56 protein-coding genes, 1 tRNA gene and 2 pseudogenes (1 of these 59 running past the window's edge) are annotated in these 57671 nt (G+C 45.4%); 37 read left to right on the forward strand and 22 right to left on the reverse strand.

The features are described from left to right. Positions 1-257: 257 nt before the first annotated feature. The 22 genes and pseudogenes from ACTNEN_RS02085 to ACTNEN_RS02190 form a co-directional block, all read right to left on the reverse strand. A complete protein-coding gene (locus ACTNEN_RS02085; protein ID WP_441204413.1) occupies positions 258-1496 on the reverse strand; it encodes a CD1107 family mobile element protein in 1239 nt (412 codons plus the stop codon). After that, entirely contained in the window at positions 1486-1758 is a 273-nt protein-coding gene (locus ACTNEN_RS02090) for a DUF4315 family protein (RefSeq protein WP_441204414.1), read from the reverse strand. The genes ACTNEN_RS02085 and ACTNEN_RS02090 overlap by 11 nt, the downstream gene beginning before the upstream one ends. Positions 1759-1777: 19 nt before the next feature. Next, a complete protein-coding gene (locus tag ACTNEN_RS02095; protein WP_441204415.1) occupies positions 1778-3538 on the reverse strand; it encodes a C40 family peptidase in 1761 nt (586 codons plus the stop codon). Next, the gene (locus tag ACTNEN_RS02100; RefSeq protein ID WP_441204823.1) at positions 3538-6009 is read right to left on the reverse strand and encodes a VirB4-like conjugal transfer ATPase, CD1110 family; all 2472 of its coding nucleotides are present in this window, start codon (positions 6007-6009) and stop codon (positions 3538-3540) included. Before ACTNEN_RS02100 ends, ACTNEN_RS02095 begins: the two co-directional genes overlap by 1 nt. Further along, a complete protein-coding gene (locus tag ACTNEN_RS02105) occupies positions 5981-6406 on the reverse strand; it encodes a PrgI family protein (RefSeq protein WP_441204416.1) in 426 nt (141 codons plus the stop codon). The genes ACTNEN_RS02100 and ACTNEN_RS02105 overlap by 29 nt, the downstream gene beginning before the upstream one ends. 27 nt (positions 6407-6433) lie before the next feature. Beyond that, on the reverse strand, positions 6434-7300 hold the full coding sequence (locus tag ACTNEN_RS02110; RefSeq protein ID WP_441204417.1) for a VirB6/TrbL-like conjugal transfer protein, CD1112 family: 867 nt from the start codon (positions 7298-7300) through the stop codon (positions 6434-6436). A 266-nt stretch (positions 7301-7566) separates the two neighbouring features. Beyond that, positions 7567-8700 (reverse strand): Fic family protein, encoded by a 1134-nt coding sequence (locus tag ACTNEN_RS02115; protein WP_441204418.1) that lies wholly within the window; start codon positions 8698-8700, stop codon positions 7567-7569. A gap of 281 nt (positions 8701-8981) precedes the next feature. Then, positions 8982-9080 (reverse strand): annotated as a pseudogene (locus ACTNEN_RS02120) (Maff2 family mobile element protein); the annotation flags it as partial. Positions 9081-9231: 151 nt separating this feature from the next. Beyond that, positions 9232-11115, reverse strand: coding sequence for a group II intron reverse transcriptase/maturase (gene ltrA, locus ACTNEN_RS02125; protein WP_441204419.1), 1884 nt, complete (start codon positions 11113-11115; stop codon positions 9232-9234). Positions 11116-11839: 724 nt separating this feature from the next. Next, positions 11840-11968, reverse strand: a pseudogene (locus ACTNEN_RS02130) (Maff2 family mobile element protein); the annotation flags it as partial. Positions 11969-12017: 49 nt separating this feature from the next. After that, a complete protein-coding gene (locus ACTNEN_RS02135) occupies positions 12018-12530 on the reverse strand; it encodes a hypothetical protein (protein ID WP_441204420.1) in 513 nt (170 codons plus the stop codon). 3 nt (positions 12531-12533) lie between these two features. Then, positions 12534-14303 carry a VirD4-like conjugal transfer protein, CD1115 family gene (locus ACTNEN_RS02140; protein ID WP_441204421.1) on the reverse strand — a complete coding sequence of 590 codons (1770 nt, stop codon included), beginning with the start codon at positions 14301-14303 and terminating at the stop codon, positions 12534-12536. Next, entirely contained in the window at positions 14300-14785 is a 486-nt protein-coding gene (locus ACTNEN_RS02145) for a PcfB family protein (protein ID WP_441204422.1), read from the reverse strand. The genes ACTNEN_RS02140 and ACTNEN_RS02145 overlap by 4 nt, the downstream gene beginning before the upstream one ends. Positions 14786-14812: 27 nt before the next feature. Then, on the reverse strand, positions 14813-15952 hold the full coding sequence (locus ACTNEN_RS02150) for a DUF5688 family protein (RefSeq protein WP_441204423.1): 1140 nt from the start codon (positions 15950-15952) through the stop codon (positions 14813-14815). Positions 15953-15955: 3 nt separating this feature from the next. Further along, complete coding sequence (locus ACTNEN_RS02155; RefSeq protein WP_441204424.1) at positions 15956-16603, reverse strand: hypothetical protein; 648 nt, start codon at positions 16601-16603, stop codon at positions 15956-15958. Positions 16604-16691: 88 nt separating this feature from the next. Then, positions 16692-17612 (reverse strand): ParB/RepB/Spo0J family partition protein, encoded by a 921-nt coding sequence (locus ACTNEN_RS02160; RefSeq protein WP_441204425.1) that lies wholly within the window; start codon positions 17610-17612, stop codon positions 16692-16694. After that, the gene (locus ACTNEN_RS02165) at positions 17572-18375 is read right to left on the reverse strand and encodes a ParA family protein (protein ID WP_441204824.1); all 804 of its coding nucleotides are present in this window, start codon (positions 18373-18375) and stop codon (positions 17572-17574) included. The genes ACTNEN_RS02160 and ACTNEN_RS02165 overlap by 41 nt, the downstream gene beginning before the upstream one ends. Positions 18376-18408: 33 nt before the next feature. Continuing rightward, positions 18409-19311 (reverse strand): DUF6017 domain-containing protein, encoded by a 903-nt coding sequence (locus ACTNEN_RS02170; RefSeq protein ID WP_441204426.1) that lies wholly within the window; start codon positions 19309-19311, stop codon positions 18409-18411. A 221-nt stretch (positions 19312-19532) separates the two neighbouring features. Next, entirely contained in the window at positions 19533-19826 is a 294-nt protein-coding gene (locus ACTNEN_RS02175) for a hypothetical protein (RefSeq protein ID WP_441204427.1), read from the reverse strand. A 448-nt stretch (positions 19827-20274) separates the two neighbouring features. After that, positions 20275-20348, reverse strand: a tRNA-Arg gene (locus tag ACTNEN_RS02180). A 629-nt stretch (positions 20349-20977) separates the two neighbouring features. Further along, positions 20978-21457, reverse strand: coding sequence for an Hsp20/alpha crystallin family protein (locus ACTNEN_RS02185; protein ID WP_441204428.1), 480 nt, complete (start codon positions 21455-21457; stop codon positions 20978-20980). A 194-nt stretch (positions 21458-21651) separates the two neighbouring features. Beyond that, entirely contained in the window at positions 21652-22095 is a 444-nt protein-coding gene (locus ACTNEN_RS02190; protein WP_441204825.1) for an Hsp20/alpha crystallin family protein, read from the reverse strand. Between the two features lie 360 nt (positions 22096-22455). On the opposite strand from ACTNEN_RS02190, the gene ACTNEN_RS02195 reads away from it, so the two are divergent. The 37 genes from ACTNEN_RS02195 to fliD all read left to right on the forward strand — a co-directional run. After that, the gene (locus tag ACTNEN_RS02195; RefSeq protein ID WP_441204429.1) at positions 22456-23547 is read left to right on the forward strand and encodes an MFS transporter; all 1092 of its coding nucleotides are present in this window, start codon (positions 22456-22458) and stop codon (positions 23545-23547) included. A 135-nt stretch (positions 23548-23682) separates the two neighbouring features. After that, positions 23683-24549: a LysR family transcriptional regulator gene (locus tag ACTNEN_RS02200; protein ID WP_441204430.1), complete on the forward strand. Its 867-nt coding sequence runs from the start codon at positions 23683-23685 to the stop codon at positions 24547-24549. Between the two features lie 5 nt (positions 24550-24554). Continuing rightward, on the forward strand, positions 24555-25439 hold the full coding sequence (locus ACTNEN_RS02205) for a LysR family transcriptional regulator (RefSeq protein WP_441204431.1): 885 nt from the start codon (positions 24555-24557) through the stop codon (positions 25437-25439). Between the two features lie 503 nt (positions 25440-25942). Beyond that, positions 25943-27238: an SLC13 family permease gene (locus ACTNEN_RS02210; protein WP_441204432.1), complete on the forward strand. Its 1296-nt coding sequence runs from the start codon at positions 25943-25945 to the stop codon at positions 27236-27238. Between the two features lie 50 nt (positions 27239-27288). Beyond that, positions 27289-29295, forward strand: coding sequence for a hypothetical protein (locus ACTNEN_RS02215; protein WP_441204433.1), 2007 nt, complete (start codon positions 27289-27291; stop codon positions 29293-29295). A gap of 274 nt (positions 29296-29569) precedes the next feature. Beyond that, entirely contained in the window at positions 29570-29755 is a 186-nt protein-coding gene (locus ACTNEN_RS02220) for a hypothetical protein (RefSeq protein ID WP_441204434.1), read from the forward strand. Positions 29756-29998: 243 nt separating this feature from the next. Next, a complete protein-coding gene (locus ACTNEN_RS02225; protein WP_441204435.1) occupies positions 29999-30475 on the forward strand; it encodes a C40 family peptidase in 477 nt (158 codons plus the stop codon). A 173-nt stretch (positions 30476-30648) separates the two neighbouring features. Further along, positions 30649-32334, forward strand: a complete 1686-nt coding sequence (locus ACTNEN_RS02230; protein ID WP_441204436.1) for a methyl-accepting chemotaxis protein — start codon at positions 30649-30651, stop codon at positions 32332-32334. 453 nt (positions 32335-32787) lie between these two features. Continuing rightward, positions 32788-33102 carry a flagellar hook-basal body complex protein FliE gene (fliE, locus tag ACTNEN_RS02235; protein WP_441204437.1) on the forward strand — a complete coding sequence of 105 codons (315 nt, stop codon included), beginning with the start codon at positions 32788-32790 and terminating at the stop codon, positions 33100-33102. Positions 33103-33147: 45 nt separating this feature from the next. Beyond that, complete coding sequence (gene fliF, locus ACTNEN_RS02240; protein ID WP_441204438.1) at positions 33148-34806, forward strand: flagellar basal-body MS-ring/collar protein FliF; 1659 nt, start codon at positions 33148-33150, stop codon at positions 34804-34806. Beyond that, positions 34784-35836 carry a flagellar motor switch protein FliG gene (gene fliG / locus ACTNEN_RS02245; protein WP_441204439.1) on the forward strand — a complete coding sequence of 351 codons (1053 nt, stop codon included), beginning with the start codon at positions 34784-34786 and terminating at the stop codon, positions 35834-35836. The genes fliF and fliG overlap by 23 nt, the downstream gene beginning before the upstream one ends. After that, a complete protein-coding gene (locus ACTNEN_RS02250; protein WP_441204440.1) occupies positions 35814-36713 on the forward strand; it encodes a FliH/SctL family protein in 900 nt (299 codons plus the stop codon). The genes fliG and ACTNEN_RS02250 overlap by 23 nt, the downstream gene beginning before the upstream one ends. Further along, a complete protein-coding gene (locus ACTNEN_RS02255; protein ID WP_441204441.1) occupies positions 36706-38016 on the forward strand; it encodes a FliI/YscN family ATPase in 1311 nt (436 codons plus the stop codon). The genes ACTNEN_RS02250 and ACTNEN_RS02255 overlap by 8 nt, the downstream gene beginning before the upstream one ends. Further along, the gene (gene fliJ / locus ACTNEN_RS02260; RefSeq protein ID WP_441204442.1) at positions 38017-38469 is read left to right on the forward strand and encodes a flagellar export protein FliJ; all 453 of its coding nucleotides are present in this window, start codon (positions 38017-38019) and stop codon (positions 38467-38469) included. It abuts the gene before it with no gap. Positions 38470-38486: 17 nt separating this feature from the next. Continuing rightward, positions 38487-39854 (forward strand): flagellar hook-length control protein FliK, encoded by a 1368-nt coding sequence (locus ACTNEN_RS02265; protein WP_441204443.1) that lies wholly within the window; start codon positions 38487-38489, stop codon positions 39852-39854. A 10-nt stretch (positions 39855-39864) separates the two neighbouring features. Then, positions 39865-40362: a flagellar hook assembly protein FlgD gene (locus ACTNEN_RS02270; RefSeq protein WP_441204444.1), complete on the forward strand. Its 498-nt coding sequence runs from the start codon at positions 39865-39867 to the stop codon at positions 40360-40362. Between the two features lie 53 nt (positions 40363-40415). Further along, positions 40416-41450, forward strand: a complete 1035-nt coding sequence (locus ACTNEN_RS02275; protein ID WP_441204445.1) for a flagellar hook-basal body complex protein — start codon at positions 40416-40418, stop codon at positions 41448-41450. 124 nt (positions 41451-41574) lie between these two features. Next, on the forward strand, positions 41575-41781 hold the full coding sequence (locus ACTNEN_RS02280) for a flagellar FlbD family protein (RefSeq protein ID WP_441204446.1): 207 nt from the start codon (positions 41575-41577) through the stop codon (positions 41779-41781). After that, positions 41782-42585, forward strand: a complete 804-nt coding sequence (locus ACTNEN_RS02285) for a motility protein A (RefSeq protein ID WP_441204447.1) — start codon at positions 41782-41784, stop codon at positions 42583-42585. It abuts the gene before it with no gap. Continuing rightward, complete coding sequence (locus tag ACTNEN_RS02290) at positions 42582-43481, forward strand: OmpA/MotB family protein (RefSeq protein ID WP_441204448.1); 900 nt, start codon at positions 42582-42584, stop codon at positions 43479-43481. The genes ACTNEN_RS02285 and ACTNEN_RS02290 overlap by 4 nt, the downstream gene beginning before the upstream one ends. A gap of 70 nt (positions 43482-43551) precedes the next feature. After that, positions 43552-44616, forward strand: coding sequence for a flagellar motor switch protein FliM (locus ACTNEN_RS02295; RefSeq protein ID WP_441204449.1), 1065 nt, complete (start codon positions 43552-43554; stop codon positions 44614-44616). Positions 44617-44679: 63 nt separating this feature from the next. Further along, positions 44680-45048: a response regulator gene (locus tag ACTNEN_RS02300; protein WP_441204450.1), complete on the forward strand. Its 369-nt coding sequence runs from the start codon at positions 44680-44682 to the stop codon at positions 45046-45048. 16 nt (positions 45049-45064) lie between these two features. Next, positions 45065-45517 (forward strand): flagellar basal body rod protein FlgC, encoded by a 453-nt coding sequence (flgC, locus tag ACTNEN_RS02305; RefSeq protein WP_441204451.1) that lies wholly within the window; start codon positions 45065-45067, stop codon positions 45515-45517. A 24-nt stretch (positions 45518-45541) separates the two neighbouring features. Beyond that, positions 45542-46903, forward strand: coding sequence for a flagellar motor switch protein FliN (fliN, locus tag ACTNEN_RS02310; protein ID WP_441204452.1), 1362 nt, complete (start codon positions 45542-45544; stop codon positions 46901-46903). Then, positions 46900-47271, forward strand: coding sequence for a flagellar biosynthetic protein FliO (fliO, locus tag ACTNEN_RS02315; RefSeq protein WP_441204453.1), 372 nt, complete (start codon positions 46900-46902; stop codon positions 47269-47271). The genes fliN and fliO overlap by 4 nt, the downstream gene beginning before the upstream one ends. 59 nt (positions 47272-47330) lie before the next feature. Continuing rightward, complete coding sequence (gene fliP / locus ACTNEN_RS02320; protein WP_441204454.1) at positions 47331-47987, forward strand: flagellar type III secretion system pore protein FliP; 657 nt, start codon at positions 47331-47333, stop codon at positions 47985-47987. 9 nt (positions 47988-47996) lie between these two features. Then, positions 47997-48260, forward strand: a complete 264-nt coding sequence (locus ACTNEN_RS02325) for a flagellar biosynthetic protein FliQ (RefSeq protein ID WP_441204455.1) — start codon at positions 47997-47999, stop codon at positions 48258-48260. A 2-nt stretch (positions 48261-48262) separates the two neighbouring features. Then, positions 48263-49021 carry a flagellar biosynthetic protein FliR gene (locus ACTNEN_RS02330; protein ID WP_441204456.1) on the forward strand — a complete coding sequence of 253 codons (759 nt, stop codon included), beginning with the start codon at positions 48263-48265 and terminating at the stop codon, positions 49019-49021. 14 nt (positions 49022-49035) lie between these two features. Next, positions 49036-50100 (forward strand): flagellar biosynthesis protein FlhB, encoded by a 1065-nt coding sequence (gene flhB, locus ACTNEN_RS02335; RefSeq protein WP_441204457.1) that lies wholly within the window; start codon positions 49036-49038, stop codon positions 50098-50100. A gap of 75 nt (positions 50101-50175) precedes the next feature. Beyond that, positions 50176-52350: a flagellar biosynthesis protein FlhA gene (flhA, locus tag ACTNEN_RS02340; protein ID WP_441204458.1), complete on the forward strand. Its 2175-nt coding sequence runs from the start codon at positions 50176-50178 to the stop codon at positions 52348-52350. A 20-nt stretch (positions 52351-52370) separates the two neighbouring features. Next, complete coding sequence (locus ACTNEN_RS02345; RefSeq protein ID WP_441204459.1) at positions 52371-53135, forward strand: sigma-70 family RNA polymerase sigma factor; 765 nt, start codon at positions 52371-52373, stop codon at positions 53133-53135. Positions 53136-53206: 71 nt separating this feature from the next. Next, a complete protein-coding gene (locus tag ACTNEN_RS02350) occupies positions 53207-53980 on the forward strand; it encodes a flagellar hook-basal body protein (RefSeq protein WP_441204460.1) in 774 nt (257 codons plus the stop codon). 12 nt (positions 53981-53992) lie between these two features. Beyond that, positions 53993-54724, forward strand: coding sequence for a flagellar hook-basal body protein (locus tag ACTNEN_RS02355; protein ID WP_441204461.1), 732 nt, complete (start codon positions 53993-53995; stop codon positions 54722-54724). 21 nt (positions 54725-54745) lie between these two features. Further along, a complete protein-coding gene (locus ACTNEN_RS02360; RefSeq protein WP_441204462.1) occupies positions 54746-55363 on the forward strand; it encodes a chemotaxis protein CheC in 618 nt (205 codons plus the stop codon). A gap of 5 nt (positions 55364-55368) precedes the next feature. Beyond that, positions 55369-55851 (forward strand): chemotaxis protein CheD, encoded by a 483-nt coding sequence (locus ACTNEN_RS02365; RefSeq protein WP_441204463.1) that lies wholly within the window; start codon positions 55369-55371, stop codon positions 55849-55851. Positions 55852-55947: 96 nt separating this feature from the next. After that, complete coding sequence (locus tag ACTNEN_RS02370; RefSeq protein ID WP_441204826.1) at positions 55948-56826, forward strand: chemotaxis protein; 879 nt, start codon at positions 55948-55950, stop codon at positions 56824-56826. A gap of 139 nt (positions 56827-56965) precedes the next feature. Next, positions 56966-57671, forward strand: partial view of a flagellar filament capping protein FliD gene (gene fliD / locus ACTNEN_RS02375; protein ID WP_441204464.1) — the start only. The gene runs 1808 nt beyond the window's last position; the window shows 706 of its 2514 coding nt (coding positions 1-706); it begins with the start codon at positions 56966-56968; its stop codon lies beyond the right edge, outside the window.

Consider the following 57671-nt stretch of genomic DNA (forward strand, 5'->3'; position numbering starts at 1 on the left):
TAATTGTCGATTTTATTATGGAAAGAGAGGTGATGGAGACGTTTACGTCTCATAATGTATGACTATGCATAAGTTAGTTTATGTAAAGCTTCACATAAACAAGTTTCATAATGACTTCCTCCTGTTCGTCCTTCTGTTAAAAAAGCCCCGGAATAATCTCCGCGGGCTATGCATCTGTTCCTTCCTTTTCGGAAAGAATCTGTTCATTTTTATGTAAGGGCGCATTCCCGCGCCCCGGGCTGTGCCATAGCCCTGCATTACTCGCCCTGATCCAGCTCTTCCGACTCTGATTCTTCCGATTCTTCGACAGGATCTTCGGCCGATGCCGTCTCTTCCTCATCGTCTTCATCGGGGATCTCATATTCCTCTTCGGATTCGTCCTGTTCATAATCTGCATCGGGATCCGGCTTCTGTGCTGTCTTCTTTTTCTTTTTGGTCTGGAGATAGAGATATCCGCCGCCGGCCGCTGCCAGCAGGATGATCACTGCAGCAAGTGGAAGCACATTGACCGATTTCTTTGCCGGCTTGCTTTTCTCCGGTTTTATTTCTTCCACTTCCGAAGTAGTGGCCGCCGCAGCCGATTTCGCCGCTGTTTTCTCCTTTTCTGTGGCTTTGTTATCTTTCTCTGTCTGAAGCGCCGTAGCTTCGTCCTCATCCATCAGGGCAAAAAGGTCAGCTTCATCTACCTGATTCAGGAAATGGACATTCTCATTGCCGTCCTCATCGCGGTCGATAATCAGATAGAAATAATTGCCGTTCTTGGTTACCAGCGTGATAAACTGCTTGCCGGCCCCGGTGGAAGATCCGATATCATCCACCAGCGTCATGTTGCCATCGGGCGTGAGAGGAGCAGACGATTTCTCATCCTCCATGCTCTCCATCATGAGGCCCAGCATTTTTTCCATGAATTCCTGATCAATGGCTCCGTCCTTCTTTTCCTTTTCCAGTACCTTCAGGTAATCCTTGCTGACATACCCGGTCTTTTCCGGAACAACGACCTGATACCATTCGCCGTCTTCCCCGACCACCTGCACCTCCTCGCCGGGAAGCAGATGTCCGATGATGTCATATTCCATTCCGCTTCCGGAGCGCAGATGAAGATAGCTGCTGACCTTGTCGTTTACGATTCCGGAAGAGGCACTCTCATCCGATTGTTCGCAGCTCCATTTCCAGTCCCCGATGGAATAAACCGTATTTCCATTTTCATCTACTGTAACGGTATAAGGCTTTTCCTCATTTGGGGCTTTCTCATTGTTCTCCGCAGCACCGTCTGCGGCAGGATCCCCTGTCGTCTCCGCAACCTTACTTTCTTCTCCCTTTGGAGACACGGCAGGAGCTTCCTTTGATGAAGCGCTGTCCGCCGTCTCTTCCGTGGATGCCGCATTCACAGAAACAGCATCAGCTTCACTACTGCCAGCGGCATAACAGGTCATTGTCCCAGGACCTGCAAGCATAACAACAGTCAGCATCCCTGCAATCAGGTTTTTAATCTTCATGTTCTGAATCCTCCTCTGTAGTCACATTCTCTGTTTTGGTTTCCTCCGGCTGCGTATAAATCCCGACGGCACCTTTCTCTGCCATGGCGATGATCTGCGCCAGCCGCTCCGGTGAGAGATTTGCCGCATGAACCATGTCGTGGATCACGGCATTTTCCTCCTCACGGTATCGTTCCTCGAGATTTTTAACCCGCGTCGTCCATTCCTTCTGTCTGACGCGGGCCTTTTCCAGATCCGCGCCGATCTTCTCAAGTTTTGTCATGTTCTGAACCTCCGTGATTTCAGTTCGGCAGTCGCCCGAAGCAGTAGAAGTGCTGCCTCCAGTAAGGCGTGTCGATGGACGCATACTGGATGGGATTGCCACAATGAATCATCATGTTGTTGCCAACATAAATGCCGACGTGCGATGCACCTGCGGTTTCATACGTTCCCTGGAAGAAAATCAGGTCTCCGGGCTGTGCTGCGCCTGCCGGGATAATGGAGCAGGAGTTTCTTAAGCCTTCCGCCGTCTGTCTGCCTACATTCCAGCCGTTGCCGCAGTGATTGATGACATAACTGACAAAGCCGGAGCAGTCAAAGCTCGTCGACGGTGATGATCCGCCCCATACATACGGATAACCCAGATATTTCTCTGCTTCATGGATCATGTTGGCAAACTTCGTATCGGTAAGTGCCTCACCCGGAATGTCATAATCCAGATACGCATCCGAAGTTGCTACATAGGGATCATCCGCGAAGAGATAGGCCTTGTTGCCTTTCGTCTCCAACAGAACCGCATACCGCTCGGCCTGGTCCCCGGACATCCCGCCCGATTCCGTGATAATATGACCGAGATTCTTGTTTCTGAGCGTGACATTCAGGATGTGATACTCATACTCCACCTCAACCTCATACGTATATTCCTCGCGGTCTGTTGTCCCGTCGGGGTTGCGCACGGTGCGGTGTCCGGTTCTTGTCTCTGTCCGGGTACGGATCTCTGTCTCCGGCGCGAGTTCCAGCTCGTACTGCTGATCAAACAGCTGCTTCAGCGCTGTCTGAACCTCATCCCGCGTATAATCCTCAAAGAAGACAGTCAGGTACGCCGTCAGCTGATACGGGTCATGTCCGATCTCGTCGAGATTAAAGTTGTATTCGTCGTAGCTCGGATAATCCGATTTAATGCGGTCAATCCGCTCCGACAGACCGGCTTCCATCGCCTTGTAATCGTCGTTCGCCCCGATAATGTCCTCATCGTTGGCGGTGAATGTCGTAGCCACAACAGCACCGGAGCCTCCCGGCAGAAAAGAGGAGCAGGAAGACATCGAGGAGCAGACCAGCAGGAGCAGGAGAGCCAGTCCTCCGGTGATCAGGAGCACATGTGGATGCTCCGCCGCGTACTCAAAGACATGATCCTTCAGTTCCGAGAGCTTCTGGCCAATTCCCCGGACTGCCTGTGTGCTCTTGCCTGCAGCACTTCCTGCCTCTGCTGCGTGTTCCTCCGCACGGCGGGCTGCAGCATATTCCCTGCGGATGGCTCTTTTCTGCTGCCAGCGGGAGATGGGATTGGAAAACTGTTCCGGGTTCTCTGCCATCCGCTGCTGATACAGTGCTTCCACGTTTGCGATGTCAGATTTGTCCATCAGCTTCTCTGCCTTGTCACAGGACTTCAGCTTTTTGCTGTAAGATGCATGTTCCACGGCATGCACTCCGCCTTCCGCCATACCGCTTCCGGTATTTGCCGCCTCCACGGCAGCATTGTCATCCTGATTCTCCGCGGCAACCTTTCCATGCACGGCTCCCGATACGAACTCAGAAGTCCTTCTGAAACGATTGCCCCCGCCGGCAGTTTCGCAGGCAGGGGCAGTCTCGTTTTCAAAGGTTAAGCGCACCTTGCGCTGTGACCTCTGATCCGTATTTAATTTCGGTCTGCGCTTTTTCCGGATTTTCTCTGCAGCGCGGTCCGCCCGGTCCGCTGCCCGGTCTGCCTTCTCTGCAGCCCGCCGCAGCTTCGGATTTTCCAGCTCATCCTCCGTAAACCGGAGGCGCGTTGCTTTCCCTGCCATCATGCCTCCTTTCCGCGAGGCTCTTTTCTGCTGTTCTCATCTTTTCCCTTATCCTTTACCGTTTCTGCCTCTTCATACTTCCTTTCCGGTGCCTTTACCTCGCTGAGCTTTGTCGTCATGATCTTGTAAAGCTTCAGATCTGTCGGGAAATGATCCACAAAAGGAAGAATGACACTGCCATAGAACAGAAGTCCCTCACCTTCCCCGGAATGCGTCACATAGGAGAGCTGATGAGAGGAAATATTCAGCTGCTGCGCCAGAATCTGCCGGTCACCCGCTGCCTGGTTCAGCATGTACACGAAGTCCGAGTTTTCAAAAATGTTCTCAACCTCCCGGCTGGACAGCAGATCCTTCACATTCTGCGTGATTCCTGTCGGAATGCCGCCCCATTTCCGGAAGCGCTTCCAGATTTCCACCGAGTACGCAGCCGTCTGCTCTTCCTTGAGGAGCAGGTGGAACTCATCCATGTAGTAACGGGTGGCACGGCCGGCGCTGCGGTTGGCAGTAACTCTGCCCCATACCTGATCCTGCACAATCAGCATGCCAAGCTTCTTCAGCTGCTTTCCGAGCTCCTTGATGTCATAGCAGACAAGCCGGTTTTCAATGTCCACATTGGTGTGGTGATTGAAGAGATTCAGCGAACCCTTCACATAGATTTCCAGAGCCGTTGCCACACGATGTGCTTCCTTTTCCTCCTGCATCAGAAGCGCATTGTACAGATCCTCGAGAAGAGGCATGTTCTCCGGCTTCGGATCCTCGAAATATTTCTGATAAATCCGGTGCACACAGCGGTCAATGACCGTCTTCTCAATCGGCTGCAGGCCCTCCTTGCCGCCGACGATCAGCTCGCACAGCGAAAGGATAAAGTCCGCTTTCAGCGCCAACGGGTTATCCTCCTCCGAGTAGGACTCATTGATGTCCATCGGATTGATATACTGTGTACTGGTCGGGCTGATTTTAATCACCTGTCCTTCAAAGCAATTGACCAGTGCCGTATATTCCGCCTCCGGATCGCAGATGATTACATCGTCATCCGTCACCAGAAATGCATTAGCGATTTCTCGCTTCGCCGCAAACGATTTTCCGGATCCGGGCGTTCCAAGGATCAGGCCGTTCGGATTCTTCAGTTTCTTGCGGTCTACCATGATCAGATTGTTGGAGAGTGCGTTCAGGCCGTAATACAGAGCCTCCTTTCCGGACTGGAAAAGCTCCTGCGTTGTAAAAGGGACAAAGATGGCTGTCGAGCTTGTCGTCAGTGCCCTCTGAATCTCGATCTGGTTATACGCAAGCGGCAGGGAACTCATCAGGCCCTGCTCCTGCTGGAAATCAAGCCTTCTGAGATTGCAGTTATGCTTCTGGGCGATGGAGGATGCCTGAAAAACATTGTTTTCCAGCTCCTGCGCATCCCTTCCGGTGTTCATCAGAAGAAAAGTAACCAGAAACATACGCTCGTTCTGCTGCTGCAGCTCTTTCAGCAATGCCTTTGCGTCCCTGCCGTAGGTCGCCAGATCCGATGGAATGATATCCATGTCGTATCCGGACCGGACCGCCTTTTTCTGTTCCTCGATCTTGCTCCGGTCAAGCTCCGTGATGGTATGCTTCACCTGCTTGATCGCTTCCGTCTGATCAACAGACTGAATGTGCATGGTGACAATTTCGCTCGATTCCATATCCAGAAAGTCCTTGAGCAGCTGGTCGGAAAGATCGGATGCCGTAATCTGGAGGTAACTCATAGCGCCACAGAGGCTGCCCATGGTAAAGGTTCTGCCGCCGGGAAACGAGAAGGAAGTCGGCGCGATGAAGTCCTTTACGGACAGACCGCTTCCGGCAAGCCAGTTCCAGTCAAAATAAAAACGGTCATTGTCGCCCATGTGAAACATGTCATGCATCAGCTGCAGACGCTCTTTGCCATTCAGCAGCCTGGCCGAAACGCCGAGCCTTTTGAAGTTGTTCATGAGGTTCATCTGCACATGATCCAGTCTCGGCTTTGCCTCCCGCATGGAATCCGCCTCAATACCGAAAGTGATGTATTTTGTCTTCGTGAGGCCGTTATTTCCCTGCGCGAGCTGCGTCTTCAGCATCTGGCTGTATTCGTTTCTCACTTCGTTGAAGTGATCGTTCCTGCCGGGAATGCGGATCTTTTTCTCAAAACTCTCCGCATCCGTTGCCATATTCATGAAGGACAGCTCAAAGTGAATCGAGCTGTCAAAAAAGTTGAGGAAGGAGCACCAGTCCTCAAAAATGGCGGTCTTGTCTTCCTGCTGGGCAAGCTGATAATTGATGTCCTGATACTGAATGGTTTTGGTGTAGTAGCGGTCTGTCACACGACAGATTCCGTCCGGAAACATGCGCTGAAACGGAATCGACTGCTGTGCGGTGCGTGGAATACCATCATCCCTCCGGGCATGATCAATCACCTTCTGTATCTGCCGGATCTGGGATTTACTCAGATTTTTTGGAAGGGTTGGGATTCTTTGTTCTGTCTTTCGAAACGGATTTGTCAGAGAAAACAATGCGATTTACCTCCTTTTCTGCCTGCGCCTGACGAATCAGGACAGCGTAATAATTGTTGGTCTGATAGGGACGGACACAGGGCCTTACAAATTTGGCCTCGATGAACTGCTTTGCAATTTTCTCCAGCGGCTGACCGTCCCTCTCATACATCCCAAGAAGAAAGAACGGCATCATGATCACGATCATGCAGACTGCCGCCATGCTGATGTTGCCGCTGCGCCGGATCAAAAAGAAAGACGGCACTCCGATCAGTGCCGCCAGTCCGAAGCAGAGAAGCTGCCGCTTCGTCAGGTTAAATAAAATCTTGCTTTTTACCCTCGTGAGATCACGGGGGACTGGAATATAGGCTGCCATTAACGAACCTCCTTCTGACTGCCATCATCAATGCGCCGAGAATACACTCTTGGCGAGCGTTCCCGTCTTGAACAACGTGAAACAAAGAAGCACCGTATATCCGAGAATTCCCCAGATGGACGCGATGATGTCATCCGAATAGGAAATGTTCTGAATCAGCACGGCATAAATGCCGACACAGATCATGATGAGAAATCCCTGGAAGCCGAGCGCAAGCAGGGACCGGAGATAATTCTGCCCGACCATGCTCTGTTCCCGATTCCCAAAGGTAGAAAACGGAATCGGTGCAAGACTCGTCATGAGATAAATCTCGATCATCCTTCCATAGACAATGACAAAGATCACGACACCAAGCACCTTTAAGGTTACTTGTACAATCATGGACTGGAGAAACAGGCCGAAGAGCGGGCCAAGTTCCATCGCTTCCAGCGTTTCCTTCATGTTTTCCAGCCCTGACGCATCCACGGCTGTGCTTCCGGCAATGATTCCCCCGGCGTTGCTGATCACATGCTGTGAGACATCAAACACCGCCATGACAATGGGAAATGTGTTGGTAATCAGCGTGACAGCGACAAAGGTCTTGAAGACCCACTTGAAAAAGATCCAGGTTTCGAAGTTGGCAAGGTTATTGTGATCAATAATCATCTGGATCAGCTCATAGCAGGCAATGAAGGTCAGGATCAGACCTGCTATCGGAATGATGACTGACTCGGAAACATTCCGGATCATGGAAAAGACTCCGGGAGAAAAGTTCGCCGGAGTCTGTCCCACCTGCGTTGCAATATCGCCAACCTGTGTATTCACCGAGTCAAACAGTCCCGAAAGCTGGTCCATGATGGCAGAGATCAATAGTCCCTTGAGCCATTCACCAATCTGTTCGAGTACACTGTTCAAAAACTACGCTCCTTTCTGCAGTACCGGGACTGCAATGTTGATGAACGCCATAAATATTTCCTCCTGCGGATTATTTGTTTTATATGATCAGAATATTAAAAGCTTAGCCTCACTTCCCGGCATGTGCACCTGCAGAGAAAAGGCAAAAAAATAGCCAAAGCTGATGATCGGTCAGCCTTGGCTATGTAATATTTCTGTCTTTTCCTTAGAAGCAAATCTTTTTATATCTGCCATCTATAAACTTTCTGCCATAATTTATTTCAGACTCATAATAATTTTAAAATAGCTGGGCAGGAATACGTCGTATTTCTTACCTTTTCATCCTTATTGAGAATTCCCTTAGCTACGAACTCATCTAACATATTATATAGTGTTGCCTTGCTTCCCGGAATATCATCCTGTATTTGCGTTGCCTTAAATGCAGGTCTTTTAAATATCTCATCTAAAAGCGTTATCGCATACTTCGAACTCATGTCAGAAATGCAAATTTCCTTAAATTTATTATATATATCAAGCATTGCTTTCGCTTTTTGCGTATTGATCTCAGCCTGCTCTACAACTCCTTCCAGGAAGTATTTGATCCATGTGGCATAATCATTGTGTTTAGATACAGCAGAAAGTTTCTCTAAATATAAAGCACGATCTTTTTCAAAATAAGCGCTCATATAAAATGTAGGCACTGGTAACATATTTCTATAATACAAAAAAAGAGGTATTAGTAACCGCCCAATACGCCCATTTCCGTCCTTAAAAGGATGAATCATTTCAAATTGACAATGAATAAGAGCTGCCTGAACCAGTAAGTCCACTTCATCATAATGAATATACTGCTCTAAATTCCCCATGTATTCGTTCGTCAGTTCAGGAGGTAATGGTGTGAATGATATAGCACTCGCACTACCAATATAGTTCTGCTCTGTTTTAAATTCACCAGGAGTTTTTGTTTGACCTCGTACATTGTCGAGAAGAATTTTATGCATCTCCTTAATCAAACGTGTACATAACGGCAGTTTATGTCTTCCTTCCTCTGAATCGTCATACATCGTCGACATTTTTTGTAATGCATAGAATAGCGCACTTCTATAATTCATTACCTCTTTCATTTCATCTTTAGAAACAGAAACCTGATTACCTGCATCATAGTTAATAAAATCTTCTATCGTAGCGTGTGTACCCTCTAACTTCGATGACAGGACTGCTTCCTGTGAAACCAATGGGGAAATAAGTAGCATCGGATTTATAGTATTTACAAGGAATCCTCTATATGCGCCCAGTGCATTATTTGCTCTTGAAATCAGACGAATAATATCTTTGTCAAACAATATGTTACTTAATTCTATAGGCAGCTTTTCCGGGACATGAGGTTCTGGAACGTTCTGGTAAATATCTTCAAAATTCATATTGGAACTCCTCTCGATTAGTTTAATGATTTTCGGAATTTTATACTTGCTTTTCGCTGGTTCTAATATTCTCAGGATTATTAGACTTAACCTTTTTTGGTCTAATTATCTCCACCTCTTTAGAACAAGCATTATCTTAGTTTAATATATTCGATATTTTTGAACTATAATATCACTTAGTCCAGCATTTTTCAATTTATTATACTTGTCCCAATATGTATGTCAGGTGACATGAGTCACCTGACACGTTTTTCTGCCCAAGAAATAAGTTCACTTGGAGATCAGCCAAAAAGTCCGGAAAGCAGCGGTACAAGGGTGATACCGATGAGGGCGACACCGCCGCCTGCCATCAGCTGCTTCATGCCCTGGGACTTCGCACCGGATAGCGATAGGTAATCCCTTGAAATTATCTCAGGATTTTCCCCCGCTCCACACCGTGCGTGCGGCTTTCACCGCACACGGCGTTCCATCGAATTCAGTAGTTTTGGGACATGAAGCACACAACTTACACACTTCGTTACAGCATTTCATTCAAAGAATAATGGGCGGCATTTCTGCCAATGCACGAAGCTTATTAAGCTTTACAAGTTGTTTTGGTTCAAGATTAAGGAATTTCAGGAGTCTCTCGACGGTTGGGTCCTGTGTTGCATGGATGATGGTATGCACATCCTTCTTAATCAAAATCAGGTTGGCATATTCATCGGTTCCACCTTTGCTGACAGGCAGCTTGTGGTGACAGTGGATGTCATGAGGAGCCATTGTCTCCCCAGTGACAGCACATTTTCCGTACTGTGCCGCATACAGTGAAATCCTGTTATCCGCATACTCTATAGATCGACCCCGGACAGGATTACGCATCACCCAAAGCATTGTTTCTGTGTCAATTTGAAGATTCTTATGAATCAACTCACGACCTTCCACCGTATACTTATTGACCGCCTTGCGTTTATGCTGGGCGTTCTTGGGCTGTGCAAATCCCACCGGAACCACAGGCCGCTTGTGAAGAAATCTCAGCTGTCTGCTTTCTCCATATTTCCGCTTGATAAACCCATCCTTGAGATATCCTGTTTTGGACAGATCGCCTTTCAGCCTGTTTCTGAGCTGTTTGTTAATACTGAAGGCAAGCTTTCCGAAGTCATGGGATACTTCTGTAGCAATACAGTAGTATTCGTGAAGTCCTGCAACAACAGAATTGTATTTCTGTAACTGCATGAACTGTGCTTCTTCTGACGAATGAGCCAGCTTCTTCACTTCTTCGGATAACTTTTCATGTGCCTTTTTGTACGCCTTATCGCTCATATGAGACCGAATGACATATTTTCTGCCCTTTTTACGAACTTTCAGCTTGAATCCGAGAAATTCAGAATACTGCCGTCTCAGGTTCACGACCTTGGATTTATCAGGACTGATATCTAGCCCCAGTCTGTCCTTCAGCCATAATTCTGTAGCTTTATAGGCCCTGACAGCTTCCTCGTGAGAGGAACAGAAGATTTTGAAATCATCTGCGTATCTGACCGCATGCATTTCTTTCAGTCTGCTTCTGCGCAAAGCTCTGTAGGCATGGCTCTTGATCTTTGTGCCACTCGCATTTTCTCTTATCTTGAATTCTGTTTTGGTTGGCATTTCTTCCCATTGGGAAGCAATCCACCAATCCAGTTCATTCAATACGATATTTGCAAGTAGAGGTGACAGGATTCCTCCCTGTGGTGTTCCCTTGGTCGGATAAACCTTTTCACCGTTTGGCATAATGACCGGCGCTTTCAGCATTTCCTTAATGATGCATATCAGCTTTTTGTCACGAATTCCCAATGCCCATATCTGACGAATCAGTTTTGTATGGTTGATGTTGTCGAAGAATCCTTTGATGTCAAGATCAACGACATGATACAGGTGCTGTACCTGCACCAGCCGCATACACTGTGCAATCGCTGTTTCAGCAGAACGATTCGGGCGGAACCCGTTAGAATTCTCACTGAACTTTGCTTCACAGATCGGCTCCATGACCTGTAGAACACACTGTTGGACAATGCGGTCTATGATCGTAGGGATTCCCAGCGGTCTCATCTTTCCATTGGGCTTTGGTATCTCCACACGCCTTACGGGACGCGGGTGATAGTTGCTGAATTGATTTCGTATCCGGCGGACGTATTCTTCCTCACTTAATTTCATGAGGCTTTTTATCGTCCGCTTATCCACACCAGCCGTATTACTTCCTGTATTCTTTTTAATCGTCCGATACGCCAGCTTGATGTTTTCCTCGCTCTCGATGATTTCCATCAGGTGATTGAAGGTTTTTCCATTTTTACTTTCGGCATACAGACGGTCAAAGGCTGACTCCATATCGTAATACTCTGAATTGCGGATTTTTCTCTGTTTGCTTTTCCTTTCTTGCTGCTCCGAAGTGGGCACAGGCATCCTCTCCTTCCGGTTTGGATTTTCTTTGTCATACTCGAAGCTGTGTTTGTTGTGTATTTTATGATTTTTACTGAATTCGACTTGTGGCCGTCCCTCCACCGCTTACTTGTTCACGGCTTCACAGGTACCATGCCACTGCTCTCACTGGAATAAAGAATGGTTATTGCCCTCTCGCGAAGGTATTCCCATCCACCACTTCATCGGCCTGCAACAGCCTCCGTGTTCCCAGCTTTCCACGTTCCGATATTCCTATCATTGGATACCTTTAGGTCTTTCCTCTAAGCCTGTATCCGGTCATGCATAACCGCACCGCCTGTAACGATGCATGGACTTTCATAACAACCAGTCTTACTTATCCACGGATACCACCGTAAAAGGTGTACTGCCTTTCGACAGTATCAACGTTTAGACTCGTACATTCAGAAATTCGTCAGATATCTCTATCATCCTGACCATGGGTAACCGAACCCCGGCATATAGGCAGCACCATCCACCGCTGGACAGCTTTCGTGTATCGTCTGAAAACCATACTTACGACTGCTCTCTGCCGACTTCACCGAGCTCTATAACATCTTTTGGGGAAACCTGTTGCAAGGTTTCCTGCCATTCGGAGTATTAGGTAGGCGCTTCAGGGCGTTACTCCCTCATTTCACCAATCGGAATATCAGTTCTCCAAAGTTTTCGGGTCAGTGCCCTTCGACTTTGTGCGCAAGCTTTTCACTTACGAACGTGTCGCACGATTATCGTTGCCGTAACCTTCCAGAAGGTTGATTGCTCCCCAGATGCCAAGACCTGCACCAAGTGCAACAACAAGAGTTTGCAGTACGGTGATTGCGCTGTTGAAAAATTCCATAATGAATTTCCTCCTTAAAATTAGATGATTGAATTGGGATTAATGGTTCTTATCTTTCCTTCATGGAAGATCTTCCATGAGGCTTTCCAGTCGATGATCCTGCTCTCCGTTCAGACAGATCCGAAAGTACCGAGCCTCTGTCTTTATTCTTGTAAGCTTCCAGCAGGGATTTGAGCTCTGTATTGGATACCTCCCGGGTTTCATGCCCCCAGACAGGCATCCCGTTTTCGTTCATGCCTGTTTTCACGGATCTGGACAGTCTGGTTGTTCCGTCCTCGGGGAGCTTCATCCACACACCCTTGCCGAATTTGTTGTCATGAATCATCTTTGGTGAAATCACAAAGGATTCCCAGGGCCGGCTGTCGCTTTGATCCGGATTCGGGATCTTTACTTCCACCAGCTCCTTCCCGCTTTTCGAGGTAAACGGATCGCCAACGAGTCCTCTTCCAAACTTAATTGTCACTTCCGCCGGCGGTTCAAAAGTTTCCCCTCTTGCCATCGCTTCCTCAGCCTCCCTGACAAAGTCGGGGACCGAATCCGGTATTCTGTTTTCATCTGCCATTTTTTAAACCTCCTGATCTTCCGCAGAGACAACAAAAAACTCATCCTTCGGGTGAAGTTTTGCTCTGGTATCCAGAAACTTCTCAATGTCGAAGGTGAGTTTCTTATCGAAATCAGCTGTGTATTTGTAATTGGGATGCTTTGTCAGATCGTATTTGTCTGACAGAAATGGACGGACACCGCGCAGCTGCAGGACACATTTGCTGCCGTCCAGTACGGCAAGCTCATCTCTGCTCATCAGCTCTTTGCCCAGTTTCTGATAGTTTGTTCCGTAGCTTGGGCTGTTGCCCCGCGTATCCGAGGTATTGAAGGTATCAATCGTTTCCTTGCCGAGCGCCTCCGAAAGTTCCTTCAGCGTGGTAGGTTCCGAGCCGCCCAGGAATACCTGGGAATCCATGTTGCCGATGATCGTATCGGCATTGTCCTTGTAAATTGCCTTCAGCTGCGATCTTGCCTGCAGCACCAGACAGGCGCTGATCTCACGGCTCCGGATGGTTGCCACCAGCTTTTCCAGATTCGGGATCTGCCCGATATTTGCCGCCTCGTCAATCAGACACCGGACGTGTACCGGAAGCCGCCCGCCGTAAACATCATCAGCCTTCTCACAGAGCAGATTGAACAGCTGCGTGTAGATCATGCTGATCAGGAAATTGAAGCTGCTGTCTGTATCACTCATCATGAGAAAGAGTGCTGTTTTTCTGTCTCCCAGCGTATCCAGCTCCAGCTCATCGTACATGGTGATTTCCCGGACTTCCTGAATATCAAAGGGTGCCAGCCTTGCGCCGGCTGAAATAAGGATCGATTTCATTGTTTTGCCGGCAGCTAATTTAAATTTCGCGAACTGCCGCACCGCAAAGTGGTCCGGCTTGCGCTTCTTTAAATCCTCAAACATCAGATCCACAGGATTCTGGAAATCCTCGTCATCCTCGCGGACCTCCATTGCATTGATGAATTCAATTAGTGTGGCAAAATTCTGTTCCTCCTTCGGTGCCTCGTAATGGATATAACCAATGAGCGCACAGTAGAGCAGTGTTTCCGCTTTGTCCCAGAACGGATCCGCTCCCTTTCCCTCGCCCTTGGTATTCGTCATCAATGTCGTTGTCAGCTTCAGAATGTCCTTCTCGCTGTGAATATAGGCGAACGGGTTATAATGCATGCTCTTCTTGAAATTGATGGTGTTAAATATCTTGATCCGGTAATTCGCGCGCTCAAAAACGTGGCCCACCTCCAGCAGCGTCGTTCCTTTCGGATCCGTGAGGACATAGGAACTGTGAAGCTGCAGAAGATTGGGCTTGATCCAGAACCTTGTCTTACCTGAACCGGATCCTCCGACAATCAGCACATTTTTGTTTCTCGCATTGGCTGGATTTTTCGGGCGGTTGCTCATCATGAGCCGCTCCGTCCTCGTGAGAATAATGTTGTTCTCGAAAACCGGATCCATGAATGGGTCAATGTCCTTCGGTCCTCCCCATCTTGCTGAGCCATATTCCTGATTGTGTCTGTAATGCTTTGCGTTCTTTCCGCGGAGATAAACCGCAAGCCACATGGCTGCACCGGCCAAAGCTCCAACGAATAGATCCAGCGGGTGCAGGCTGGGGGACGGATTTTCAAATGCTGTCCCGATCATGGAAAAGAATGACAGCATCTTTTCTGATGCATCGACTCCTTCAGCAAGACGCCAGGCTTCTCCAAAGTTGGTACAGACCAGACCAACCATGAGATAGGGGAGGATCCGGATCAGAAGCTTTTTTAATTTCGCTGTATCTATCTTCATCGCGATTGCTGCCTCTGTTTTTCCCTGGATACCACCTTTGCAGGAATACCCTTTACGACTTCAGCCATCTTGTGCAGTGCCTTCAGAACGCTCGGACGTCCGGATTTCGTAAGGATCTCCGCTGAATAGGCGTTAAATGCCGCTGTCATCGCATCTGCATCCCTGGCCTTGAAAAAGACAAGATACTTCGGCGGCATGACGGATCTGTCTTTTGTAATGGCGTAATCTACTCCGTACTTCCTGGCGTATTTTTCAAATCCATGGAGATCTGTTTTTGCGATATCGATGTTGCTGACGCCCTGGTTCTGACCGATCAGCTCTTTTATGGTCTGCTTTCCAACGGGTTTCTGATTCTTTCCGACGGTTAACTTGTGCTTCATCATAGCCATGCCTTTTAATGCCGCCTTCATGATCAGCCGTGCGCTGATCTTACCGGTGCTGATGGCAAGGTTCACCGTCCTGTTTTCCACTTCCTCCTGCAAGGATCACCACCTCCTTTTCCTGTCATTTCAATGCCCGTCTATTTCCGGCTTCCGATGCTTTGGCCGCGCAGCTGCATCCCTGCCGGGCCCTTTCGCATCCTCTGCTCCCTTAAGCCTTTCCTCCGGAATCGGAATCGCCATAATACTGTTGCCCATCCGGACAAATGCCTCCGGCTGATGGAACTCCTTCTCAAACTTTTCTGTCTGTTCCTTTGTGAGTGAGCAGAATCCCTCTTCGCTAAGGCCGGTCACCAGAAACGTTCCTGCCATCACATCGAGAACTTCGCCATTCTCATCCTTCAGCGCACGATTCAGCGGAAGTCCGCTCAGCTTTCCTTCCTCATTGACGATCAGCCCCACATTCTCCTCAAACGGATATACTGCCTCGATCATCCCGCCGACGGCATTCTGCAGGCTTTTGAGATCCGAGCCGATTTCCACCACCTGCGGATGTTTTTCCGGTTCCACAAGAAGCGCCGTCATGGCAGATGGATTTTCCATATGGTTACCCGCGGCCTGTTCTCTGGATTCTTCTCTGGCCTCAAAGCTTCTGGCATTTTCAAAGACTCGCTCTCTGCTGTCATAGTGATAGACAAAATCCGAAAGCCGGTCAGCCGGTGCCACCTCGGTCTGATTAATGGATCGAACCATATCTTCAAGATCCTTCCTGCCGATGGTTCCGTCATCCTGATAGAGCAGAACCTCATGAATGGAAGAGGGCAATACGAAGAAGTCGCCGCCGAGCGTCTTTGCGGCCTGATCCAGAAATCCCGGATACTGAATGACACATGCTCCGTTCATCCCTCCATCCACGGACGCAACCCAGAGAGACGAGCTATCCATTTCCACGCCGGTAAGGACATCTTCCATATTCCGGAGGGACGCCGGCCGGTTATTTACCGTTGCGGCCATGGCATCCTGATGCAGCTGCTCCGCGTCGATGCCATAGCGGCGAAGCATGTCATTGGTCACGAGTATGCTTGCCCGGCCGTTTTCCGTATCTCCCAGATCAAAGCGGTATACCAGAGTCATATCCTCCACCTTGCGGTAAGGAACATCCTCCAGCTTGTATCCGTTCCCATCCGCTGAGAGAAGCTGCAGGGTAAGCAGCTCCTTCATCTTTGAGTAATCCGCCAGGTCCAGTTTTTTCATTACCTCGTCAGCCATTGCTTAATCCTCCATATCTGATTTTGGGAACACGTAACCGTGAATGGCTCTGCCATTCGCATCCACAATGAGCGTCATATGCCCCGCCAGATAATCCATGGCCGCGGCATAATCCTGTGTCGTAATTTCGTGCAGCCTGTTATGCTTAACGTCGACTCTCGCGATAAACACGGGATCCACCACCGTAATTTCCTCCTGATTTTCAAATGCAGGCGTCATATAGTGGAGCAGAAGGCCTTCCCGAATCTCAAAACAGGTAAAATTCATTTCATTCATGCCGTACTGATCCAGTGCATCCTCGGCAGACATCAGCTCCGGACGTTTTCCGGGCACCGCATAAAGAACGAGGCTTTCAATGCCGCAGTCGTGGTTTCCATCATCTTCCTCGTGCTGTTCCGCATTCATCGATTTCCCGGCATTACGCAGCTCCTCCAGCTCTTTCCGAAGATCCTCCGTGAGGTCCAGAATCATGTCTGAAGCATCGGTGAAGTTTTCGGCAAGCTCATCCAGGACATCGGCAACCTCCAGCATCGTATTTTCGATTTCCGATTCCGGTGATGCCGTTCCGGATACCGCCGGATTCTTTTCCTCCGCCATGCTTCTGCGTCTGAGAAATCCCTGCATCTGCTTCATCACATCGTCTTTTGTCATGCTTTATCGTTCTCCCTTTCTTCGATTGATAAAAAAAGCACCATCAGGATCTCTGACAGTGCTTCAGTAAACGCTACTTGATTTTGTGTTAATGCTCCTGGCCCCGGGACTTCTTTTTCTGCCACTGGTCCAGCAGCCTGATGATGGTATCCTGCATCTGCTGCGTCGTATACGACCTTGGAAAATATTTGCGCAGCTGCTCATTCCGAAAAGTTACTCTCTCCAGGTCTCCCTTCTTCACCTCATTCATGATTTCCCTCGCCGTGTCCAGACTGAAATTCCCATCCTGGCTCAGCTTCTTTAACCTCTGCGCCTGAGAAAGCGACGGTGCCGCCTGTGCCTCATCCATTGCCTCCAGAAAGATCTCCTGTTCCTCCGGCTTAAGATAGGAGAGCTCAACTGCAGGATTGAAGGAGATCTGCTTCTGGTCCACCATATCGAGGATCGAGGGAATCAGACTGGTAAGGCGGATGTAGCGCTTCACATTGTCCTTACTCATTCCTGCAGATTCTCCTATGATCTCCGTTGACAACTTCGGTGCAACTTGCACTGAAGTTAGATCTGAACGCGACCCTTGGTGATTCAGAGCCTCCAATTTCATCTTAAAAGCAAATGCCCGCTCGCTTGGCAGGATATTTTCCCTCTGCAGATTGGAGTCCACCATCAGCACCGTGGCAGCATCATCATCCATCTGACGGACAAGCACCGGGACTTCGGTAAGACCTGCGGCCAGTGCCGCGTGCGCCCGCCGATGGCCGGAGATGATCTCAAAGGTTCCATCATCCAAAGGTCTTGCAATCAGCGGTGTCAGCACGCCGTACTGAGCAATACTCTCGGTGGTTCGTAGCATCGCCTCATCATCGACGACCTTGAACGGGTGATTCTTAAACGGCACCAGCTTGTCAATTGCAACCGGCTGCACCTTTTCCAGCGCTTCCTCAGCCCGACTCTCATCAGTACGGAAGATGTCATCGTAACTGCTCAAGCTGATGTTTCCTCTTTTTGGCATCGGCCAGCACCTCCTTCGTCAGTGATTGATAAGCTTCCGCGACCTTCCCGCCGGGATCGTGCCGGTAGATGCTGCAGCCCTCCGCGGAGATTTCCGCCGCGCGGACGCTTCTCGGGATATCCGTGTCATAGACATGCAGCTTCCCGCCGTAGGTTTCCCGGATGAGCTGGCTGATTTCCCTGGCAAAGTTTGTCCGGGCGTCGACCATCGTAAGAAGGATTCCTTCCACATGGAGCTTCGGATTGATCTGCCTCCTGACCTTGTTCACGGTCTGCAGAAGCTGCTCAAGGCCTTTGGCAGACAGGTAATTTGCCTGTACCGGGATCAGCACCTGATCGGAAGCCGCAAGCGCGTTGATCGTCAGCATCCCGAGGGATGGCATGCAGTCCAGCAGAATGTAGTCATAATTTCCTTTGACCGTCTCAAGATACTGTTTCAGCACGGTTTCCCTGCTCATGGCATTGACCAGAGAGACCTCCAGACCGGAAAGTGTGATACTCGCGGGAACCAGATCCACACCTTCTTCATGGGCGAGGATTCCTTCCCGCGGCGCAATCGGCTGATCTTCGATCACTTTCTGCAGGAGATCCGTCAGCGTGACCGGCAGGTCATCCGGTCTTGGATGTCCGAGTGCAATCGTAAGCGAACCCTGCGGATCCGTATCAACAAGGAGCACTTTCTTCCCTTCCATGGCAAGTCCGATCCCCAGGTTCTCGCAGGTGGTGGTCTTGCCCGTCCCGCCTTTCTGGTTTGTGACCGCCATGACTGTAGCCTTTGACAATGTTTCTCACCTCCTTCAGTTTTGACCGTAAAAGTCATTATTCACCCACGCCTGGTAGTATGGGCTGATTGTCGCCGGTGCATTATAAAGCGTGGCAAGCAGATACTGCTTCATGTTGCGGACCTTCGTTGTATTTTCATGCAGGCAGTGGAGAATATATTCCATGTGGCTGTGATCCAGCTTCATGAACCGGCTCTTTACGACTTCCGCCGGCTTGTCGTCGCCGGCGATGCGGATGGTCTGACGGCAGCTACACAAGACATCCACAATCAGATCCAGAATGCCGAGAATGGTTTCCTCTTCATGGGGATTTTCCTGAAGCAGAAGATCAATACTCAGCGATTTCCGGAAGTACTCCTCATACTGCGTTCGCTCCTGCATTCCTTCCTCATCGCATCCGGATAAGATAGGATAGGTATTGTTCAAATCAGTATAGTTATTATTAGTATTGATTCCGTGTCGTTTCGACACTTCCGGAGATGTCGAAAGAACACTTCCTGACGTGTCATTCTGACACTTCTTGAAATGTCCTGTCTCTGAGTTATCCACACTGCTGGCGGAGTTATCCACACTGCTGATGAAGTTTTTGACAAAGATGAGATTTGGTCTGCCCAGTCCCTGCCGTTTCCGCTCGATGAGTCCGCCTTTCTCCTCCAGCTCCTGAAGCAGCTGACCGGCTTTTTTATTGCCGCAGTTTAAATCCCGCATGATCTGCTCAATGGTGTAGATGATATACACACGGCCCTGTTCATCCGTCCAGTTGTTTCTGACGGAGAGATCCAGCTTATCAAGCATGATTCCATAGAGTGTTTTTGACTCCGCCGAGAGATCTTTGAACTGATCCCTCGTAAAGAGGACCTTGGGTACACGGTAGAAGGAGAATTGTTCTGCCTGCGCGCCGTAGAAATAGTCAAACATGCATTTATTTCACCCCGCCTTTCGCAACTTTTTCTCTCTTCAGTGGCTGCTTTCGAAATACATCCCCGTTCCGACCGTATGGGCACCTTGTGAAGACGCAGGTGCGGTACCGGAAATCCTCCCTGTGATAAGCGCATTTCGCGCAGCTCATAGGTTCCGCAGACGTATTTTTCTCCGCCTTCCGGCAGAGATGCTCATAATACCGAAGCCGTTCCTCCTGATCACGCATTGTCTCCACCTGCTTTCTCCATCCGTCTGGCATTCATCCATCGGTTCAGCTGCTTGTAGCAGACAGCACTCACACAGGGCCTGCCCTTTGCATAACAGCAGTTTTCGCATTTCTTTTCCTGCTCCGTCTTGATTACCTCCGCAAGGTAATAGCAGTTCTCTGTGCCCAGGATGCACCCGGACTTACGGTTCTTCCAGAAAAAGCACTTGCGGCAGGTTTCCGGCTTATCCGCGAAGTAATGAACGCCGTCGATCACGATTGTCTTTCGTCCTGTTTTGTTTCTCACCTTAATACCCTCCATGTATTTGTCCCGTTCCGGGCTATCCCGGAGACGACAAAAGCCCCACAGTGATTTTTGACACTGCGGGGCTATGTAAGATATCGATATTCTGTCGCCTGATCTAATTCAGGCGTTCGTTATTAGAAATCTAATTTTTCCTGTGGGTCTCATCTAACGCGATTAGAAATCCGCCTGCAGAACATAAGCTGCCTATCTTTATTTTCCGATCCTTTCCGACGGAATCTGTGCGTTTTCAACAGAAAAACACATACATACACCGGTAATCAGGGAACCTTACGCCATTTTTAGCAGGACGGCTGCTTCAGCCTGATTTTGCCCGTTAGAAAAATGGCCTATTTTATTAGCAATCCTCTAATCGAAACCCGAAATGATTAGATGAAATAAAAAAAGCATGGGAGAATTTCAAAGAAATCTTCCACGCCTTTTCGGGTAACGTCCCTGATGTGATTCGAACACACGACCTTCCGCTTAGGAGGCGGACGCTCTATCCAGCTGAGCTACAGAGACATATGTAATTTTTCTTGATTTTACGCGGTTTTTTGCGCCCCGGTCAAGATCCGGTATGTAAATCGGAAGCCTTTTTCGATTAGAAAAACTCGTTTTTGCTAATCAATTCCGGCTCCCGAATGACCATCTTTGTAAAAACGTTCCTTCCGCCACTCGTTAGCAGTTGGTGTAAATCTGCATCCGACTCGAACTACCGTCAAAATTTCTAAATTCTCTCCGGCGGTAGGAAGCCTTCTTCTTAGGAGGCGGACGCTCTATCCAGCTGAGCTACAGAGACATAGTATCGAGAGTTCAATACTTTAATGCGAATGTTTCATCATGTGCATTTACGAAGTATTCAAAATATACGTGCTTTATCTTATCACACAATCCGAGATTTCGCAAGAAACCTTGCCCCATTACATACAATGAGAAGCGATGACAGACAGGAACGATATGAAGGAACTCAGACGGTATTTTATTCAGCGACGGATTCCAGCACTAAAAAAGACTGCCGCTTTCACGACAGTCTCCTTCAGGATTATATGATGTATCAAATCTCTATCTAATCAAAATCCGCTGATCCCAGACCGGTAGTTTTTCAGACCACCGGTCCTTAGCGGCATTCAGGGAACAATTCCGGAAATGCATCATTCGATCGTAATATATTTATGTTCTTCCTCTTTCCTAGCTTCTGCCTTCTTCGGAATCGAGATCTTCAGAACACCATTTTCAAATCCGGCCTTGACCTCATCCTCTGTGACATCACTGCCAACATAGAAGGATCTCTGCATAGCACCGGCATAGCGCTCCTGGCGGATCATTTTACCTTCCTTGCTCTTCTCGTCCTTATCCAGACTCTTTTCAGCTGAAATTGTAAGATAACCATCCTTCAGTTCCAGCTTTACATCGTCCTTCTTCATGCCAGGCAGATCTACCGCAAGCTCATAGCTGTTATCTGTTTCTCTGACATCCGTCTTCATTAGATTTTTAGCATGTCTGCCAAACAACGGATTTTTCTGACCAAAGAAGCGATTTCCTGCTTTTGCAAGTGCACGCTCATCTCTGTCAAAATCATCAAAAACATCATCCATCATATCATTCTCACCAAATACACTAGGCATAAACATAAAACTTACCTCCTTATATATGGCTCGCTCAGGATGTTGGTTCTGAACCGTCGTTACTAAAATTTATGTAAACTACCTTACCCTCGTGCGGATCGCCCCGGGCCGTTCATCTCGCCCGGAACCCAGGCACTTATGTATGACCCGCGGCAGAAGCATTCGCCGAGTAAGCTCAGGCGAATGCTTCCGACGCCTCATTATCCCTCAATCGCGATGGTCTTCTTTTCCGGAATCTGCTGCTTAGCTTCCTTCTTAGGGATCGCTATGGTAAGCACACCATCAACGAACTTTGCGTGAATGTCTTCTTCCTTGAGATCGTCGCCTACATAGAAGCTTCTCTGCATGGATCCGGAGTAACGCTCCTGTCTTACCATCTTACCATTCTTATCCTTCTCATCCTTGTTTTCATTATGGGCAGCCTGAATGGTAAGGTAGCCATCCTTAAGCTCCAGCTTCAGGTCCTCTTTCTTGTAGCCCGGAAGCTCAACATTCATTTCATAGTCCTTTTCATTTTCCCTGATATCGGTTTTCATGAGGCCTGCTGCATTCTGTCTATATCTGTATGCAGGCTGATAATCAAACCAGTCATCATTAAAGAAATCATCCAAAAGATTCTCACCAAATACACTAGGCATATACATCATAATTCATAACCTCCTGCTATCTATTGGAAATCAGGTTCTCCGGAGCTCCCGCTCCTTTGTACCTCATCTCTTTTTCTCTTTACATCTCGTATTATAGTCACTTTGTTAGCAATGTCAAGCGTTGAGTGCTAAATAAATTGTGAACAATGTGTGACGTTTCGAGCGTCTGCCATGCCTACTACCTGCTGTCAACTACCACGCACCTAAATGAATACGCCCTGAGAAAGCAAACAATTGCGCTATTTTGTTATTGATTACTTATGAAGCATAAAAACAACGTATTTGGATGAGCATAGATCCATGTTACATTTTTAGCATAAAGTTCGTTGTTGAACGATGGCGAAAGAGGGCATGGATATGATTTCAAAAGAAAAATCAGATGCTGTTGCGATCAGAGGATCTAAAAACCAGGCATTTACTAGTAAACAACTGATGGTATTAGTCGGAGCTTGTCTGTATCAATGCGCTATGATTGGTATTTTACTGAACTGTTCCGGCGTTCTTTTTGCCGAGATGCGTCACGAACTTGGATTTACTATGTCGAAAGTATCGTTGTATAATACTATAAAAAGCGTGATAACGGCACTGGCGGCTGCATCGGTAACAGCGTTATATTTTAAATCCAAAAAACCAGTTTTTCTGCTATTGAATCAGCTTGTTACAATCAGCGGTTTCATGCTGCTTACAGTGGGAACAACGGGTCCCATGTGGTATGTATCAGCGGTTTTATGTGGTTTATCAGGCTGTGTAGGTAGTGTGGCTATTCCGATGCTGCTGACGCAATGGTTTCCACAGAATGCCGGTACGGCAACAGGCATTGCAATGTCGTTTTCTGGTATTGGTGGAGCTGTCTGTAATCCTTTATGTGCTAAAATGATTGGCGTTATTGGATGGAAGGGAACGATATATTTTTTGAGCATAATTACACTTATGCTGACAATTCCGGGGCTCTTCCTTATGTTTCGATACCCGGTGCCGGATGCACAGATGCAGAAAAGAGAAAAAGAGACATCAGTACCCGTCAATGTTAGCAAGAGGATTGTCACGATCATTCTTGTTTCGATTGTGCTGGTAGGGGGCGGTTTAGGCGTGACATTTGCTGTAAATATTAGCATGTATGCGCAGAGCATAGGATATTCTCTGACGGTAGGAGCATCGTTGACAACCATGATTATGCTTGGCAATGTTTGCAGTAAATTTTTGTATGGGATTTATTGCGATAAAAAAGGTGTATGGAAAGCAACCATAGGAGCATTGTCGGTGGTTTTGGTCTCCGTTCTTAGCTATATATTCCTTCAGAATCATGTGATCATCCTATTTGCAGCATCTTTCGTTTACGGCTCAGTATATGCATTATCTGTGGTTGGTCTTTCGAGGTGTTGTGTACAGCTTATGGAGAGCAGGAAAGCAAGCATTACATTGGGATTCATACGTGTATCCATAGTGTGATCATGGCGGGTTCTTCTCTGATGGTGGGTGTTCTGTTTGATCGCTTTCAGAGCTTCTCACCGGTACTTTTCATCGTTCTTGCAGCGATGTGCTGTTCAGTCGCTGCGTGCGTTGTAATGGAGAAACGTAAGATTAATGAATACTCGTGATTTACAGATTTTTATCAAAATCGCTGATTATAATAGTATTACGAGGGCGGCAGAAGATGTACAGATGACACAACCTGCAGTCAGTAGTATATTGAAACGTCTGGAAGAAGAACTGGGCTATGCGTTGTTTTCACGTAGGGGAAAATGGCTGATTATGAATGCGCAGGGGGAGCTTTTTTATCGCGCAGCTCGGAAATTTCTGGAAGAATTTTCACATGTACAGGAAGGATTATACCTCGAAAACTATCCACAGGAAGAAATTGTGATTCAAATTTGCCGTAATAGTGACAAACTATATTCTTTGCTGGGAAGATTCTCTATGGCAAACCCAACCATACGTTTGATCCTTCAGCGTGGCAAAGCCTCTCAGCAGGAAAATTATCGTAAAGCTGATTTTACGATTTCGCTTGAAAAAGAGCATAATCCCAGAAAACAATTTTATCCACTTGAGCATTGTGCGGCGCTTTATGCGCTTATCCAGAAAAAGAACCCATTGTCTTCGAGGCACTGGCTGCGATTAGAAGATTTGAAGCAGGAATCGTTTGTGTTTTTGAAAAATAAAGATGATTCTATTCCGGAAAGAGTATATCAAGCTTGCATTCAACTCAATTTTCATCCAAAAGTATCCGTATTTACAGATTCCATCATTAATAAATATTTGGCAATCCGTTGTGGCTGTGGTGTTGGACTCTCTTTTGATAATGAAGTATCGTTTGCTCCAAGATGTTCTGACTGGGCTGTAATTCCTGTGATGGAACCTTTAAGTGTGGAGTGGGTTGGTTTATCGTGGTTTGAGGATAAACTTTCACCTGCAGGAAGAAAACTGCTGACATTTATTAAGGAAGAGGCATAGTGTTTATGGACATCGATTTTCTGCATGATTTTTCAGTGATTGCTGAACATGAAAATATAACGATTGCAGCTGAGATTCTGAATATTTCTCCATCTGCACTTTCAAATAATCTTCATAAACTTGAAAAAGAATTAGGCTATATGTTATTTGATCGAACGGCAAAGGGAATCAAGCTGAATGACAGTGGGAGATATTTTCTTAAATGGGTCCGCAAAAATCGTGACTTTTCACAGAAAATTATTATGAAGCTGCATGAATCCACAACTGTTCGCGGAGTTCTGAAAATTGGTGCTGTGGCTGAAACAGATACATTATTTATTCTGATTGCGGCTTTTCAAAAGCGTTATCCAGAGATCCGTGTAGATGTCTATAACAACAGCGTTTTTCTGGAACAGCCCTTGCAGACAGATTTGGATGTCTTTTTACTCCCCGAAAAAGGAAATACTCTTCCAGGCATTGTCCTGGGTCGACGCACTTCGATTTTTGTTTTGATGCATTCCGGACATGTTCTGGCAAATAAGAAAAAACTGACGATGGATGATCTGCGAGATCAGCCATTTGTTATTTGTGCAAATGATAGAAAAGTTGATTGGATATATGAATATTGTCGCTTGCATGGATTTCAACCAAGAATTCAAATTCTATGTGAAAATATAAACCGAAAAATAGATATTATTTCAGAAACGGAGGTCCTGGCACTCAGCTATAATACGCTGCAGCAGTTAAGAAAAAGCATCTGTGGATTATGTTCGATTCCATTGGAAACAGAGGATGACATTGATCAGCGTCTGATTTTAGCCTGGCGTGAGAAACCGTTAAATCCACTCGCCGATCTCTTTTCTGATTTTGCCAGAGAATTTGAAGCAAATGGTCGTGATGCCTACATCTGAATTGAGATATGATACAGCCCTCAAGCAGCCAAAAGATGCCTGAGAGCTGTTTTTGTTTGAATTTCTAATATGATCTAGTCTTGCTACGGTCTATGACGCTGTTTTTTATGGCTGATTTTGTTATTTTTATCAATCATTAAAATTATATGAATTTATATGAATTTAAGATCTTCAAATCAAAAAAGAAATTCCAGATCTTAAACCGCAACGAATTTTTGCTTTATCGGAATAGACATTGTAGATATAGTATATAAAAATATGATTTGATATGAAATAATTGTACAGATTATTCGCTTTTTTGAATGATGCATAACATATCGCTTTTTGAATATTGAACAATTTGACATAAAATCAATGGTAGTTAAAGTAAATCATTGGTTATAAGTGTAATGACTTCTACAGAAGCAAACGGCCGATGCGTATGCAGAAGTGTTACATGCAAACGATCTTCTTTGATTTACAAATGAAGCGGAAAACATGTAAAAGAAAGCGAGAATAATCAAATGACTACGTCTATCGCAATTACAATCGGCATATGGGTTTTAATGCTGTGCTTACTGGCATTAACCAAATATGATTTTGGCGGAATCGCCATGTTTATTGTTGCATTGCTGGTTCTCACAAAAAGTGTAGATGCAGGCACTGCACTGGCAAAGTTTGCAGATTCAAATGTAATTATTATTGCATCAATGATGATATGTGCAGCAGGTTTTAGCAAGACCCGTGCCGTAAAGAATATTGGGACGCTTTTATTTAAAGTTTCCGGCGGCAGTTTTGAACGATGCTGTGCAATGTTTATGGTGGTTCTGTTTATTATGGGATTCTTTATTCCAGGTGCAGTCGGTCGTATTGCGATTGCATACCCTATCATGATGGAGGTTTGCCATAAGTATAATCGAAGCCCGTCGAAAATAATGTTTCCGGTGGGCTGTATGATGCTGTGCGATCAGACAGGGTTCCCTATAGGTGGTGCAGCCGTTACATATGCAAAGTATAATGGGTTTCTGGCAAATGGTGGATATTTGTATGGTGATTCGTTCAATATTTTAGATCCTTTTATCGCTCGTATACCTGTTTGTATCATAATGCTGATTTATTTCATGACCATCGGTGTGAAGATTGCTCCGGAGGTTTCTCCTCTTGGTGTTCAGAGCCTCGAAGTAAAGCGAAAGAAAGAACGTGAGCTGACAAAATTTCAGGAAATTGCGGCATATTTCATCTTTGGTGCAACCTGCCTTGGACTTGTTTTCTATAACAAAATGGGAGTTCCTCAGTGGCTTGTTACATTTATTGGTGCAATCTTAATGTATGCTGTAGGCGCAAATAATGTAAAGGAATCCATTGCCGCAATGCCTATTAATCTTATGATGCTGTTGATTGGCGCCTTTGTAATGAGTGAGGCATTGCTTCAGACAGGTACAGGTGCGTATGTTGGTAATCTGGTTGCAGGTGCACTTGGAGGTCATCCGAATACCATCGTTCTTTATTCGGCGTTTTGGCTTATTGTCGTATTCCTGACACAGTTTATGAATAACGGCGCAACAGCCAATCTGTTTATACCAATAGCAATTGCGACCTGCAACACGTTAGGCTGTAGTGCAAAGGGTTTGATTATGATCATTCAGAATGCATCGTTAGTGGCCTGGTTCATGCCAACGGCAACAGCTGTTATTCCAATGCTGATGGAGGGTGGTGGATATGATATTAAGGCCATGATTAAACAGGGATTACCTCCGGCACTTGTTAAATCAATTGCACAGATTGCCTGGATAGCATTTATGTTTCCGGCTTTTAAGTAAAAGCAAATTATGCATTGTAAGTGCAGATATCAAAAGGAAGGTCTAGAATTATGATGAATATAAAAGAAATTCTCTGGCATGGTGAGGACCAGTTATTATGGAAAGCTGAAGTCGGCATCGAAAACAACTCTCCTTGTATTAAGGATTTAAGTTATCAGACAAATGGAGAGTGGGTCAACCTGTGCTCCAATCTATATCCGGAATTCAAGGTGATTACAGGCATACGTACGAAAAAGAATCCTCAGCGAGAGAAGGGATTGGCTGCAGGTGAAAGTCTCGATTTCCAGTGGGATACCTATTCCGATGATCCTATGAGCCGCAAGGATGAGGTTAAAGAGGCAAAGGATAGCTGGAATACCAAACATATGGATGCTTGCGAAAACGGAAATGAGCAGGTGGTAAGTTTTGATGGTCTTACACTAGGACAGTTCTCAGGTGGATTTGAACTTCATTTTTACGAAGGCTGTAACTTGATTCGAATTGAAGCAGTAGCCTCTACACAGGATGACGGAGTTTGTTACCTCTATCATGGTGGGCTTAGTGGATTCCAACCTGACAAAATATACTATGTCACGCCGAAGCGCAGAGAGGTTTTGGAAAACCCTGGTTATCATACCAATGCTGGTCCGGATAGAGATCGTGAGCGTGTTTATGCACGTGGGCGAGTTTTAACATTGCAGCAGCCTCATGGTGCTGTAGCTGTAATGCCGACGCCTCATCGTTTTGTATGGGGAGGGCAGACGGAAAACAATGTAGGGTATAACTACTATTCCCTTGAAAAGAATGGAAAATTTTCAATTGGTGTCCGGCATAATAAGGAACAGGAGCATTTCAATGTTCGCTGGCCATTATATAACGCAAAACCAGGGACCAAGCAGCGTATGTCGTTTTTCCTCGTGGTGAGCAGTGGTACGGTTTATACAACACGTGCTATGGCTATGCAATATACTAATTATGATCATCTGCGTCCGCTTGATGGCTATAAGCGCTTAGGATCTCATATGCATATTGCGAGCCAGGCTGCATTTATACGTGATTATCGGAAGCAACGTCCATGGGAACTTCTTGTGAAGGAAAACGGATTTGACATTTTTTCACCATGCGATTTTTGGGCGGAAGGAAGGTGTGACGATAATAAAGAGGGACGAAAATCGGATTTGGAGCGTTATCAGCTGGAGTCTCATTATGTAAGTACACCGGATTTTCTTCTGGTAACCGGCGAGGAAATTGCCGTTATGGGCAAGGACAAGTCAAAGCAGTTGATTCCGTATCATTTTATGATCTGGCCTTCAAAACCAATGCTTTACTCACGTTGGAGAGATGATGATCAGGAGTTTGCTGAGAAATTACCAGATGGTCGCACATATTATCATCTGAAGAGTGCAATGGATGTTGTGGAAATGTGCCGCCGTGAGAATGCATTTATCCAGATGCCGCATCCGGATACAAAGGCAAATGATGGATTGCCATATGATTGTAAAAATGAGCCATGGTTCACAGATGAACGTTGGATGGGGTTCGGCGCCCGCATGCTTCCGGCAGACAACTCTGTGGATCATATGTTTGCCGGACGTATCGAACGAGTATGGAATGATATTAATAACTGGGCAGATCAGCCGCGTTATGTCATGAGTGAACTTGACACATATTCAAAGGTGAATGAAAACGAAGAGGATTGGGAACTGTATCCAATGACAAACTGTACGTATGTACAACTTGATCATATCCCATCATCAGATCACTATGACGAGCTGGTCGATGCGCTTCGCGAAGGCAGACATTTTTACTCAACAGGTGAGGTTTTACTTGAACGCAGTAGCATAGAGGATGGAAAGGCGTCGGCAACATTCAGTTGGACATTTCCGATGGCTTACGCGGAATGTGTTTATTCGGACGGTGAAAATGTTCAGTCATTGAGAGTACCTATGAATAATACAAAACCTTATGGTCGACAGAGCGTCGAGTTTAGTTTCCCTAAGGGAATGAAGTGGGCCCGCGTTTTTGCAACTGACATTGCCTGGAATTCTGCATTTGGAATGCCTGTCTTTATAAAATAAAGATGTATTAAGTGAAATGTATCGATGCAATGTTGTATAATTGCGCATTTTAACTGTACCTTATACGATAGAAATCAAATTATGTCTTGCATTTTCACAAATACTTGATTTATAATTCGATTCGTTGATTTTTTTGATATCGTGCCGGAAAATCCGGACAAATAAGTATGACCGTCTGCGAGAGCAGCAGGGACGTTGGAAGACGAAACTCCGTTGGAAGACAGCTCCTTGCTGCTCTTTTTATGTGCGCGGAATTTATGAGGAGGGAACAGTAATGCCAAAAACAAAGGTGCAGGGAATTGTATTTGGACTGATTATGTCTTACGCAATGGCATACGGAATGGAAGTGTACAACGTTGCAATAAAAGAAGGCTTCAACCTGAATGTCGGAGGTTTTTCCACGATGACAAACCAGGTGTTCCTGGGAGCGCTGATCGAGGCGTCTTATAAGGATGCGTAAGCTTAAATAAAACAGTTGCCAGATTCTATATTTTCGGGTATGTTTAAGTGCATGGCGGACAGGGAGGTCCGACTATTTTGCAAGGATGCCCAAAAGAGGTATACATTGGAGTATCGGCATTTACATCTTAAAAGGCGGGTGCTGCTGGCGGCATCAGCTATTTCTTTTTTGACAGCCAGTCCGGCAATGGCAGCGAATGCTTATTCCTTGACAGCAGCATATGCCTGCGATCCGGAGGACATTTTGACTAAAGAGCAGGAAACTGAGACTCTTGATACGTCATCTATCCAGCAGTATACATCGCTGGACTACCAGGCATTAAAAGCGTTTACCAATGAAAATGAACTTACAACAAGGGCTCGGCAGTGTCTGATCAGCTATGCTATGCAGTTTGTAGGCAATCCGTATGTCTGGGGAGGAACCTCCCTTACCAATGGAGCGGACTGTTCTGGCTTTGTACAGGAAATCTTCCGGCACTTTGGTATCACAACAGGCAGAACATCACGGGATCAGTATGCAAACAGTCTGTATCTTAAAGGCGCTGAGGTTATGCCGGGGGATCTTGTTTTCTATGCAGATCAAAACGGGACGGTTGATCATGTGGCAATATATGCGGGTAATGAAATGATTCTGCATGCGGCAAACAGAAAATCAGGGATCAAGGTGTCCCGTTATGATTACCGGAGACCGTATGCGTATGGTCGGTTTATTATTAACTAAATCTTTATGCACATTGCCAAATTATTTTAATCCTTAAATTCATACTAATATTTCAAACGTATCTTCCGATAAATATAAAAGAACATGATTCGTAAATATTTCACGTAAAGAGCTTCAGACAGATTGAAGCATTCATGAAATGATTTACAGATTTTCAGCAGGAAGGTATGCACATGAAGAAGTTTAGGGACATGAAAATCAGGAACAAATTCATTACTGTTCTTGTCGTCATGGCGGTACTTATTTCCACAATGATGGGACTTTCGTTCGCCGCCTTTTTAAGAATGAGCCACATGATGAATGAATCCGCTAATGTTCAGTACACCAACACAAAGGCGCAGATGGACATGCGGAAGGACATTCAGACCATTAATAAACGATTGCTGCTGGCGATGATTGATCCGGAAAATAACACAGCGGCAGACCAGAAGGCCGATTTTGACGAGCGTTTCGCCAAGATGAAGAGCAACATCGATACGATTTCCGCAACACTTGGTGATGATGCATTGATTGCTGATCTCAGAACCAAGTTTGATGCACTGGAAACAAGCAGTGATAAGATACTGGAGATGCTGTCCTCCGGGGATACAAATAGTGCACTTGCTTATTACAAGGACGGATTTAATAATGGAACATCTGAGGATTTTGTTTCATCGCTCAGCAAAGTAGGAGATCTCTCAGATCAGCAGGCTGATGCCAAGATCAGCGAAGCAAGGATACTTACAACGCGGAGCTCGGTTATGATCGGATGCATCTTTGCAGTGGTGATGATCTTTGCCATTATTATTTTCCTGCATCTCGCAAGAACAATCAGCGAGGGAGTCAGTGTCATGAGTGAAGCTATGAACGAGCTCAGCAAGGGAAAATTTAATTTCAAGCTGGTTGAGGAGAAGTCCTCTAATGATGAGATCGGTACCATGATTAACGATATGCATGTAGTCATGCAAAATCTCAGCAGTGTGGTTAATCAGACGGCTTCTATCCTTACTGACATGAGCCATGAAAACTTTGCAACTGAGCTTCCGCATCCGGAAGATTTCCAGGGAGATACCATTCCGATCCGGGACGGTTTTGAAAAAGTCAGAAATAATCTCAAAAATGTATTTTCTAATATGAATCAGGTGTCAGAGAGAGTGCACAGTGGTTCTGAGCAGATCGCCAATGGTTCTATGGCTCTGAGCCAGGGTGCGACGGAGCAGGCTTCGACTTTGGAAGAGCTTACAGCGACTGTGACAACACTCAATGATAAGATCAAGGCAAACGCCAAATCAGCAAAAGACGTTGAGGATTTCTCCGCAAATGTTGCAGACCGCATTACAGAGCAGAATGAAGAAATGATCAAAGTTCAGGCTGCAATGCAGGAAATCGAAGAAAAATCCAATCAGATCGAAAACATCATAAAGGCAATCGATGACATTGCGTTCCAGACCAATATCCTGGCATTAAACGCTGCAGTAGAGGCAGCAAGAGCAGGAGCTGCTGGTAAGGGATTTGCAGTTGTTGCAGATGAGGTCAGAAATCTGGCTGGAAAGTCTGCGGACGCGGCTTCAGAAACCTCTTCTCTTATTGAAGCGGCAATTACCGCAATCCGTAATGGATCCAAGATGGTTGTAAATACGGCCGCTTCACTCAATGAGGTGAAGGACAATTCTGTAAAGAGCAAGGAGTTGGTTGCTGAGATCGCGGAGCAGATGCAGGAGGAAGCTTCCTCTATTTCCGAGATTACAACCGGACTTGAGCAGATTTCTCAGGTTGTACAGCAGAACAGTGCGACTGCGGAGGAGAGCTCTGCCTCCAGTCAGGAGCTGAATGATCACGCTGCATTGCTCAAGGATATGGTGGAAAAAATCAGCTACTAATACTACAAATATTAAATACCTGCAGGAGTACAACATATTTAATCTCCTGCAGGTATGATCGCAAATTATATCCTTTTTAAATATAATTTTATTCTTAAAAGTACTTGTCAAATTGTTAATTGTTTGATAAATTATCTGCTGTCAAAAAGCAATTATCTCCTCTCAGTTCACCGAATTTCTACGGAGTCTGGGGGGTATCCTCATATTGATAGTATTACGCATTTGATACAAGTACGTATCATACTCTGAGAAGGATATCAGAGAATTACTTTTTGTTTCTGAGCGTCTTTATGCGGACTGCCGATAATAGATTTCGGTTCGCAGATTTTCCCTGAAACAAAATTCATAGGTGGATGCATTTCTAAGGATGGATTTGCTTCTAACAAATTGCCGGGCGATATGAACGCGGTTTATTTTTCGCCTGTCTTTTTATGCGGGAGGAGTTAGTTTATCATGGAAGTGAATCAGCTTCAGTCTATTAACTTTAATCAACTTTCTAAATCTATTTCCATTGATCAGAAACGTGAAAGCAGTGCTGGTGATGGTGCGGCTATGTTCCAGGATGTCTTTCAAAATACCGTGAATAATGTCCGTGCAACACAGAAAGACGTGGAGAACAAGCAGTATTTACTCGCAACTGGTCAGCTCACGGATGCACATTCTCTTCCCATTGCCGAAGCCAAGGCTGCCGTAAGCCTGGATCTGTTGATTTCGCTTAGAAATAAGGCCATGGAATCCTATAATGAACTGATTAAGATGCAGCTTTGATTGTAGTCTTCGCTGTTTATAATTAAAAGATCTGGGGAGATTATTTTGGAAAACGCGAAGGAAGCTTGGCAAAATCTGCCAAAAAAGAAAAAAAAGGCTCTGATTTCGATTGTTGCAATTACTTTTGCAGTTGCTGCTGCTATCATTATTTTTCTCAATCTAAGTCATAAAACTTCATATAGTCCGTTGTTCACCGGCCTTAGTCAGGATGAAGCAAAGCAGGTTGTGGGGCTCCTGCAGGAAAAGCAGGTGAAATATACCTATGATGCATCGGATGGCAGCATTTCGGTTCCGGATGCGGATGTCGAGAAGACAAGAGTTGAGCTGCTGAGTCAGGGGTATCCCAAGAGCGGCTTTGCTTATAACATGTACATCAGTAATACTGGTCTCATGACGACGGAATCAGATAAAAAGCAATATACGCTTTACGATCTCCAAGATCGTCTTGGGGCAACGATACGGTTGTTTGATGGGGTTCAGGATGCCAAAGTGACGATTGCAAACGGCTCGGATTCAACATTTGCACTGGATTCCGGCGATAATGTTGAAGCATCTGCATCGGCAGTTGTGACGATGACCCCGGGGTCAGCGCTTTCGGAAAAGAATGCCGAAGCCATAAAAAATCTGATATCCCGATCTGTTAAGGGGATCAATTTCACCAATGTATCGGTGTTTGATGCTGCAACAATGGAGGAAATCGGCGGTCAGAGCGGAGATTCCTCTAAGGCAGCAGGAACCCTTGAGTCCGAAGCGGAGTCAAAAGTGGAGGCGAATATCCGGAAGGTTCTCGGTAAGCTTTACGGTGCGGAAAATATCGCGGTTTCTGTAAAAGGAACGCTTGATATGACAAAAATTGTCCAGGAAAATACGCAATATAATGTGCCGGAAAAGATAAATGACCAGGATAAGACCGGACTCATTAGTCATGAGGAAACGAACTCGGAAAAGATGGGAAGCAAGGATGGAGGTACCGGTGGTGTGGTCGGTACGGATGCCAATGCGGATACGCCGAGATATACGACGGAAACGGGAGAAACTACAGAAAGTGGAGATTATGCTAATTCCAGCGCAAGTCGGGACTGGCTTTACAATGTCCTGAAGGAGCAGAGAGAGATTTCACCTGGTGCGCTGAAAGATGCCTCTGTTGCTATTGTGATCAGTACTGCGGATCAAAGCGTGCAGGAGGATACTTTGATCAATCTTGTAGCAGATGCGGCGGGTATCGATCGGGATGCGGCAGCCAATAAGATTACAATTGTCCGTTCCGAAAACACTTCGCAGGTAGAGGCGACAGATACACAGTCTGAAAATCAAGGGGCTGATTTGTCAAAATTTCCAATTAAAGCATTTATCATCATGATCATTTCGTTTGTGTTACTGCTTCTTTTTGTTATTGCAGCCGTGATTTTCCGTATTCGGAGCAAAAAGCAGGAAAAACTGGAGGAAGAGGAGCTGAAAAAAGAGGAGCAGTTGCGCGCGGAGAGAGAAGCAAAGGCTAAAAAGGCTAAAGAGGAAGAAGAACTGGATATTGGCGGGCAGGATTCCGAAGCGGAGACACAGACGGATGCTTCCATGAGGCACGGTATGCGCCTTAAACGGCAGATTGGAGATTTTGTAGATCAGAACCCGCAGGCGGCAGCAAAGCTTCTTCAGAGCTGGCTGCACGAGGAGGAGACGAAGAATGGCAGAAACAGCAGAAAATAATATTTCAGTAAAACTGCCGGAAAAAGAGCTTTCGGCCAAGGAAAAGGCAGCGCTGGTAGTGGTTTCACTGGGATCAGACCGGGCATCCGCTCTTTATAAGTATCTGAGTGAACCTGATATTGAGGATCTCACCTATGAGGTCGCGCAGATCAGCCGGACAAATAATCAACAGGTAGAGGATACGCTGTCTGATTTTTACAGACTATGCCTTACGCACAAAATGATGACAGACGGAGGAATCGAATATGCAAGGACAGTGCTTGAAAAAGCATTTGGAGAATCCGCTGCCAAAAATCTGCTTGCAAGAGTTTCCAAGACACTTGCCAGTAAACCATTTAACTTTTTCAGCAAGGGGGATCCGAAAGCAATTATCAGTATGCTGCAACCGGAACGTCCACAGGTTATCGCACTGGTGCTTTCCTATATGGATTCCAGCCAATCCGCGCTTGTACTGGAAAGTCTGCCAGAAGAAAAGCGGATTCCGATTGTTGTAGCAATGGCAAACATGGACCGTGTATCTCCGGATGCGATCAAAATCGTAGAGTCTGAGATGAAGCGTAAGTTCTCTACATTCATTACGAGTGAGGATAACATGAGTCTTGGAGGAATCGACTTTGTGGCAGATGTCATGAATCACATAGACAGAAGTTCTGAAAAGAGAATCTTTGATGAGCTGGATGTTTCCAATCCAGATCTTTCAAGAGATATCAAGGATAAGATGTTTGTATTTGAAGATATCCTCACGCTTGATGATCGTTCTGTACAGAGATTTATCCGTGATTGTGACTCCAAAGACATTGTATTTGCGTTAAAGACGGCATCCGAAGAAATGAAAAATATTTTCTTTAATAATATGTCGAAGCGTATGGCAGAAACGGTAACGGAAGATCTGAAGATGCGTACCAATGTGAGATTGAAGGATGTTGAGGAAGCACAGCAGAAAATAGTGAACCTGATTCGGAAACTGGAGGAACAGGGAGAAGTCGTCATAACTAAGGGTGGAGGAGATGAAGACACCATCGTTGCATGAAAATAAAATTGTAAAGTCAGTGGATGCGGCTGAGTTCCCGCCGTATATCATGCCGGCACTGACCGGTGACTCTACTTTGGAGATCAGGAGATTTATCCCGGAACATATTTCGAAGGTCAAGGGTAATAAAAATATAGAAACGGGAACGCCTATTTGTGTATCGGATGCATTTGCAGACTGTATTTCTGAACAGGCAGACATGGATTCCATAATGGAGGCAAGGATTATCGGTGAACAGAAGCTTCGGGAAGCCATGCAGCAAGCAGAAAAGCTGATGAAGCAAGCCAGAGCAGAGGCAGATAAGATCCGGAAAGATGCATCGGATGAAGGATATAATGCCGGATATCAGCAGGGAATCGCTGATGGTCGGGAAACCGCACTGCAAAAAGCACGTGCTGAGTTTTTAGAAAAAACAACTGTCATGCAGCAAGAGGTAGCGGATGCTCTTGATAATATGATGAAGATTCGGGAACGAAGCTATCACAGATATCTCGATGAGCTAAAGGAAGTTGCGATCAGGGTTGCGGAAAAAGTCATTCATGTAAGTCTCGCTACAAGCGGCAGCGTAATTAAAAAAATGATACTTACGGAAGTTGAAAATATGAAGCGGACAGAGTGGGTTCGTATCTATATTGATCAGTATGATTATGACAAGCTGATGGAGGTTGATGAGGATATTTTGGATGCATTGGTAAAGACATCCGATAATGTGAAATTTGTTGTGGAGGATAAAGAGCCCTCTGGCTATTGTGTGATTGAAACACCAGATGAACGAATGGATCTCGGAGTTAGTACGCAGATGAATAACATCCGGGAAGCGCTGGAAAATATACCCTATGATTTGAAAAAGGATCTGGAGGAGCAGACGGATGTTTGAGAAGATTTCATCCATGCTGGATCGTACAGATGCGATTGGCAGAATGGGGAGAATTGAAAATATCATTGGTATGGCTATGGAAGCATCCGGATATCATGCGAGTATCGGAGATATCTGTCTTATTCATGATGAGGAACTTCAACATGATATCCCAGCAGAAGTGGTCGGTTTCCATGGTGATCAAATCAAGCTCATGACATATGAGTCCACGGCAGGCATTACCTCCGGGAGTTTTGTGCGGAATACACGACACCGCCTGCGGATTCCAGTCGGCGATTTTTTAAAAGGACGGATCATCAATGCGATGGGAGCGCCGATGGACGGTGGTGAAGCTTTCCCGGAGAAATGCGAGAAATACACGGTAAACAGCGGATATACCAATCCCCTGGAGCGCCCTCCGATCCGTGAGAAGCTTACACTTGGGATCAAAGCAATCGATGGCCTTAACACTATAGGCAAAGGGCAGAGAATTGGTATCTTTGCAGGATCCGGTGTAGGTAAAAGTACATTGATGGGTATGATCGCCAAAAATGTCACAGCGGATATCAATGTGATTGCATTGGTTGGAGAGCGTGGCAGAGAGGTACTGGAGTTTGCGGAAAAGGATTTGGGACCGGAAGGCATGAAGCGGTCGGTTCTCATTGTCGCTACATCAGATCAGCCGGCGATGATGAGGCTCAAGTGTCCGCTCGTTGCAACCACTGTGGCAGAGTATTTCCGGGATCAGGGTCTTGATGTACTTCTTATGATGGATTCTCTTACAAGATATGCCATGGCGCAGCGAGAGATTGGACTTGCAACCGGAGAGCCTCCGATAGCAAGAGGATATACGCCTTCGATTTATGCAGAGTTTCCGAGGCTGTTGGAACGGGCAGGGCAATTTAATAAGGGTTCCATCACTGGGATTTATACCGTTCTTGTGGAAGGCGATGATACAAATGAGCCGATTGCCGATACGGTACGAGGAATCCTGGATGGTCATATTGTACTTTCTAGAGTGCTTGCGGCAGAAAATCATTACCCGGCTATTAACATTGGCGCAAGCGTGTCGAGATTGATGGTGGAGTTGGTATCGGATGAACATCGTCGCTATGCATCCCGGATGCGGAACTTGCTGGGCCTTTATCAGAAAAATGCGGATCTGATTTCGATTGGGGCTTATAAACACGGTACTAATGCAGCACTTGATGAAGCGGTAGAGAAGTATCCCCGGATTAATGAGTTTTTGATGCAGGGGACGCGTGAAAGTTTTTCTTATGATGAGACTGTTGGCAGAATGAAGGAAATCGTTGGAGAGCCTTAAATGAAGAAGTTAAAATACCGTTTGGAAACGGTTCTTGAATATAAAACAATGATCCTTGATACAAAGAAAAACGAATATGCGGAATGCATGCAAAGAGTAGCAGGGAAGCAGCAGGAAATTGCTGCGATCCGTGCAAAAGCGGATGCGCTGCTTAAGGAATTTGACGAGGTCAAGCATAGTGGCGCGTCAATTGAGCATTTTCTCTTGTATTCCAGGATGATTGATCAACTGGAAAAAGAGGCGGAGTACCAGGAAAAAATACTTTTTCAGCTGCTGCAGAAAGCGGAAGAAAAGAAGCAGGAAGTGATTTCTCTGAGTAAGGATGTTGCAGGATTTGAAAAGCTGAAAGAAAAACATAAGGCAGAGTATTATCTACAGGAAAAGAAGGATCAGGAAAAATTCATAGAGGAATTTGTATCCTATCGTTCCCACGTTTCCGAAGCAGCGTCCTGAGGAAAGGAGCATGAAACATGGAATCAGTAAATAATCAGGTAAACTGTCAGGATAATATCAGTAAAACTGGTTCATATAGAAAAACAGAAAAAAGATCCGCGGATTTCATGGTTCTTATGGAGGATACAAAGAAATTGCAAAGTGGTGCTTCGGACACTGGAGCAGAGATGAAAGCAACTCTTGTATCTGAAAAGCATTTGGATCAGTATGCATCCGGTAAAAAAGATGTGAATCAGGCAGATGAATGTACTGAAGGCACAGATCTTAATAAGGACAGGCTGAAAAAGCAGAGTGAACAGGAGCTCGCATTGCTTGATCAATTAATGCAAAGCAGTCAGACAGATAAAGTCTCCAGTATAAAATTATCAGATGCTGGCAACCAGAAGGCAGAAGAAAAACTAGCAGATACATTTCCATGCATAACATCCGATCTTCGAGATTTATCGGTACAGAAGCCATTTTTATCAAAGAATGCGTCTCCGGAATCTGCAATCTCGGCAGGTGATGGCATCAAGGAAGAAAGTACGCTTACCAGCGGATGGATGCAGGAAGTTACGCAGGGGAAAAAAGGCATCCTTGATACTCAAAGTTCCGAGAATGCAGTCAGGCCTAAGGGACGATCCGGACTTGCTTTAGAATTGCACAGGCATTTATTTAAAACAGAGGCAGAAACCGGGCCTGGAATTTTATTGCGGGATATGCAAGAGATCGGGCAAGAGCGCGAAAATGCAGACGGATCTTTGCTCCAAAGCCAGGATTTGAAAGAGGGTATTCATGAGCTTGCATCCGGGAGTAAAAAATCTAATCTCCGGAAGGACGAAATGCATTCCATCAAAGGCTTAAAAAAGACAGAGACGTTGACAAATCATCAGAGTATATCCGGAATGCAATCTCCCGTTTCTAAAGAAATTCCAGCAGAAAGAGATACGGGAACATTGAGCGAAGTCCACACGCTTCATACTTCTGAGGAATCTTTAGGTAGTGATCTTACAAATTTTCTTTCAGAGAGGCTTCCTACGGATAATGGAAAAATCATCCTTCGACTGGATCCGCAGGGCCTTGGAAAAATTACAGTGGAGATCAGCTTTCATGGAAATGAATCTGAGGTGAAGCTGATTCCGTCCAGTGATAGAACGCTCGATATTCTGAGTCATCATGCGGAAACGATGGGAAGCATTCTAACGCAGAAAACCGGGCAGGACACAGAAGTGATTGTTACTGCTACGGAGCAGTCTTCTACAAGCCAGGATCTAAATGAAAGGGATCCGGGAAATTCGGAAGGAAGCCAGCAACAGGGGGCCAGACAACAGAGCCGACAGAGAAACGCACATCGAGAAGCTGTGGCGGAAACTTTCCTGCAGCAGATGAGACTGGGACTGGTTTAAGGAGGAGACAATGGCTAATATTTCAAGTCTAAGCAGTACGACAGATGCGTACAGCATCAAGACTTATACGGCAGAAAAGAATGACAAGAATACGCTGAATATTCAGAGCTATTTTAAGCTTATGGCTTCTCAGCTTGCGCATCAGGATATGACGAGTCCGATGTCAAACAGTGAAATACTGGGACAGATGTCTCAGATGGCGATGATCCAGTCATTGGCAGCTGTCAATACTTCGATGGAGAAACAGATGACGATGAGTCAGCAAAGCTACGGCATCAGTATGATTGGAAAAAACGTCATGGTTTCCGTACCGGCGGATGAGGAAAAAGGCATAGAAGCAGTTACAAAGTCCGGACTTGTGGAATCTGTTTCATTTTCCGGTAAGGAGTTAAGCCTTCGCCTGTCGGGGGATCCGACAAATTATAAATTAACCGATGTTATTTCCGTAGGAGGAAATAGTTCCGCTCAGACTCCGGAAAAAGCAGCAAAGGAAACGGACCAGGTTTAGTTATTATTGTCTTTTTAGATAGGAAATCAGTAAGTTCATTAAAGGAGATCAATATGTTAAGAGCAATGGATTCTGCAGTCGCTGGATTAAGAGCACATCAGAACAAACTGGATGTCATTGGAAATAATATCGCCAATGTTAATACCTTTGGTTTCAAAGCACAGACGTATAGCTTTAAGGATGCTATGTATCAGACATCTACCGCATCCTCTGGCGGTTCCGTAAAAAAGGAAGACGGAAAAGACGCTGCAGGGACCTATGTGGCTGGTGTCAATGGTGCACAGTATGGCTATGGAACTATGACGGGTGCGATTACAACGGATATGACGAGTTCCACACCAAGCTATGTCGGCGGTTTTAATGCTTCGATCAACGGATCCGGGTTCTTTATTACGAGTTCCACACCAAACAAGGTGGAGCTGTCCAAGGATGATGATAAAAATAATAAGGGAGATACCACCAAAAATAGTGAAGCTGCAAGCAAAACGAGTGATGCGCTTAAAAATGCCGGTCTTACCTTTACAAGAGTAGGACAGTTTTCTATCGATGCAAATGGATACATCGTGGATGCAAACCAGAATTATGTGATGGGATTTTCCGCGGAACAGCCAAGGAACTCTGCGACAAAGTTCAGTAGTGATCTTGTAGCGCTCAAAGCGCCTTCTGAAATCGCATCCGGAACAACAGGAGAAGGCAAATATGATCTTGGATCTTCCCTGCAGATGAAATCAGTCAGCATAGATAATGACGGAACGATCCGTGGCGTGATTGATGATAATGGACAGTCGACAAGCATTGTTCTTGGTAAGGTCGCTGTTGCAGGCTTTCAAAACGAACAGGGACTTATGAAGGCGGGTAACAATGGATTTAACACCACACCTGGAGATAATGCTGGCATGGTGACAGCCAAGGTTCCTGGAGATGGATCCACGCCAAATCTGATGGCAGGATATCTGGAGGGATCCAATGTAGATCTTGCTAAGGAATTTGCGGATATGATCACCACACAGAGAGGATTTCAGGCCAACTCCAAGATCATTACTGTTTCGGATGAAGTCCTGCAGGAACTGGTTAACATGAAGCGCTGAGTTCTGGCAATTACTAGATGCTGTTATAAAAAGCTGAAGTGGTTTCTCCTGGGACTTTTCCGGAGCGGCCGGGTAAAACTAATAAATTTCAGAAACCTGTCGAAAGAAAAGGAAAGGGAAGGTTATGATTCATCTTACACGTCTAAATGGAGCACCGCTGATTGTCAATTATCTGCAGGTCCTTTTTATTGAACAGATTCCGGAAACAAAGATAAAACTTGCAAATGGGGATTATTACCTTGTCAAGGATTCTGTGGAATCCATTGAGCGGCAGGTGCAGCAGCTGTTTCATGACATTCTCACGTTTCAGGATAAAGTGAGGAAGGAATAAATGGATATTTCGACATTAGTCGGATGGATATTGGCGATTATATTGATTGTCAATGGAATTACGGTGCAGAAGCTTGGAAATTTTGTGGATATGCCATCCATCCTTATTGTAGTGGGAGGAACCATAGCAGGATTGATCGCCTGTTATCCATTTCGGATTCTTAAGGATGTCCCAAAGCATATCGCAATTTGTTTTCGTGGCAAAAAATACAATATTCCACAGACAGTGGATCAGATTGTGGATCTTGCTATGATTGCGAGGCAGAGCGGACTTCTGGTTTTGGAAGAGAAGGCGGGAGAAATCAAAGAACCGTTTTTTAAATCCGCAGTGCTTATGATTGTAGATGCCAATGATCCGGATAAGGTAAGAGCTGTGCTGGAGCGTCAGGTAGAAAGCATGATGACACGGCATGAGGAGGCACGGGGAATGTACCTCAAAGGTTCAGCACTGGCACCGGCTTTTGGCATGATCGGCACACTGGTTGGTCTGATTAACATGCTGAAGGCAATGGATCTCTCCGGAAGCGGCGGAGGAAGTACACTTGGACAGGATATGGGTGTTGCCCTGATTACAACCTTTTATGGTTCTACGCTTTCCAACGTATTGTTTCACCCGATTGCGCAGAAACTTGGCGTCAGGGACAATGAGGAGATTCTGTATTGTACAACGGTCATCGAAGGCGTGCTTGCAATCCAGGCAGGTGAAAATCCTAAGACAATCCGTGAGCATCTGCTTGCGTCTTTGCAACAGAGACAACAGGATAAATTGATGAAAAAATCCGGAGATAAGGGAGGAGACAAGTGATTAAAAAAAAGGGAGGCGGAGGAGACGAAGGCGGAAGCTGGATGGATACCTATGGGGATCTTGTTACCCTGCTTCTAACCTTTTTTGTACTGCTTTACTCCATGTCAAGTGTAGACTCACAGAAGTGGGACATTTTTGTCCGAAGCATTTATCCAGATGGTGTAACACCAAGCGAACGTCTCAAAGCCAAGGATGCCGAAGAAGAGCCGATTGTTTTAAATGGCGAGATTGAGACAGATGTATCGGAGACTGATGCAGACAACGGCCTTGGGGACGCGTCTGTCGAGCAAAATACGATTGATCCGGACAGCAATCAACTTTATCTGCAGATAGCCAGTGCCTTAAAGAAAGCAGGATTATCACAGGATGCAGAGGTAACGGGCGGTGAGGATTATACATTTGTTGTGTTTAAGGATAAGGCTTTTTTTGGCGGTGACAGTTCTGTACTGACGGAAGAAGGTAAAAAAACGCTGGATGTGTTTTCTGATACGATACAAGGTACCAATGACCTGATTTCGCAGGTTAATGTCATGGGACATACAGCACAGGCGGACCCGGGGCAAAGCAATAATCTGAGGTCAGACCGGATGCTGAGTTCCATGCGGGCTGCGGAAGTTACAGTTTATCTACAGGAAAAAAGTATTATAGATCCGGATAAATTTGTGAGTATCGGATATGGTCAGTATAAACCGCTTGAGTCCAATGACACACCGGAAGGCCGCGCAGCCAACCGTCGAGTAGAAATTCTGCTGATTGATAAGGACGCAAAAGATAAAAGTCTTGACGATTACTATAAGGAAATTCAGGAAAACATCAATGGCGATACTTCAATGGTATTGATGGAGGACGGCAGTAATCCGGCCGCGGAAAGCCGGGAAGCCGAGCCGGGATCCTGAACGATGTAAACAAAAAATAGGGGTTAGGGGATCCCCTCATATATAAATATATTTTAGGGGTGTTAACAGAATGGCGGATGTTTTATCGCAAAGTCAGATTGATGAACTGCTTAAGTCCATGGCTGACGGCAACAGTGGTTTGCCGGAAGGTACAGATGTACCGAAACAGGAAATCACAGAAAAGCCAGAGGACGGATTCAGTAAGTATGATTTTTACAGTCCAAGGAAATTTACAAAGGAAAAGCTAAAGCTTCTTAGAAGCATATTTGAAAATTATGCCAGGATCCTGACTTCTCAGGTAAATGGTGTATTCCGGGCCATGACCGATATTACTGTGATTGAGCTGAGAGAGACCAGATACTATGAATATGTTAATTCCTTTCATGAAAATGACTGCATGACAGTAGTAGATATGTATCTGCAGGATAAGGGAAAAAGTAATGTTTCGCTTATGACATATGTTTCTCCCGGGCTTATTATAACGCTCATTAATCACATGCTGGGTGGTGGCGATACTGTGATCAAGGTGGCAGAGGATTACCGATATACCGATGTGGAGATGGCACTTTATAAAAGAGTGCTCAGTTACATTATAAGGGCGATGAATGATGGTTTTGCCAATTATATTAATGTAGATTTCCGGATTCAGCGTGTCGAGGAAAATCCGCAGATGTCACAGGACGTAGGACTCGATGAAACAGTTATCATGATTGTTTTGAATGTTGATGTTTCCGGTATTTCCGCAGAAAAAATAAGGATTTGTATTCCGGGAACTCTGCTAGAGCATGTATTTAAGACTATAGACAATCGTAAACACCTGGCAAGAGGGTTCTCCTATGAAAATAATTCGGACATTATTATGGAGCACATCCGGGATTCTTTGTTTCCGGTTACTGCTGAGCTCGGGAGGATTCGCCTCAGCATGGATGAACTATACAGCATTGAGCCGGGGGATGTGATTGATATGAACAAGTCAAAAAACACACCGATTACGCTTTATGTTGGACGGCAGCCCTGGTTCACCGGCACGATGGGGGTTCATCATAAAAATATTTCCGTAGAGATCACAGACTTGATCAAACCTGATGACAGCAAGAATTCAGATACATCAGATACAGGCAGCAGGGAACCGTAATATACGGCACCGGCTTGATCAATATAAATCAAGATACTCATTTAAAGCTTAAAGGAGAAAGAAATGGCAAAGATTTTACTGGTTGATGATGCAGCATTTATGCGTATGATGATTAAAAACTCGCTTACAAAGGGAGGATTTGCGGATTATGAATATGTGGAAGCACAGGATGGTGCTGAGGCAGTCAAGAAGTATGAGGAAGAAAATCCGGATCTTGTGATCATGGATATTACAATGCCAAATATGGATGGTTTGCAGGCGCTAAAAAAGATCCGCGGAGCACATGCGGATGCCAAGGTTGTTATGTGTACGGCGATGGGGCAGGAATCCATGGTTGTGGATGCCATCAAATCCGGTGCTAAAGATTTCATTGTAAAGCCGTTTAATGCGGAGAGGATAACCTCTACTGTAAAAACGATTTTAGGTGCTTGATAAAAGGGGGCTGGGGATGTCTTTTTTAGGATCATTTGATATCAGTGCATCAGGGATGAGCGCACAGAGAATCAGGATGGATGTGGCTGCGGAAAATATTGCCAATGTGGATACCACTCGTACAGAAAACGGCAAGGCTTATCACAGAAAGGATGTCGTATTTGAGAGTTACGGAGCGGGATCTTTTAAAGAGGCTCTGATTAACGCGGAGCGGGGCAGAGGCTTTCATGCCAGCAAAACGGCTGGTGTGAGAGTATCCCGGATCATTACGGATGATCGGGATATGAAGAGAGTTTATAACCCGACGCATCCGGATGCAGATCAGGACGGATATGTGGAAATGCCTAATGTGGATGTTTTAAAGGAAACAGTGGACAGCATGTCCGCGACGAGATCCTATGAGGCCAATGTGACTGCTCTCAATGCCATGAAGGCCATGGCACAGAAGGCACTTGAGATTGGAAAATAACGGAAGGGAGGAGAGCAGCAAAACATGGGACAGACAAGGTTCAGCAGCATGGAAATTGATGCGATCGGCGAAATCATGAATATCAGTCTGGGCGCATCTGCGACCACATTGTCTACATTGCTTGGCACCAAGGTGAATATCACGACGCCGAAGGTGAAGATACAGAACAGGGATGAATTTGAATTCCGTGATTTAGAGCCGGCAGTAGGTGTGGAAATTTCTTATGTAAAAGGGCTCGATGGACGGAACATCATGATGTTTTCCCGAAATGATGTAAGAATCATTGTCGGCATGATGATGGGGATGGAAATACCGGAAGAAGATTTTGTCATGGACGAGATGAATGAAAGTGCTATCCGTGAAGTCATGAATCAGATGATGGGTTCCTCCGCCACAGCACTCTCCGAGTTTCTTTCTATACCAGTTGATATTTCCACGCCGGTTACGTTTGAAATTACCAATGAAAAGGAATTTAGGAACACATATTTTCCAGAGGATACAGACCAGGTTGTTGTAAGATTCCTGTTGGAAATTGAGGGAAAGCTTCAAAGCGAATTCATGAATATCATGAATGTCGGGCTTGTAAAGAAACTCCTGAAACCTTTTGTGCAACAGTTTGGGATGGAAATTGAGAGCGAGGGTGAGGAAAAGAAAGCGGATGAAACATCTCCCGAGCCCGTGCTTCCACCGGTAGAGACAGTAATGGATTCAACTCCGGTAAAGATGGTACAGACATCCGCCAATGCGGATGTAGAAAAGCCTGCCGCAGAGAGCACATTCGATGCTTCTATAGCAGTACCGGGCATGGAAACGCAAACGGCAGCTGCAACTCCCGTGAATACACCGGTTTCCACTAATACTGCTGCATCGACACCGACAGCGGCATATACCGCTCCAGCACCTTCAGCGCCGGGAAACATGGATCCGACAATCTTTAACATCGTGAATCAAATGCAGCAATCACAGCTTGAGATGATGAAGATGATTCAGGAAATGAAAGCATCCGGAAATGCTTCAAAACCGAATTCTGGTGAAGTACCGGAGAAATCTCGTAAGAGCAATCTTCTGCATTCTATGAACTCGCAGCAGTTTGATGACATCCCAAATGGCGAAGGCGAGGAAATTGAAGCGAATAAAGAAATGCTTATGAAAGTGCCTTTGGAGATATCTGTAGAAATCGGAAGAACCCGGAAGCCGGTAAAGGATATCCTGGAATACACACAGGGATCGCTTGTAGTTCTAGATAAGATGGCAGGAGAGCAGGCAGACTTATATGTAAATGGGGAATGCATCGCGCATGGGGATATCGTCGTGGTAGAGGATAATTTCGGTATACGTATTACGGAAATCCTGCGTAAGGCAACTAATCCGGAGATACTGGGATGAACAGTTTGATCTCTTTGGTATCTGTAGTTCTTGTTTTTGGTCTGATCCTTGTGCTCGCTTATCTTGTAAGTAGGGCACTTGGAAAAACATGGCATCTTGGTCACAATAGCAAATATATGAAAATTATAGATCAGATGGTGGTTGGTCAGGATCGGCAGATTCTTATTGTCAGAATTAAGGACCGGCATTATCTGATCGGATCCAGTTCTAAAGGAGTAGAACTTCTGAAGGAGCTGGAAGGAGACTTCCCGGATACCGACGGAGTGGGGACCGGCGGAGAAAATACCGGAAGTTTCCTGCAGTATTATCATTTATATCAGGAAAAATATAAAGAGCTGTTAGGAAAACATAAATTCGGAAAAAAATAATATCAAATCATGCTTCTTTAGCAGCTCATCATTTCTTATGGAGAGGATAACAGTAAATAATGGGGAATTTACTGACAGGATTAAACGGCGGTAATACGCCGACATTGGATCTCATCCTTACGATCACTCTTGTGGCGCTTCTGCCCTCGATCGTTATCATGATGACATCCTTCACAAGAATTATCATCATACTGTCTTTTACAAGAACTGCAATGGGTGTACAGCAGACTCCGCCAAATACGGTACTCGTCGGAATCGCGCTTTTTCTCACCCTTTTTATTATGTCACCGACGATATCGGAAATTAATGAAACCGCATATCAACCTTATAAGCAGGGAGTGATTACACAGGATGAAGCGGTTCAAAAGGCAGTCATTCCAATGAAACAATTCATGCTTCGGAATACTGAAAAGAAAACGCTCGATCACTTTGTGGATATGTCTAAAACAGAGATGAAGGAGGATGTCGTGGAGTATCCTCTGACTGTAGTAACTCCTGCATTTATGACATCGGAATTGAAGCGTGGATTTATGGCAGGATTTCTGCTTTATCTTCCATTTCTTCTGATTGACATTGTCGTTTCTACCACACTTATGGCAATGGGTATGGTTATGCTCCCGCCAACGATGGTTTCCATGCCATTTAAATTATTGCTGTTTATCACTGTAAATGGCTGGGAATTATTGTTTGGCAATATTGTACAGAGTTTTCGGTAAGGAGGAGAAATGGATACAACCGAAGCGTTGGATGTGATGTATCAGACCTTTCGGCTTGCAATGGAGATTGCATTGCCACTGCTCCTTGCGAGTATGGTTATAGGTATCCTGGTTGCGGTTTTTTCTGCTGCAACGCAGATCAATGAACAAACACTTACCTTTGTACCAAAGTTGATTGTCATTGTCATCATGCTGGCAGTTCTGGGAGGAACAATCTTGACCAAAATGCAGGACTTTACCATCATGATCTTTAATTTTATTGTAACGGGGTAGCTATGATTCTGCTTTTCAGCTTGATTGTGATGAGGATGACAGGTGCAGTTGCATTTAATAGTATCTGGTCCAGAAACGGATTTCCTCCAGTAGTACGAGGAATGTTTATCTTTATGCTGAGCGCCATGCTTTATGTATGGACAGGCGGAACCATGGTGCAGGAACCGGAAAACAGGATCGAATACGCGGTTATGCTCCTTAAGGAGCTGGCTTTGGGGGCTTCTCTCGGCTTTGGGATGGAGCTTACCTTTTTTATATTTCGTTCTGCGACATCTATCATGGATTTTTCTATGGGACTTAATATGGCGCAGATTTATGATCCGGACATGGGATCCCAATCATCTATTACATCGGCATTATATCTTGATTTCATAATGCTTATTTTTTTTACATCAGACGCGCATCTTACTTTTTTCCGTATTTTGTTTGGCACGGCAGAGCATATTCCGTTCGGAAGTGTCCAGATTACCAGAGAACTTGCATCCTTTATGCTTAAGACATTCTGCAGGTCAGCGGTTCTTGGTCTGCAACTTGCATTTCCAGTGATGGGCATTGAACTTTTGACAGAAATCGCGCTCGGAATACTGATGAGAGTTATTCCGCAGATCAATATGTTCAGCATTAATTTCCAGGCAAAAATTATTATCGGGATGCTGATGCTCCTGTTTCTCTTTCATCCGATGATGGATGTTGCAGAAACAATTTTTAATGAGATGCCGGAAATAATGGAAAATATTATTATGCTGATGGGTCCGGGATAGGAAAGGGATGATACATGGGTGATAAAGACGATAAAACCGAGCTCCCCACGGAAAGAAAGAAAGAAGATGCAAGGAAGGATGGAAATGTTTTTCAAAGCAAAGATGTAGCAACGGTAGTCGTACTGCTCGGAGCATTTTTTATATTGAAAATGATGCTACCGTTTATTTATCGCTGTACGAGTGGATATCTGCGTTGGATCTTGAATGCATTAGGTAATGAAACACTTTCCATGGACAGGTCGCTTGCATTCCGCTTTCTTACGATGGCTGTCGAGTGCTGCGCGCCGATTCTTGTAACAGCTCTGTTTGTTGGGATTCTGTCTCATGGAATCCAGACGAGATTTAATGTTTCTTTCAAATCACTGAAGCCAAAGCTTGGGAGAATGAATCCGCTTGCCGGTATAAGCAGGATGTTTAGTCTCAGAAATTTCATGGAGTTTTTAAAAAGCCTTATGAAGGTTATCCTGCTTGGTATATTTCTTTATTCTATGATAAAAAAGGATATTTACCCGATCGCCAGGATGATCAACATGACTCCGGAAAAAAGTGTAGTAAACCTCCTTCATCTAATATGGGACCTTTTATTACGAGTCATCCTTGCTTTTGCTGTGATCGGCGCTTTTGATTTCATGTTCCAGAAAAGGCAGTACACCAAGGACCTCATGATGACAAAGCAGGAAGTGAAAGAAGAATATAAAATGACAGAGGGAAACCCGGAGGTAAAAAACCGGATGAAGCAGAAGCATCGGGAAATGTCAAATCAGCGAATGATGCAGGAGGTTCCCAAAGCAGATGTAATTGTCCGGAACCCTACGCATGTCGCGGTTGCAATCCGATATGATCCTGAGAAACATGGTGCACCATATATTGTTGCCAAGGGATTGGATCACATGGCTTTGCGAATCGTGGAGGTTGGAGAAAAGGCAGGTATTCCCTGGGTGGAAAACAAGCCGCTCGCAAGAGCTATATATGCTGCATGTGAGATCGGGCAGGAAATTCCATCCGAATATTATGGCGCGGTTGCAGAACTGCTTGTCTATATTTACCGGCAGGATCATCGGGAAGATAAGCTGCGATGATGAGGCTTTCTGCCGGGATTAAACATTTGTTAAAGAGAACCTGTCAGAACTAAGTCTGAGGAACTGATCAAGAATATGAAAAATATTACAAAAATCATTTCTGAAAATTCCATAGTGGTGATGGCACTTGTGATTATCCTGCTTGTGATTATTCCACTGCCACCGGCACTAGCGGATGCAGCCATCATACTGAATATGGCGATTTCCATGATGATCCTGGTGATCACGATGACGATCCATAGCCCGCTGGAATTTTCAATTTATCCATCTTTATTACTTCTTACGACACTGTTTCGCTTGGGAATCAATGTTTCTACCACAAGAAACATCCTTTCCAATGGCGGTAATTCTGGACAGGTCATTGCGGCTTTTGGCGATTTTGTACTAAATGGAAATGTAGTGGTCGGTCTCATCATATATCTCGTGATTGTGCTTATGAATTTCACGGTCATCACAAAGGGTGCAGAGCGTGTCGCAGAGGTTTCCGCGAGATTTAGTCTGGACGCGATGCCTGGAAAACAGATGGCAATTGATTCGGATTTGAACGCGGGTCTGATTGACGAAAAAGAGGCAGCCTGCAGGCGTCGGGATGTGCAGAGAGAGTCCGATTTTTATGGATCTATGGACGGCGCGACAAAGATCGTAAAAGGCGATGGAGTTATGTCTCTCATCACCACGGCAATCAATCTTGTGGGTGGAAGTATCATAGGCATTGTACAGTCCGGACAGGATATAGGCACAGTTTTAAATACCTATACGATTGCGACAGTAGGAGATGGTCTTGTCGGACAGATTCCATCGCTTCTTATTTCTACCGCGACGGGCATGATTGTGACAAGAGCAGTCGCAAAGGGCTCTCTGAATGAAGACATTTCCACGGAGTTCCTCACACAGCCTAAAGCGTTTGTTATCGCCGGAGGCATTATCGCCTGTCTGGTGATTGTTCCGGGTATGCCGGTCATACAGATTTTGATTGTTGCTATGGCATTTATTGTGGGTGGACGTTATCTTGAAAAGCAGATCAGAATGGCTCCGGAGGAAGTGCGCACAGAGGCTTACGCAGCAGCAACCCAAGGTGCAGTGCAGACAGTAGGCAGTGGTGAGACAGCTAAGGCACATACTTCTGATGTAACGGAGGAAAAGAAAGAAGATGCCGGGAAGCCTGTTTCGGAGTCGGATTATTTCCGTAATATCAATAATGTCTATGGACTATTACAAGTCGATCCGATTGAAATGGATTTCGGCTATAGCCTGATTCCGCTTGCAGACGAATCTTCTGGTGGCAGGCTTACCAGCCGGATCATCATTTTTAGGAGACAGTATGCGCAGGATATGGGCATGGTTATCCCATCAGTAAGAATTCGGGATAATGCACGACTTGGTACAAACGGATATGTGATTAAAATTAAAGGAGAGGAAGTTGCGAGAGGAGAAATCCTGGTGGATTATTTTCTGGCGCTCCAGCCGGATCATCCGGAAAGAGAGATAGAAGGCATCGATACCATAGAGCCGGCCTATGGGATTCCGGGAAAGTGGATCCGACCGGATCAAAGAGAACGTGCGGAGTTATATGGCTATACTGTCATAGATCCATTGTCAGTTATGGTGAACCATCTGTCGGAAGTGCTGAAAAAGCATTCGTATGAGCTTCTGACCAGACAGGAGGTTTTCCGGCTCGTGGAAAATCTCAAGAAGACAGAAGAGGAACTGGTGACAGAAGCCTTTCCAAATCTTATTTCTTATAACCTGCTTCAAAAGGTACTTACGATGCTTTTAAAAGAAGGAATATCCATCAAGGATCTCGGAACGATTGTGGAAACCATGGTGGATTATATTACCGATACTGGCCTTCCGATCAGAAATACAGATCAGATGCTGGAGAAGGTCCGCATTGCTCTGAAGCGCACCATTACAAGAATGTATTGCGAAGACGGAAACATGCAGGTTGTGACGCTGGATGCGGAACTTGAAAAGAACATGGTGAATTCGCTTTCAAAAGGTGAAAATGGCTATTATCTTGCACTGCAGCCGGATGTGCTTCAGAGTCTTGTCCGGCAGGTTTCGGAAGAGGTAAGAAAGTTTAAGGAGCTTTCAGAGACACCGATTATTCTGACATCAGAAGTTATGCGACCGCATTTCTATCATCTGATTGAGCAGTTTTATCCGGACGTCCGAGTTTTAAGTTTTAATGAAATTGCAAGCAGCGTACAGCTTCAGGCAATAGGGAGCCTGAAACTGGAAAATAAATGATTCATGGTATGGAGTAAATTATGGGGATTAATGAGTATCAGGAAAAAACAAACGAGGAATTGTTTCTGCTTTATTGTGAGACGCATGATGGCATGATCCGACAGGCTCTCACCCTTCGGTTTGTATATATTGTAAAAGCTGTGGCATTTCAGATGAGAGATCTGTATTCCGATTTTATGCAGATGGAAGACATCGTTAATGAAGGTGTCATTGAAGTTATGAAGGCAATAGACCGCTACGATCCGACGCGTGATAACAAGTTTGAGTCCTATGTGTCCCGGAGAGTACGTGGCATGGTCATTGACATTATGAGGAAAAATGACTGGATGCCACGCTCATTTCATAAATCCAGAAAATCAATTGATGATGCCAATGACTTCCTTACAAAGGAACTCGGACATACTCCATCCGAGGCAGAATTATCGGATTATCTGCATATGGATGTGAAACAGCTCCGTAAGGTACAGCGGTTGAGAACTATGACCAATGTTTTAAGTCTGGATATGTCTTATCCAGAGAGTAATGAAAAACAACTTCAAGTGATAAGTGAGGATATCGAGGGGCAACCGGAGGAAAAGCTGCTTAAAGGAGAAACGGTGAAAATGCTGACAGAAGCGATTGAACAGCTGGGAAAAAATGAAAAAACTGTCATTTCTCTTTATTATGTAGAGGAGCTTAGTATGAATCAGATTGCGGAGGTTATGGGGATCAGCCAGCCTCGTGTTTCCCAGCTCCACCGGAGTGCTATTCTCAGGCTCAAAAAATATATGGAAAAATATAACTGATAGCTTATACAAATAAGTAAAAATGTCGATGGAAAAGTAGTTGGACATAATAACCTGTGCGGGAGGAATACATGTATCAGGGATTTTACAATCTGACATCCGGGATGCTGACAGAGAGGCGACGCCTGGCTACGGTAAGCAGCAATATGGCTAATACGGAAACTGCCGGCTATAAAAAAGGCACAATGGTGCAGAGTACATTTCAGGATGAGATGCTGCTGCGTACAGGCCGTACAGCAAAAAAGGATCCGAAACCACTTGGCGTTACAGTTTCCAAAATTGTAACAGCAAAAGAAAATGTAACGGATTACAGTCAGGGATCCTTTGACGAAACCGGAAATATCTTTGATTTTGCTATAAATGGAGATGGATTTTTTAATATCGAGACGCCAGGAGGCGTGCAGTATACAAGAAATGGGAGTTTTTCCGTAGACCAGGATGGATATCTGGAGCTGACCGGGATCGGAAGAGTGCTCGGGACAAATGGGCAGCCCATTCAGATTCCAAATGAGGATTTCACAGTGGATGGTAATGGAAACATCACAACCATGAGTGACGGTAAAGAGATAAACTGTGGGACCATCCGGCTTACAGCATTTCAGAATACCGCAGACCTGCATCATGAGGATAATGGAATGTACTCGGCAAAGTCGGATGGAACTACGGTAAATGGACAGCAGGGAAGTGAATTGAAATGGCAGATGCTGGAAAATTCCAATGTTGACATGACAGAGGAGATGACAACGATGATGGCATCCCAAAGGGCATTTCAGAGTGCTGCACAGCTGCTTAAAATGTATGACCAGGTAATGAGTAAATCGAGTACGGATGTAGGAAGATTGTAAAGGAGGCGAGCGATGGATATGTCGTTTTGGGCCGGTGCGGCCGGTGCCAGTGCTTCACAGAGAAGACTGGATGTTACATCCAACAATCTTGCCAATATCAATAATTACGGCTTTAAACCCAAGGATACCCGATTCCGGGAACTTGTGAATTATAAGCTTAATGATAAGAAAGAGACAGTGACAAATCTGATGTCAGATGCTGGAGCAAGGGTAGTGCAGACATCGACAAATTTCAGAACATCAGGTATTACAACAACAGATCAGCCTTTTGATTATGCAATTCAAGATAATAATGCATTTTTTATGCTGAAAGATCCGGAGACCGGGGAGATCAGCTATACAAGAGATGGCCATTTTCATCTCGGAGAGGCAGAGGATGGCAGCTCTTATCTCGCGACTGCGTCGGGGAAATACGTGCTGGATTCTACACAGCAGCCGATTCGGTCAGAATTAAAAGATGAGCATGATAAGAACTTTACTCCGGCGGCTTTTACACTGCCTCATCCCAGCAGACTGTTGAGTCAGGGAGATAATGAGTATTATGTGGAATCAGGAGATACTAAAAATGTTCCGGTTCTGAAAAAAGACGCCCGAATTTCCGCCGGTGTATTGGAAACCTCCGGTACAGATATGGCGCGGGAGATGACAAAAATTATCGAGAGTCAGAGGGCCTTCAGCTACGCACTCCGTATGGTACAGACGTCGGACGAGATGGAAGGTACGGTCAACAGCTTGAGATCCTGAAGGAACAGTTAAGGAGCTTACATGAGGATCAGAAATTATGGAGATATGAATTTACAGGAGCTGGATGCGATGCGGGAAATCGGAAGTATTGGTACCAGCCATGCGGCAACTTCTTTAAGCAAGCTGCTGGGGAGAGAGGTCCGTATCGCGATTCCGGAGATTAAGGTCCTCGATTATAATGATGCCATAAAAAAAATCGGAGATGCAGAGCAGATTGTCGGTGCAACACTGGTAGAAATGAGTGGAGATATCAACGGTCTTATGCTGTTTCTGTTTCATCTTGATTTTGCCAATACTATTTTACAGACATTTTTTGGAAAAACCATTCAGAGTTTTTCTGAAATGGACGATATGACTTTTTCTGCGCTAGAGGAAATCGGCAATATCATTATTTGCTCCTACGTCAATGCTTTTTCCAGTTTTGCGGATATGGATATCGGGATGTCTGTTCCAAGTGCTGCAGTTAATATGCTGGGAGCAATCCTGACAGTGCCAATTGCGGCATATGGTTATGAAACCGATAAATTGATGTATTTTAATGCGGATTTTGTGCTGGGGGAACATAAATTTACCGACTGGCTCCTGATGCTTCCGGATATTACGTCATTGAACCGGATTCTTGATAAGCTGGGAGTTTAGATACGATGGAAAAAGAATTAAGAGTCGGGATAGGCGATATGAAATTTACACGGGGAGAGGGTCTGATTATTACCTATGCGCTCGGATCCTGTATCGGAATCACTTTTTATGATCCCGTTATCCGGCTCGGAGCGCTTCTGCATATTCTTCTTCCAGTGAGACAAAACAGCCTGGATTCGAATGTTTATAAGTATGCGGATACAGGGATCCAGGAAACTGTTCGGAAACTAACAGCATTTGGCATGCTTCCGAGACGGACGGTGGTAAAGATCGCCGGAGGTGCCTGTATGTTTGAAATTAAAGGAAAAAGCAGTTTTGGCAATATCGGTCAGCGAAATGCAGATACTGTCAGGAAGATTCTCGCAGATAAGGGGTTTCGGATAAGCGGGGATGACACAGGTTCTAATTACGCAAGAACCATGATGCTGGACGTTACTACAGGGGATGTCAGAGTGAGATCATTTGGACATGCTGAAAAAAAACTGTAACGCAATTTGGAGATTATATTTTAAGGAGGTTTCAAATTGAAGGACGAAAAGAAAGAGGGCATCCTGCTGGAGTCGGGAACCAATGAAATAGAAATTATGAAGTTTCGTGTCAATGGGGAGTATTACGGTATCAATGTTGCAAAAGTCAAAGAAATAATGATGGCGCAGCATGTAAAGCCAATGCCACACAGTAATCCTGCGGTAGAAGGATTTTTTAAACCTCGAGGACAGTTGATTACCGTCATCAATCTTTCTCAATATCTGTTTGGGAGCAGGGAGCCGTTTGGAGAAAGAGATCTTTTTATTGTAACTGGATTTAATAAAATGTGTGTCGCTTTCAGGGTGGATACGATAGAAGGGATAAGTCGTATTTCGTGGAATGCAATTCAGAAGCCGGATCGGACACTTGGTTCAGGAGATACTTCGGTTGCGACAGGCATTGCACAATGCGATGAGGAGTTGGTTACAATACTGGATTTTGAAAAGATTGTAGCGGAAATTGCGCCTGAGACCAGCATTCAGGTATCAGAGGTAGAGGAAATGGGAGATCGGCCCATCTGTAATGCGCCAGTTGTCATTGCAGAGGATTCTGTACTTTTGCAGAAGATGCTGCAGGATGCGCTGGAACGAGCTGGCTTCATGGATCTCAAAATCTTTAACAATGGTCAGGAATGCTGGGAGTATCTGTCTGAAATTAAGGATGCACCGGATGTCTATGACAAAGTCAGGATTTTGATTACGGATTTGGAAATGCCGTTAATGGATGGACATCACCTGACAAAACTGGTAAAAAGCGATGAACATCTCAAGCGGATACCGGTTGTGATTTTCTCTTCGCTTATAGATGAGCAAATGAGAGAAAAAGGCAAAGAGGTCGGTGCCGATGAGCAGCTTAGTAAACCTGAGATTCGTCATCTTGTAAATGTTATGGATACTTTAATCAAACGCTTTGATAAGGAAAGAGTTAATCAGTAAGGACAGATATGAGCGTTAATGACAGAGATAAGCAAATAAAGCGTACCGTACAGGTCAGCAGAGAGTCGGAGAATGAAAAACTTGCCGATCTAATCCGTAAGCAGCTGGAAAAAAGATTCCAGAGATAAAGGAGCATTCTATGGCATCATCCGTTTCATCCACAAGTTCATCCATTGGCAACACAGCACTCCGGGGTTTCGGAGGGCTTGCGTCTGGTTTAGACCGCGACGCGCTTGTAGAAGCCATGACACAGAGAACACAAACCAGAGTCACAGAGAAGGAAGCTGATATCACAAAGCTTAAGTGGAAGCAGGATGCATATCGTAATCTCACGGATCAGATCCTGGATATAGAAGATAATTTTCTGAGTTTTTCCAGTGGCTCCAGTGTAAAGGACGAGGATTTATATGAGCCATCTATTGTGACAGCGCAGGGAAATGAGAGCAGCACTAAATATGTCAGTGCATCGGGCCTTTCTGATATGACAGCCCATATTGCAATTTCCGCGGTGACTCGTCTTGCTACATCTGCCACAGTTGTTTCCGGAGTGCGTGGTTCTATTGCACCGATAGAAACATCCATTTCGATGAATCATGCGATCAAGGACTCGCATCTTGCAGGAAAAAGTGTTTCTTTTGGATCTTATGACGTTTCCGGTGCATATCATGAAAGCACCTCCATTACGATGCCTGATAGTTACACGGAGACAGTGGATGGAAAAGAAGTCGAGAAGACAATCGATTACAATACGGATGATACGGAAAAGCTTGTAAGGGAAATCAATACAGCCCTGCGTCAGCAGAAAGCGAGTGTCAGCGATGAAGACAAAGACAATTATCTGCAGC

It is taken from the genome of Oribacterium sp. HCP28S3_H8, from assembly GCF_052064775.1.
Classification (GTDB): Bacteria; Bacillota; Clostridia; order Lachnospirales; family Lachnospiraceae; genus Oribacterium.

Bases quoted from the DNA above. Each gene is read 5' to 3' on its own strand.
- ACTNEN_RS02170 (WP_441204426.1), bottom strand. From the start codon at position 19,311: ATGTTTGACTATTTCTACGGCGCGCAGGCAGAACAATTCTCCTTCTAC.
- ACTNEN_RS02210 (WP_441204432.1), top strand. From the start codon at position 25,943: ATGACTACGTCTATCGCAATTACAATCGGCATATGGGTTTTAATGCTG.
- fliG (WP_441204439.1), top strand. From the start codon at position 34,784: ATGGCAGAAACAGCAGAAAATAATATTTCAGTAAAACTGCCGGAAAAA.
- ACTNEN_RS02150 (WP_441204423.1), bottom strand. From the start codon at position 15,952: ATGGCTGACGAGGTAATGAAAAAACTGGACCTGGCGGATTACTCAAAG.
- fliN (WP_441204452.1), top strand. From the start codon at position 45,542: ATGGGACAGACAAGGTTCAGCAGCATGGAAATTGATGCGATCGGCGAA.
- fliE (WP_441204437.1), top strand. From the start codon at position 32,788: ATGGAAGTGAATCAGCTTCAGTCTATTAACTTTAATCAACTTTCTAAA.
- ACTNEN_RS02330 (WP_441204456.1), top strand. From the start codon at position 48,263: ATGATTCTGCTTTTCAGCTTGATTGTGATGAGGATGACAGGTGCAGTT.
- fliO (WP_441204453.1), top strand. From the start codon at position 46,900: ATGAACAGTTTGATCTCTTTGGTATCTGTAGTTCTTGTTTTTGGTCTG.
- ACTNEN_RS02300 (WP_441204450.1), top strand. From the start codon at position 44,680: ATGGCAAAGATTTTACTGGTTGATGATGCAGCATTTATGCGTATGATG.
- ACTNEN_RS02230 (WP_441204436.1), top strand. From the start codon at position 30,649: ATGAAGAAGTTTAGGGACATGAAAATCAGGAACAAATTCATTACTGTT.
- ACTNEN_RS02160 (WP_441204425.1), bottom strand. From the start codon at position 17,612: ATGCCAAAAAGAGGAAACATCAGCTTGAGCAGTTACGATGACATCTTC.
- ACTNEN_RS02280 (WP_441204446.1), top strand. From the start codon at position 41,575: ATGATTCATCTTACACGTCTAAATGGAGCACCGCTGATTGTCAATTAT.
- ACTNEN_RS02085 (WP_441204413.1), bottom strand. From the start codon at position 1,496: ATGAAGATTAAAAACCTGATTGCAGGGATGCTGACTGTTGTTATGCTT.
- flhB (WP_441204457.1), top strand. From the start codon at position 49,036: ATGGGTGATAAAGACGATAAAACCGAGCTCCCCACGGAAAGAAAGAAA.
- ACTNEN_RS02370 (WP_441204826.1), top strand. From the start codon at position 55,948: ATGAAGTTTCGTGTCAATGGGGAGTATTACGGTATCAATGTTGCAAAA.
- ACTNEN_RS02205 (WP_441204431.1), top strand. From the start codon at position 24,555: ATGGACATCGATTTTCTGCATGATTTTTCAGTGATTGCTGAACATGAA.
- ACTNEN_RS02270 (WP_441204444.1), top strand. From the start codon at position 39,865: ATGGCTAATATTTCAAGTCTAAGCAGTACGACAGATGCGTACAGCATC.
- ACTNEN_RS02345 (WP_441204459.1), top strand. From the start codon at position 52,371: ATGGGGATTAATGAGTATCAGGAAAAAACAAACGAGGAATTGTTTCTG.
- ACTNEN_RS02350 (WP_441204460.1), top strand. From the start codon at position 53,207: ATGTATCAGGGATTTTACAATCTGACATCCGGGATGCTGACAGAGAGG.
- ACTNEN_RS02285 (WP_441204447.1), top strand. From the start codon at position 41,782: ATGGATATTTCGACATTAGTCGGATGGATATTGGCGATTATATTGATT.
- ACTNEN_RS02265 (WP_441204443.1), top strand. From the start codon at position 38,487: ATGGAATCAGTAAATAATCAGGTAAACTGTCAGGATAATATCAGTAAA.
- ACTNEN_RS02155 (WP_441204424.1), bottom strand. From the start codon at position 16,603: ATGACAAAAGACGATGTGATGAAGCAGATGCAGGGATTTCTCAGACGC.
- flgC (WP_441204451.1), top strand. From the start codon at position 45,065: ATGTCTTTTTTAGGATCATTTGATATCAGTGCATCAGGGATGAGCGCA.
- ACTNEN_RS02295 (WP_441204449.1), top strand. From the start codon at position 43,552: ATGGCGGATGTTTTATCGCAAAGTCAGATTGATGAACTGCTTAAGTCC.
- ACTNEN_RS02115 (WP_441204418.1), bottom strand. From the start codon at position 8,700: ATGAATTTTGAAGATATTTACCAGAACGTTCCAGAACCTCATGTCCCG.
- ACTNEN_RS02365 (WP_441204463.1), top strand. From the start codon at position 55,369: ATGGAAAAAGAATTAAGAGTCGGGATAGGCGATATGAAATTTACACGG.
- ACTNEN_RS02105 (WP_441204416.1), bottom strand. From the start codon at position 6,406: ATGGCAGCCTATATTCCAGTCCCCCGTGATCTCACGAGGGTAAAAAGC.
- ACTNEN_RS02095 (WP_441204415.1), bottom strand. From the start codon at position 3,538: ATGGCAGGGAAAGCAACGCGCCTCCGGTTTACGGAGGATGAGCTGGAA.
- ACTNEN_RS02250 (WP_441204440.1), top strand. From the start codon at position 35,814: ATGAAGACACCATCGTTGCATGAAAATAAAATTGTAAAGTCAGTGGAT.
- ACTNEN_RS02135 (WP_441204420.1), bottom strand. From the start codon at position 12,530: ATGGCAGATGAAAACAGAATACCGGATTCGGTCCCCGACTTTGTCAGG.
- ACTNEN_RS02200 (WP_441204430.1), top strand. From the start codon at position 23,683: ATGAATACTCGTGATTTACAGATTTTTATCAAAATCGCTGATTATAAT.
- ACTNEN_RS02190 (WP_441204825.1), bottom strand. From the start codon at position 22,095: ATGTATATGCCTAGTGTATTTGGTGAGAATCTTTTGGATGATTTCTTT.
- ACTNEN_RS02090 (WP_441204414.1), bottom strand. From the start codon at position 1,758: ATGACAAAACTTGAGAAGATCGGCGCGGATCTGGAAAAGGCCCGCGTC.
- ACTNEN_RS02195 (WP_441204429.1), top strand. From the start codon at position 22,456: ATGATTTCAAAAGAAAAATCAGATGCTGTTGCGATCAGAGGATCTAAA.
- ACTNEN_RS02165 (WP_441204824.1), bottom strand. From the start codon at position 18,375: ATGGCGGTCACAAACCAGAAAGGCGGGACGGGCAAGACCACCACCTGC.
- ACTNEN_RS02140 (WP_441204421.1), bottom strand. From the start codon at position 14,303: ATGAAGATAGATACAGCGAAATTAAAAAAGCTTCTGATCCGGATCCTC.
- ACTNEN_RS02355 (WP_441204461.1), top strand. From the start codon at position 53,993: ATGGATATGTCGTTTTGGGCCGGTGCGGCCGGTGCCAGTGCTTCACAG.
- ACTNEN_RS02220 (WP_441204434.1), top strand. From the start codon at position 29,570: ATGCCAAAAACAAAGGTGCAGGGAATTGTATTTGGACTGATTATGTCT.
- ACTNEN_RS02255 (WP_441204441.1), top strand. From the start codon at position 36,706: ATGTTTGAGAAGATTTCATCCATGCTGGATCGTACAGATGCGATTGGC.
- ACTNEN_RS02185 (WP_441204428.1), bottom strand. From the start codon at position 21,457: ATGTTTATGCCTAGTGTATTTGGTGAGAATGATATGATGGATGATGTT.
- fliJ (WP_441204442.1), top strand. From the start codon at position 38,017: ATGAAGAAGTTAAAATACCGTTTGGAAACGGTTCTTGAATATAAAACA.
- ACTNEN_RS02360 (WP_441204462.1), top strand. From the start codon at position 54,746: ATGAGGATCAGAAATTATGGAGATATGAATTTACAGGAGCTGGATGCG.
- flhA (WP_441204458.1), top strand. From the start codon at position 50,176: ATGAAAAATATTACAAAAATCATTTCTGAAAATTCCATAGTGGTGATG.
- ACTNEN_RS02325 (WP_441204455.1), top strand. From the start codon at position 47,997: ATGGATACAACCGAAGCGTTGGATGTGATGTATCAGACCTTTCGGCTT.
- ACTNEN_RS02275 (WP_441204445.1), top strand. From the start codon at position 40,416: ATGTTAAGAGCAATGGATTCTGCAGTCGCTGGATTAAGAGCACATCAG.
- ltrA (WP_441204419.1), bottom strand. From the start codon at position 11,115: ATGCCTGTGCCCACTTCGGAGCAGCAAGAAAGGAAAAGCAAACAGAGA.
- ACTNEN_RS02215 (WP_441204433.1), top strand. From the start codon at position 27,289: ATGATGAATATAAAAGAAATTCTCTGGCATGGTGAGGACCAGTTATTA.
- fliP (WP_441204454.1), top strand. From the start codon at position 47,331: ATGGGGAATTTACTGACAGGATTAAACGGCGGTAATACGCCGACATTG.